At 42.3% G+C, this 57,671-nt stretch carries 61 protein-coding genes, 3 pseudogenes and 1 riboswitch (1 of these 65 running past the window's edge); of the genes and pseudogenes, 48 read left to right on the forward strand and 16 right to left on the reverse strand.

The features are described 5' to 3' along the window. Positions 1-139 precede the first annotated feature (139 nt). The 3 genes from E4U82_RS04715 to E4U82_RS04725 all read left to right on the forward strand — a co-directional run bounded on the left by E4U82_RS04715 (position 140) and on the right by E4U82_RS04725 (position 3,280). Positions 140-1,153: a ThiF family adenylyltransferase gene (locus E4U82_RS04715; RefSeq protein WP_135108923.1), complete on the forward strand. Its 1,014-nt coding sequence runs from the start codon at positions 140-142 to the stop codon at positions 1,151-1,153. 65 nt (positions 1,154-1,218) lie between these two features. Further along, entirely contained in the window at positions 1,219-1,410 is a 192-nt protein-coding gene (locus E4U82_RS04720) for a hypothetical protein (protein ID WP_135108924.1), read from the forward strand. A gap of 310 nt (positions 1,411-1,720) precedes the next feature. Continuing rightward, positions 1,721-3,280, forward strand: coding sequence for a rhomboid family intramembrane serine protease (locus tag E4U82_RS04725; protein WP_135108925.1), 1,560 nt, complete (start codon positions 1,721-1,723; stop codon positions 3,278-3,280). Positions 3,281-3,343: 63 nt separating this feature from the next. Here E4U82_RS04725 and E4U82_RS04730 read toward each other — a convergent pair whose 3' ends face one another. After that, positions 3,344-4,204 carry a hypothetical protein gene (locus tag E4U82_RS04730; RefSeq protein WP_135108926.1) on the reverse strand — a complete coding sequence of 287 codons (861 nt, stop codon included), beginning with the start codon at positions 4,202-4,204 and terminating at the stop codon, positions 3,344-3,346. Positions 4,205-4,360: 156 nt separating this feature from the next. Here E4U82_RS04730 and E4U82_RS04735 point away from each other — a divergent pair, with 156 nt between their 5' ends. The 4 genes from E4U82_RS04735 (at position 4,361) to E4U82_RS04750 (ending at position 9,204) form a co-directional block, all read left to right on the forward strand. Beyond that, positions 4,361-5,818, forward strand: a complete 1,458-nt coding sequence (locus E4U82_RS04735; protein WP_135108927.1) for a spore germination protein — start codon at positions 4,361-4,363, stop codon at positions 5,816-5,818. A 91-nt stretch (positions 5,819-5,909) separates the two neighbouring features. After that, positions 5,910-6,122 (forward strand): YqgQ family protein, encoded by a 213-nt coding sequence (locus tag E4U82_RS04740; protein ID WP_135108928.1) that lies wholly within the window; start codon positions 5,910-5,912, stop codon positions 6,120-6,122. Continuing rightward, on the forward strand, positions 6,122-7,093 hold the full coding sequence (locus tag E4U82_RS04745) for an ROK family glucokinase (protein WP_135108929.1): 972 nt from the start codon (positions 6,122-6,124) through the stop codon (positions 7,091-7,093). Before E4U82_RS04740 ends, E4U82_RS04745 begins: the two co-directional genes overlap by 1 nt. 155 nt (positions 7,094-7,248) lie before the next feature. Continuing rightward, a complete protein-coding gene (locus E4U82_RS04750; protein WP_135108930.1) occupies positions 7,249-9,204 on the forward strand; it encodes an LTA synthase family protein in 1,956 nt (651 codons plus the stop codon). Positions 9,205-9,307: 103 nt separating this feature from the next. Here the strand turns inward: E4U82_RS04750 and E4U82_RS04755 are convergent, their stop codons facing one another. Beyond that, a complete protein-coding gene (locus E4U82_RS04755) occupies positions 9,308-9,475 on the reverse strand; it encodes a DUF2759 family protein (RefSeq protein WP_135108931.1) in 168 nt (55 codons plus the stop codon). Between the two features lie 151 nt (positions 9,476-9,626). On the opposite strand from E4U82_RS04755, the gene E4U82_RS04760 reads away from it, so the two are divergent. After that, the gene (locus E4U82_RS04760) at positions 9,627-10,250 is read left to right on the forward strand and encodes an MBL fold metallo-hydrolase (RefSeq protein WP_135108932.1); all 624 of its coding nucleotides are present in this window, start codon (positions 9,627-9,629) and stop codon (positions 10,248-10,250) included. 287 nt (positions 10,251-10,537) lie between these two features. Here the strand turns inward: E4U82_RS04760 and E4U82_RS04765 are convergent, their stop codons facing one another. From E4U82_RS04765 to comGA, 8 genes are all read right to left on the reverse strand, one after another. Beyond that, complete coding sequence (locus E4U82_RS04765) at positions 10,538-10,780, reverse strand: DUF2626 domain-containing protein (RefSeq protein ID WP_135108933.1); 243 nt, start codon at positions 10,778-10,780, stop codon at positions 10,538-10,540. Between the two features lie 241 nt (positions 10,781-11,021). After that, on the reverse strand, positions 11,022-11,393 hold the full coding sequence (gene comGG, locus E4U82_RS04770) for a competence type IV pilus minor pilin ComGG (RefSeq protein ID WP_167751330.1): 372 nt from the start codon (positions 11,391-11,393) through the stop codon (positions 11,022-11,024). After that, positions 11,365-11,808: a ComGF family competence protein gene (locus tag E4U82_RS04775; RefSeq protein WP_167751331.1), complete on the reverse strand. Its 444-nt coding sequence runs from the start codon at positions 11,806-11,808 to the stop codon at positions 11,365-11,367. Before E4U82_RS04775 ends, comGG begins: the two co-directional genes overlap by 29 nt. Next, positions 11,762-12,103: a type II secretion system protein gene (locus E4U82_RS04780; protein WP_167751332.1), complete on the reverse strand. Its 342-nt coding sequence runs from the start codon at positions 12,101-12,103 to the stop codon at positions 11,762-11,764. The genes E4U82_RS04775 and E4U82_RS04780 overlap by 47 nt, the downstream gene beginning before the upstream one ends. Continuing rightward, positions 12,090-12,515, reverse strand: a complete 426-nt coding sequence (comGD, locus tag E4U82_RS04785) for a competence type IV pilus minor pilin ComGD (RefSeq protein WP_135108937.1) — start codon at positions 12,513-12,515, stop codon at positions 12,090-12,092. The genes E4U82_RS04780 and comGD overlap by 14 nt, the downstream gene beginning before the upstream one ends. Then, positions 12,512-12,814 (reverse strand): competence type IV pilus major pilin ComGC, encoded by a 303-nt coding sequence (comGC, locus tag E4U82_RS04790; protein ID WP_135108938.1) that lies wholly within the window; start codon positions 12,812-12,814, stop codon positions 12,512-12,514. The genes comGD and comGC overlap by 4 nt, the downstream gene beginning before the upstream one ends. A 16-nt stretch (positions 12,815-12,830) precedes the next feature. Continuing rightward, positions 12,831-13,886 carry a competence type IV pilus assembly protein ComGB gene (comGB, locus tag E4U82_RS04795; RefSeq protein ID WP_135108939.1) on the reverse strand — a complete coding sequence of 352 codons (1,056 nt, stop codon included), beginning with the start codon at positions 13,884-13,886 and terminating at the stop codon, positions 12,831-12,833. After that, positions 13,843-14,859 (reverse strand): competence type IV pilus ATPase ComGA, encoded by a 1,017-nt coding sequence (gene comGA / locus E4U82_RS04800; RefSeq protein WP_135108940.1) that lies wholly within the window; start codon positions 14,857-14,859, stop codon positions 13,843-13,845. The genes comGB and comGA overlap by 44 nt, the downstream gene beginning before the upstream one ends. A gap of 103 nt (positions 14,860-14,962) precedes the next feature. Between comGA and E4U82_RS04805 the strand changes: the two genes are divergently transcribed. Then, the gene (locus tag E4U82_RS04805; protein ID WP_135108941.1) at positions 14,963-15,454 is read left to right on the forward strand and encodes a shikimate kinase; all 492 of its coding nucleotides are present in this window, start codon (positions 14,963-14,965) and stop codon (positions 15,452-15,454) included. A 65-nt stretch (positions 15,455-15,519) separates the two neighbouring features. Continuing rightward, positions 15,520-15,699 carry a YqzE family protein gene (locus E4U82_RS04810; protein ID WP_135108942.1) on the forward strand — a complete coding sequence of 60 codons (180 nt, stop codon included), beginning with the start codon at positions 15,520-15,522 and terminating at the stop codon, positions 15,697-15,699. Positions 15,700-15,726: 27 nt separating this feature from the next. On the opposite strand, the gene E4U82_RS04815 is transcribed toward E4U82_RS04810, so the two are convergent. Together E4U82_RS04815 and E4U82_RS04820 are read right to left on the reverse strand one after the other, a co-directional pair. After that, on the reverse strand, positions 15,727-16,506 hold the full coding sequence (locus E4U82_RS04815; RefSeq protein ID WP_135108943.1) for a YqhG family protein: 780 nt from the start codon (positions 16,504-16,506) through the stop codon (positions 15,727-15,729). Further along, positions 16,496-18,154: a DEAD/DEAH box helicase gene (locus E4U82_RS04820; protein WP_135108944.1), complete on the reverse strand. Its 1,659-nt coding sequence runs from the start codon at positions 18,152-18,154 to the stop codon at positions 16,496-16,498. Before E4U82_RS04820 ends, E4U82_RS04815 begins: the two co-directional genes overlap by 11 nt. 133 nt (positions 18,155-18,287) lie before the next feature. Next, positions 18,288-18,384: riboswitch (glycine riboswitch) on the forward strand. A gap of 638 nt (positions 18,385-19,022) precedes the next feature. Here E4U82_RS04820 and gcvT point away from each other — a divergent pair. Genes gcvT through gcvPB form a run of 3 tightly spaced genes read left to right on the forward strand, consistent with a single transcriptional unit; the run spans position 19,023 to position 22,943 of the window. Beyond that, complete coding sequence (gene gcvT / locus E4U82_RS04830) at positions 19,023-20,129, forward strand: glycine cleavage system aminomethyltransferase GcvT (protein ID WP_135108945.1); 1,107 nt, start codon at positions 19,023-19,025, stop codon at positions 20,127-20,129. A gap of 14 nt (positions 20,130-20,143) precedes the next feature. Further along, positions 20,144-21,493 carry an aminomethyl-transferring glycine dehydrogenase subunit GcvPA gene (gene gcvPA / locus E4U82_RS04835; RefSeq protein ID WP_135108946.1) on the forward strand — a complete coding sequence of 450 codons (1,350 nt, stop codon included), beginning with the start codon at positions 20,144-20,146 and terminating at the stop codon, positions 21,491-21,493. Further along, a complete protein-coding gene (gene gcvPB, locus E4U82_RS04840; RefSeq protein WP_135108947.1) occupies positions 21,486-22,943 on the forward strand; it encodes an aminomethyl-transferring glycine dehydrogenase subunit GcvPB in 1,458 nt (485 codons plus the stop codon). Before gcvPA ends, gcvPB begins: the two co-directional genes overlap by 8 nt. A gap of 124 nt (positions 22,944-23,067) precedes the next feature. On the opposite strand, the gene E4U82_RS04845 is transcribed toward gcvPB, so the two are convergent. After that, on the reverse strand, positions 23,068-23,439 hold the full coding sequence (locus E4U82_RS04845; protein ID WP_135109129.1) for a rhodanese-like domain-containing protein: 372 nt from the start codon (positions 23,437-23,439) through the stop codon (positions 23,068-23,070). Positions 23,440-23,826: 387 nt separating this feature from the next. Here E4U82_RS04845 and E4U82_RS04850 point away from each other — a divergent pair. The 6 genes and pseudogenes from E4U82_RS04850 to E4U82_RS04875 all read left to right on the forward strand — a co-directional run. Then, a pseudogene (locus E4U82_RS04850) lies at positions 23,827-25,266 on the forward strand (vitamin B12-dependent ribonucleotide reductase); the annotation flags it as partial. A 257-nt stretch (positions 25,267-25,523) separates the two neighbouring features. After that, positions 25,524-26,039, forward strand: a pseudogene (locus E4U82_RS04855) (hypothetical protein); the annotation flags it as partial. Between the two features lie 204 nt (positions 26,040-26,243). Beyond that, a complete protein-coding gene (locus E4U82_RS20620) occupies positions 26,244-26,468 on the forward strand; it encodes an HNH endonuclease (protein ID WP_135108949.1) in 225 nt (74 codons plus the stop codon). 84 nt (positions 26,469-26,552) lie between these two features. After that, positions 26,553-27,155 (forward strand): annotated as a pseudogene (locus tag E4U82_RS04865) (hypothetical protein); the annotation flags it as partial. Between the two features lie 144 nt (positions 27,156-27,299). Continuing rightward, positions 27,300-27,719, forward strand: coding sequence for a transcriptional regulator MntR (gene mntR / locus E4U82_RS04870; protein ID WP_135108950.1), 420 nt, complete (start codon positions 27,300-27,302; stop codon positions 27,717-27,719). A 157-nt stretch (positions 27,720-27,876) separates the two neighbouring features. Continuing rightward, positions 27,877-28,767, forward strand: a complete 891-nt coding sequence (locus tag E4U82_RS04875; protein WP_135108951.1) for a patatin-like phospholipase family protein — start codon at positions 27,877-27,879, stop codon at positions 28,765-28,767. Between the two features lie 13 nt (positions 28,768-28,780). Here the strand turns inward: E4U82_RS04875 and E4U82_RS04880 are convergent, their stop codons facing one another. Beyond that, positions 28,781-29,155 (reverse strand): SA1362 family protein, encoded by a 375-nt coding sequence (locus tag E4U82_RS04880; protein ID WP_135108952.1) that lies wholly within the window; start codon positions 29,153-29,155, stop codon positions 28,781-28,783. 257 nt (positions 29,156-29,412) lie between these two features. On the opposite strand from E4U82_RS04880, the gene E4U82_RS04885 reads away from it, so the two are divergent. The 26 genes from E4U82_RS04885 (at position 29,413) to spo0A (ending at position 51,103) form a co-directional block, all read left to right on the forward strand. Continuing rightward, complete coding sequence (locus E4U82_RS04885; protein ID WP_135108953.1) at positions 29,413-29,928, forward strand: YqhR family membrane protein; 516 nt, start codon at positions 29,413-29,415, stop codon at positions 29,926-29,928. A gap of 176 nt (positions 29,929-30,104) precedes the next feature. Then, positions 30,105-30,539, forward strand: coding sequence for a type II 3-dehydroquinate dehydratase (aroQ, locus tag E4U82_RS04890; protein ID WP_135108954.1), 435 nt, complete (start codon positions 30,105-30,107; stop codon positions 30,537-30,539). A gap of 15 nt (positions 30,540-30,554) precedes the next feature. Beyond that, positions 30,555-31,616, forward strand: a complete 1,062-nt coding sequence (locus tag E4U82_RS04895) for a M24 family metallopeptidase (RefSeq protein WP_135108955.1) — start codon at positions 30,555-30,557, stop codon at positions 31,614-31,616. Positions 31,617-31,633: 17 nt separating this feature from the next. Further along, complete coding sequence (gene efp / locus E4U82_RS04900; RefSeq protein WP_135108956.1) at positions 31,634-32,194, forward strand: elongation factor P; 561 nt, start codon at positions 31,634-31,636, stop codon at positions 32,192-32,194. Between the two features lie 362 nt (positions 32,195-32,556). Beyond that, positions 32,557-33,534 carry a stage III sporulation protein AA gene (gene spoIIIAA / locus E4U82_RS04905; RefSeq protein WP_135108957.1) on the forward strand — a complete coding sequence of 326 codons (978 nt, stop codon included), beginning with the start codon at positions 32,557-32,559 and terminating at the stop codon, positions 33,532-33,534. After that, complete coding sequence (gene spoIIIAB / locus E4U82_RS04910) at positions 33,479-33,991, forward strand: stage III sporulation protein SpoIIIAB (protein ID WP_135108958.1); 513 nt, start codon at positions 33,479-33,481, stop codon at positions 33,989-33,991. Before spoIIIAA ends, spoIIIAB begins: the two co-directional genes overlap by 56 nt. A gap of 106 nt (positions 33,992-34,097) precedes the next feature. Continuing rightward, positions 34,098-34,304: a stage III sporulation protein AC gene (gene spoIIIAC / locus E4U82_RS04915; protein WP_135108959.1), complete on the forward strand. Its 207-nt coding sequence runs from the start codon at positions 34,098-34,100 to the stop codon at positions 34,302-34,304. Between the two features lie 6 nt (positions 34,305-34,310). Further along, positions 34,311-34,703, forward strand: coding sequence for a stage III sporulation protein AD (gene spoIIIAD, locus E4U82_RS04920; protein WP_135108960.1), 393 nt, complete (start codon positions 34,311-34,313; stop codon positions 34,701-34,703). Between the two features lie 20 nt (positions 34,704-34,723). Then, a complete protein-coding gene (spoIIIAE, locus tag E4U82_RS04925) occupies positions 34,724-35,917 on the forward strand; it encodes a stage III sporulation protein AE (protein WP_135108961.1) in 1,194 nt (397 codons plus the stop codon). A 10-nt stretch (positions 35,918-35,927) separates the two neighbouring features. Continuing rightward, complete coding sequence (spoIIIAF, locus tag E4U82_RS04930) at positions 35,928-36,560, forward strand: stage III sporulation protein AF (protein ID WP_135108962.1); 633 nt, start codon at positions 35,928-35,930, stop codon at positions 36,558-36,560. Next, positions 36,557-37,192 carry a stage III sporulation protein AG gene (gene spoIIIAG, locus E4U82_RS04935; protein ID WP_135108963.1) on the forward strand — a complete coding sequence of 212 codons (636 nt, stop codon included), beginning with the start codon at positions 36,557-36,559 and terminating at the stop codon, positions 37,190-37,192. The genes spoIIIAF and spoIIIAG overlap by 4 nt, the downstream gene beginning before the upstream one ends. 12 nt (positions 37,193-37,204) lie before the next feature. Continuing rightward, positions 37,205-37,780, forward strand: coding sequence for a SpoIIIAH-like family protein (locus tag E4U82_RS04940; RefSeq protein WP_135108964.1), 576 nt, complete (start codon positions 37,205-37,207; stop codon positions 37,778-37,780). 231 nt (positions 37,781-38,011) lie between these two features. Beyond that, on the forward strand, positions 38,012-38,515 hold the full coding sequence (gene accB / locus E4U82_RS04945; RefSeq protein WP_135108965.1) for an acetyl-CoA carboxylase biotin carboxyl carrier protein: 504 nt from the start codon (positions 38,012-38,014) through the stop codon (positions 38,513-38,515). 15 nt (positions 38,516-38,530) lie between these two features. Further along, positions 38,531-39,895: an acetyl-CoA carboxylase biotin carboxylase subunit gene (gene accC / locus E4U82_RS04950; RefSeq protein WP_135108966.1), complete on the forward strand. Its 1,365-nt coding sequence runs from the start codon at positions 38,531-38,533 to the stop codon at positions 39,893-39,895. Further along, on the forward strand, positions 39,892-40,278 hold the full coding sequence (locus E4U82_RS04955; RefSeq protein ID WP_135108967.1) for an Asp23/Gls24 family envelope stress response protein: 387 nt from the start codon (positions 39,892-39,894) through the stop codon (positions 40,276-40,278). Before accC ends, E4U82_RS04955 begins: the two co-directional genes overlap by 4 nt. A 120-nt stretch (positions 40,279-40,398) precedes the next feature. Beyond that, entirely contained in the window at positions 40,399-40,779 is a 381-nt protein-coding gene (gene nusB / locus E4U82_RS04960) for a transcription antitermination factor NusB (RefSeq protein ID WP_135109130.1), read from the forward strand. A 50-nt stretch (positions 40,780-40,829) separates the two neighbouring features. Continuing rightward, complete coding sequence (folD, locus tag E4U82_RS04965; RefSeq protein ID WP_135108968.1) at positions 40,830-41,690, forward strand: bifunctional methylenetetrahydrofolate dehydrogenase/methenyltetrahydrofolate cyclohydrolase FolD; 861 nt, start codon at positions 40,830-40,832, stop codon at positions 41,688-41,690. Continuing rightward, positions 41,680-43,038 (forward strand): exodeoxyribonuclease VII large subunit, encoded by a 1,359-nt coding sequence (gene xseA / locus E4U82_RS04970; protein ID WP_135108969.1) that lies wholly within the window; start codon positions 41,680-41,682, stop codon positions 43,036-43,038. The genes folD and xseA overlap by 11 nt, the downstream gene beginning before the upstream one ends. Further along, positions 43,022-43,255, forward strand: a complete 234-nt coding sequence (locus tag E4U82_RS04975) for an exodeoxyribonuclease VII small subunit (protein ID WP_135108970.1) — start codon at positions 43,022-43,024, stop codon at positions 43,253-43,255. The genes xseA and E4U82_RS04975 overlap by 17 nt, the downstream gene beginning before the upstream one ends. Then, complete coding sequence (locus E4U82_RS04980) at positions 43,252-44,142, forward strand: polyprenyl synthetase family protein (protein ID WP_135108971.1); 891 nt, start codon at positions 43,252-43,254, stop codon at positions 44,140-44,142. The genes E4U82_RS04975 and E4U82_RS04980 overlap by 4 nt, the downstream gene beginning before the upstream one ends. Positions 44,143-44,824: 682 nt before the next feature. Then, the gene (locus tag E4U82_RS04985) at positions 44,825-45,418 is read left to right on the forward strand and encodes a hypothetical protein (RefSeq protein WP_135108972.1); all 594 of its coding nucleotides are present in this window, start codon (positions 44,825-44,827) and stop codon (positions 45,416-45,418) included. Between the two features lie 25 nt (positions 45,419-45,443). Further along, entirely contained in the window at positions 45,444-46,256 is an 813-nt protein-coding gene (locus tag E4U82_RS04990) for a TlyA family RNA methyltransferase (protein WP_135108973.1), read from the forward strand. A 17-nt stretch (positions 46,257-46,273) separates the two neighbouring features. Then, the gene (gene ahrC, locus E4U82_RS04995) at positions 46,274-46,723 is read left to right on the forward strand and encodes a transcriptional regulator AhrC/ArgR (protein WP_135108974.1); all 450 of its coding nucleotides are present in this window, start codon (positions 46,274-46,276) and stop codon (positions 46,721-46,723) included. A gap of 13 nt (positions 46,724-46,736) precedes the next feature. Continuing rightward, the gene (recN, locus tag E4U82_RS05000) at positions 46,737-48,446 is read left to right on the forward strand and encodes a DNA repair protein RecN (RefSeq protein ID WP_135108975.1); all 1,710 of its coding nucleotides are present in this window, start codon (positions 46,737-46,739) and stop codon (positions 48,444-48,446) included. Positions 48,447-48,612: 166 nt separating this feature from the next. Next, a complete protein-coding gene (spoIVB, locus tag E4U82_RS05005; protein WP_245183524.1) occupies positions 48,613-49,902 on the forward strand; it encodes a SpoIVB peptidase in 1,290 nt (429 codons plus the stop codon). Positions 49,903-50,320: 418 nt separating this feature from the next. Further along, positions 50,321-51,103, forward strand: a complete 783-nt coding sequence (gene spo0A, locus E4U82_RS05010) for a sporulation transcription factor Spo0A (RefSeq protein ID WP_135108977.1) — start codon at positions 50,321-50,323, stop codon at positions 51,101-51,103. Between the two features lie 224 nt (positions 51,104-51,327). Here the strand turns inward: spo0A and E4U82_RS05015 are convergent, their stop codons facing one another. Both E4U82_RS05015 and E4U82_RS05020 read right to left on the reverse strand, forming a co-directional pair. Continuing rightward, on the reverse strand, positions 51,328-52,674 hold the full coding sequence (locus E4U82_RS05015; protein ID WP_135108978.1) for an aspartate kinase: 1,347 nt from the start codon (positions 52,672-52,674) through the stop codon (positions 51,328-51,330). 41 nt (positions 52,675-52,715) lie between these two features. Then, entirely contained in the window at positions 52,716-52,940 is a 225-nt protein-coding gene (locus E4U82_RS05020) for a DUF2627 domain-containing protein (protein WP_135108979.1), read from the reverse strand. Between the two features lie 260 nt (positions 52,941-53,200). Here E4U82_RS05020 and E4U82_RS05025 point away from each other — a divergent pair, with 260 nt between their 5' ends. The 3 genes from E4U82_RS05025 to lpdA all read left to right on the forward strand — a co-directional run. Then, positions 53,201-55,273 (forward strand): sigma 54-interacting transcriptional regulator, encoded by a 2,073-nt coding sequence (locus E4U82_RS05025; protein ID WP_135108980.1) that lies wholly within the window; start codon positions 53,201-53,203, stop codon positions 55,271-55,273. A gap of 130 nt (positions 55,274-55,403) precedes the next feature. Next, positions 55,404-56,498, forward strand: coding sequence for a Leu/Phe/Val dehydrogenase (locus E4U82_RS05030; RefSeq protein ID WP_135108981.1), 1,095 nt, complete (start codon positions 55,404-55,406; stop codon positions 56,496-56,498). 79 nt (positions 56,499-56,577) lie between these two features. Next, a protein-coding gene (lpdA, locus tag E4U82_RS05035; RefSeq protein WP_135108982.1) for a dihydrolipoyl dehydrogenase crosses the window boundary here: on the forward strand, positions 56,578-57,671 show its 5' portion. The gene runs 328 nt beyond the window's last position; 1,094 of the gene's 1,422 nt are visible here — the first part of the coding sequence; the start codon lies at positions 56,578-56,580; the stop codon falls past the right edge of the window.

Here is a 57,671-nt window from a genome sequence, read left to right on the forward strand (position 1 = left end):
CAAGCCATATTTTCAATTATTTACCATCTCCCTATGCCCTGTTATGACAGGGATACAGTACATTCTCAGTCCGCTCAAGCTTTGAGAAAACTGGAAATTTATACTGTAATTCGTAAACTTATGCTAGGAGGAGTTTAGAATGGATTTAGCACGTTATTCAAGACAGATGTTATTTGAACCGATTAAGGAAGATGGGCAGCGACACCTCTCAGACAGTACCGCACTCGTGGTTGGTGCAGGTGCACTAGGGACGGTCATCTCCAACCAGCTGGTTCGAGCGGGAATTGGTAAACTTAGAATGATTGACCGCGACTATGTGGAGATGAGCAATCTGCAGCGACAAATGCTGTTTGATGAAGAGGATGTCCAACATGTATTGCCAAAAGCCGTTGCAGCCAAAAATAAATTGGAAAAGATGAACAGTCAGGTGACCATAGAACCGATTGTTGGGAACGCTTCAGTTGAATCGATAGATGACCTTATAAAAGATGCACATGTTGTTCTTGATGGCACTGATAATTTTTCAACACGTTATCTATTAAATGATGCCTGTTTTAAGTATCAGATCCCGTTTTCTTATGGTGGTGTTGTTAGTTCACGCGGAATGACTGCGTTTTTTATGCCGGGAAAAACGCCTTGTCTAAGATGTATCACAAAAGAGGGCGGGGGAAACGCTCAGACGTGCGATACAGTCGGCGTTATTTCGCCTGCAGTTGATATGGTTGCTTCTTTTCAAGTAACGGAAACATTAAAATATTTGACCGGGAATGAGCGATCATTGCGGAACACCCTTAAGACCTTTGATGTTTGGCACAACCATCACTATGATATGAAACTGGCCACCGCTTCCCCGGACTGTCCGGTGTGCCGTCATCATGAATTTCCTGCATTGCAACAAACAGCTCAAAGTGAGGAAACTGTATTATGCGGGCGGGATACTGTTCAGATTCACCGCAAGCCTGGTATAAATCTGGACCAATGGGAACATACATTACGAAAGGTTGCCAATGTCAAGCGTACGCCTTTTTTATTAAAAGCAACGTTGCAAGAGGGGATTCACTTTGTCATGTTCACGGATGGGCGTGTGCTCGTCCAGGGAACAGAAGACCCTGTTCAGGCGCGTACCTTGTATGATCGATATATTGGTTCCTGATGCATAATCTCTTGTGTTTGGCAGATAACTATGAATACCACAATATGAGAAAAGGGTGTCAGGTAATGAGAGTTTTTACAGTACTTACTGTCATCATAACCATCATGGCCGTGATTTTTAGGTGGCGGTACCGAATCATGAATACACTATTAGCCATCAGTTTCTTGCGACGCGCGGCAGTTGTGATTTCAATGAATATGCCGGTTATCCGTGAGAAAATCATGCCGGCTTTATTTCAGCGGCGGCCAACTGAATAACACCTTTCTGGAAGCTGTTAAAAGAGCAGCTTCTTTTTATTGTCTAGGAAATTATAGTTTGGAGGCGCTGTGGATAACTGGCAGCCTTGTCAGTCACGTCCAGCTCCAGCGCCCAGCGACTAGCAAACTTCACACTCCTCCACTACGATAAGTCAACATCGCCTCACCCAGGCTCACCGTGTTTCCTTTATCTCATTGCGGAGTGCTCCAGTTTGTAAGTCGCTGAACGGGCGCTTCCGCTTTTGTTCTTGATCAAGAAATATGATTTAAACGATAAATTTTGGTATCATGGCTTCAAGGGGGAAACTGAATGTACCTGGACGAAAGCTATATGATGTATAAATTGGCCAATCATTTGACTGTTATGGATGGCTTTGAACTCATACATATGAACGAGAACGAGGAAATATGGCTGGAAAAACGTGAAGGCAAAACATCACATGTTATCCGTTTGTTCCATGCTGGTTTTGATTGGAAAAATCATTTAAAGAAGGACATCGCACGGGTATTTCAGAAGTCAAAGGCCATAAAACGGTATTTACAGGGAAAGCATATCGAAATACATAATGTCTATATTGCTGAGCATGCGCCAGTTGATGACTGGGAAATTCTGAAAAAACCGATGCAGCTAAACGAAAAAAATCCAATCAAAATGAACGTGTATTATTTATCAGAAAACGAAAAAGAGGAAGAGTTGGCGCGATTGCAAGAGGCTGTCGGGAGTACGTTTCAGCGGCCGGAAACACAGCTCCCCGAAGCCGATCAAGAAGCAGACGTGAATAACTTCCGAAAAAAATTAGCCGGACAGATTAAACAGAAGGAAAAGGAAACGAAGGATATTTTCGCATATGGTAAACCTTTTCTGACCTATATTTTGCTGGCCGTCAATGTCTTAATTTATTTGCTGCTGGAACTAAACGGAAACAGCACCTCAACAGAAACATTGATCAAATTTGGAGCCAAATACAATCCGGCCATTATTGAAAATGGGGAATGGTGGCGGGTTGTGACCTCGATGTTTTTACACATCGGGTTATTGCACCTGTTCATGAATATGCTGGCGGTTTATTATCTGGGGACGATAGTGGAACGAATCTATGGTTCGCTCAGGTTTCTGCTGATTTATTTTCTGGCAGGAATCGGGGGTGGACTGGCAAGTTTTGCCTTTACGACCAGCGTATCAGCAGGCGCTTCCGGGGCACTGTTCGGTTTATTTGGCGCCCTGTTGTTTTTCGGATGCATCCATAAGCGTATCTTTTTTCAGACGATGGGCATGAACCTGTTGATTATTATCGGAATCAATATTGTATTTGGACTCAGTGTTCCACAAGTGGATAATGGTGCACATATGGGCGGTTTAGTTGCGGGATTTATTGCATCAGCCGTTTTGTACTTGCCGAAGAAAAAGAATGGAATCATTCAATTATCGGCTTTCGTTTTATATTTGCTGATAACCTTCGGGCTGGTCATCTATGGCGTGGATTATAACAGGAACAGCCCAGCTTATCAGTTAATGAAGGCAGAGCAGTTAATCGCAGAAAAGCAATATGAAGACGTAGTGGATACTGCAACAAAGGGACTGAGTTCGACACAAATAGAAGATGAACTGGAAAGCCATTTATTGTTTCAGCGATCATATGCCTATATCCAAATGAATCGCATTGATCAGGCGATAACAGATCTGCAGAAATCAGTCAAATTGAATGATGCGTTCGCGGAAGCACATTATAATCTGGCTATTTTATACGGCAATAATAGTGCAGAAGAAGATAAGGCACTGGAACACATTAAAAGAGCATATGATCTCGATCCAGAAAATGAGGATATTGCGACATTATATGAGCAGCTGATCAGAAGCCAAGGTAAGTGAATGCAAAATAATTGCAACCCCCGTTTTGTTTATGACGGACAAGACAGGGGGGGTATGGAATAGTCAGAAATGATCAGGATATTGCTGTATGAGTCTTTCCTTTTGACCATTCCATTCAAACAAAACCAGTAAATGGTCATTTTGTTTATCGAATAGTAGTAACGGTATATAACTTTTTACGGTATTGTTTGCATTCTTTACATTTAAGACATAGTTTTTATAAATACCTTCCCACAATTGTCCCATGATCTGATTTGTCTGTGCCTGTGTCAAAGATGGTAGAGGTTTGGTGTTAAATTTGTACAGGTCTGTTAGTGGTACGGTATGGTAAGCTTCTTGATCAATGTTAAAGTGTGTCATCAGCTGTTTCCATTTGTAAAGCAGCTGCTGTTGTGTTGTATGATCCAAAAGGTGGGACCATTCATGCTCGTAATCTGTTTCAGGTGTTCTGAAGGATTCAAGGTCTGTACTGGGTGAATCAATGACATATAATTGGTCATAAGTCATATCATGAATACTTTTGATTTCATCGTCAGGATAATGAACTTCGCCATGGTGAAAGGAGATTGACTGAAAATAATTGCTGTCTTCTCCATTAAACGTTTCCTTTAGTTGAATGGCGTCTGTGTTTTCCTTCCATTTACTCTGTACTCCGAGCAGTTGGCCGTTATTGAATAATATGGAAGCATCCTGGCGCAAGTATAATTCACGGTCACTTACAGACTTGCTTGACCAAATCATTTCATAAGAATCCCGCGTTTTTTCCGAGACCATTTCGAGCATGGTGCTTGTCTCAGCGAATCCGGTTTGCTCATCTTCTGGAAAATAAGTAATCGCCGGTGCAGAATCCATCTGCCACAGAACTATCAACAGGGTTGTACAGATTAATGGAATGGTAAGCAAAAATATTAATTGTTTCTTCATCCTGACCATCCTTTAGAGCGTTCGTCAATTCGTGATTTTAAAAACATCCTTTTCACAAAATGTATGAAACGGTACATTCCTTTATGTCTATTTGTGCATAGCTGTGGTTATTTCACACAGACTATGATTAAACATATAACCATAAAAGGTGAGCATATGGAAAAAGAAAAACAACCCTTATTTTCCGCCTATTCGAAAAATGTGTCGTATATAAAGGATCGGCTGGCTGTGGATAAAAGTTTTGATGTCATCCATCTTGATTTGAAATATGCCGGCCGGAATATGGCCATGTTTATGATTGATGGTTTTGCCAAAGATGAAATCATGCACTATATTATGAAACTGCTGGCAAAGCTTGAACCGGGACAACTTGAGCCGGACCCACTGGAAAAGCTGTTTAAAACATATATTCCATATATCGAGATCGATCATGTGAAGGATTTAAATAAAGCATCAGACCTTGTACTTGGTGGACCGGCTGCGCTGGTTGTTGAGGGTATTGATGAAGTGATCATGATTGATGCACGGACATACCCGGTAAGATCTCCTGACGAACCGGATCTTGAGCGGGTTTCCCGAGGTTCCAGGGACGGATTTGTTGAAACGATTGTGTTTAATACAGCTCTCATTAGAAGGAGAGTGCGTGATCGTTCACTAAGAATGGAGTATATGCAGATAGGCAGACGTTCCATGACTGATATCACGGTTTGTTATTTGGAAGATATAGCAGACAGCAACCGCGTCGAGGATACCAAAGCTGTATTGGACAAGATTGATACGGATGGTTTAGCGATGGCGGAAAAAACAATCGAAGAATATATCAGCGGCAGACATTGGAATCCTTATCCGACTGTCCGCTATACAGAGAGACCGGATACGGCTGCCGCTCATTTGTTTGAGGGTCACGTGCTCATTCTTATCGATGGTTCACCAAGTGTGATGATAACCCCGGCAACGATTTGGCATCACCTGCAACATGCAGAGGAGTACCGGCAGAAACCACTTGTCGGTGCGTATTTACGCTTTGTACGTTATTTAGCAGTATTTGCATCAATTTTTGTATTACCGCTGTATTTTCTGCTGGCTACGAACCCAGATCTTCTGCCGGCAAACCTATCGTTTATCGGTTTGAGCGAAGAAGGAACTGTTCCGCTATTTTTGCAATTTCTGTTGGCTGAATTGGGAATTGATGTACTCAGGCTAGCTGCCGTTCATATCCCGTCCGCCTTGGCTACAGCTCTCGGCCTGGTCGCGGCCATATTGATTGGTCAGGTCGCAGTGGAAGTTGGGTTATTTTCGTATGAAGTTGTTCTTTACATTTCGATTGCTGCTATCGGAACTTATGCCACACCAAGTTATGAACTGAGCCTGGCAAACCGGCTTGTCAGGATATTCCTGCTTATCGTGACCGGTATGTTTGGCGCAATCGGCTATGTAGCTGGTATTACGCTCTGGCTGCTTTATTTAACACGGATGTCGTCTTTCCGGGTCGCCTACTTTTGGCCATTCATGCCATTTTCTTATAGAGCGTTCAGGGCCGTATTTGTCCGGTCGCCGATTCCATTGAAAAACCGCAGACCTGTATTTTTGAATCCAAAAGATCCGGACCGCTGAACGAGGCGTCTGGATCTTATTTGTAGATGAACCGGGGGTTTCTTATTCACTATCGTAGCCCGTTTTGGTATAATAAGGTCTGGTGATTCAAATGAAAACGGTATATGATGTACAGCAAATGTTGAAACGTTTCGGAACAATCATATATGTGGGTAACCGAATAGCAGATCTTGAACTGATGGAAGCTGAGGTAAAAGAATTATACCAGTTTCAGTGCATCGGCGTAGATGATTACAGGGAGGCATTGCTGATACTCAGAGGGGAAGCAGCCCGTCTGCGTGATGAAAAAGGAGCGGATTCCTGATGGAGAAGTCAATTATTGGGGTGGACGTTGGCGGTACAACGATTAAAATTGGCATAATCGATAATAGTGGAAATATACTGGATAAATGGGAAATAACCACTGACCGTGCCAATTCGGGGGCATTGATTGTTTCGGATATTTGGAAATCGATAAGTCAAAAACTGGACCAGCATAACATGACAAAAGAAACAGTTGAAGGGATTGGCATCGGTGCGCCTGGCTTTATTGACAGTGCTTCAGGCTATGTGTTTGAGGCTGTTAATATTGGCTGGAAAGACATGTCATTATCCGATGACCTCCAGGCTATTTCAGAGCTGCCGGTATTTGTGGCGAATGATGCCAATGCCGCGGTGTTAGGTGAAAACTGGAAAGGTGCCGGCGGAAATGTCAAAAACCTTGTTGCTCTAACGCTTGGTACAGGTGTTGGCGGTGGCATCATTGCAAATGGTAATATCCTGAACGGAGAAAACGGCATGGCTGGTGAAATAGGCCATACTACAGTTGATCCCGGTGGGGTTTTGTGTAACTGCGGACGAAAAGGATGCCTTGAAACCATCGCATCAGCAACCGGCATGACACGCCAGGCTATGGCGAAGATGGAACACCATCCGGAAAGCTTGCTTGCATCAAGATATCAGGCATCAGGAAGTATAACGGCGAAGGATATTTTTGAGCTGGCACATGAGGGAGATGTGTCGTGCAAGGAAATCATTGCATATACTGCTGATGTTCTCGGTTTAGCAATAGCCAATGCCGCAACCATTATTAATCCTTCTAAAGTTCTGATTGGCGGCGGGGTATCGAGAGCCGGCGAACAATTTATTCAACTTATTGAAGCGGCATTCCACCGATACGCGCTATTCAGAGTCAGTGACATTTGTGAAGTAAAAGCGGCTCAATTAGGAAATGATGCCGGTATCATAGGCGCGGCATTTCTTGTCAGACAAAAACTGAAGAATTTGACATTCTAGGCTTTACTTTTCCAACATATTCTATTAAAATAACTATTCATTAAGTTGTGTAAATTCTATGAAACTTTTTATAGATTAAAAACGTCATATACGAGTACAGATGTTTTTAAAATATATAAGTTTGTTATGAACACCCGAACCGGGAGGAAAGAATGATGGACTTTAAACGGTTTAAAATGCCGCTATATATTGTGGCAGCATTATTATTCGGTATTAAAACCTATATCATGTATCGTTTTATGTTTAGCCTGGAATTGGAAAACAGGATGCAGGAGTTTATCTTGTTCATCAATCCCTTTATAACGGCGTTTTTGATTTTTGCTATAAGTGTTTGGTTTAAAAAGCAATCACGGCAAATGAAGTTTTTACGTTATAGTGCGTTGGTCGGAAGCCTGATTTTATATTTAAATTTGGTTTTCTATCGATCGTTCGATGACTTCATTACGGCGCCACAGCTATTTCAAGCAAGCAATATGGGCGATTTGGGGGCGAGTATCCTGACGCTTACTGAAGTGCATGATGTGTTGCTTTTCCTGGATGCTGCGGTTATCTGGTATTTGAGCAGAAAGAAAACGGATATTATGTCGGTCAGCTACCAAAAGAGCGGGAAAGTTTTCGCACTGGCTATGTCATTTTTGTTGCTTGCGGGTAACTTTTTTCTAGCCGAAATGGAACGTCCCCAATTGTTCACCCGCGCATTTGATCGGGAATATCTTGTCAAAAACATTGGATTATTCAATTACCATGTGTATGATATGGCCGTTCATTCCAAGGTAAAAACACAGCGCGTATTTGCTGATGGCAACGAGCTGCCGGAAATAAGAGAATATGTTGACGAAGAAGTCCAACGAGATGCCAAACCCCCGTTATACGGTATTGCCGAGGATAAAAATGTTATCTTCATTTCATTGGAATCCCTCCAAAGTTTTGTGATTAACAATGAGGTGAATGGTGAGGAGATTACACCATTTTTGAACAGTCTAACCAATGATGAAAGTACGTATTACTTCGAAAACTTTTATCATCAGACAGAGCAAGGGAAAACATCGGATTCTGAATTTCTGGTTGAAAACTCACTCTACCCATTATCCAGGGGAGCCGTGTTCTTTACACACGGCCAAAACGAGTATCATGGGTTGTCAGAGATTTTAGGGGAAGCGGGCTATTTTTCATCTGTCTTTCACGCCAACAACAAAAGTTTTTGGAATCGTGACCAAATGTACGGCAGTTTGGGTGTTGACCAATTTTATGGAGAAGAAGCCTATGAAGTGAATGTGGACAATTCAGTTGGCTGGGGACTGAAGGACAAACCTTACTTTGAGCAATCGATTAAGTACCTGCAGTCAATGGAAGAGCCGTATTATTCGAAGTTCATTACCCTGACGAACCATTTTCCGTTTGGACTGAGTGAAGAGGACAGTTCAATCGACAAGTATGACTCAAATTCGAGTACACTGAATAATTTTTTCCCTACTGTACGTTACATGGATGAAGCAGTGGAGCAATTCTTTGATCAGCTGAAAGCATCCGGCCTGTACGAGGATTCCGTAATTGTGCTGATGGGTGACCATTACGGCATCAGTGAAAATCACAATAAAGCCATGAGTCAGTATTTGGATAAAGATGAAATCACACCATATGATCATGTGCAATTACAACGGGTGCCCATGTTTGTTCACATTCCAGGGCATGAGGATGGTGAAGTCATTTCAAAAGTAACCGGGCAAATTGATGTGAAACCGACATTATTGAATTTGCTTGGTGTCCCGGCTGAAAATGATATCTTTTTCGGCAATGATATGTTCGCACAAGACCGTAAAGGTTATATTGCTTTAAGAAATGGGGACTTTGTCAGTGATGACTATATCTCGACCAGTAGTATTTGCTATAATCGGGAAACTGGTGAACCCGTCGAATCGGAAGTGGATTCGGAAGAAAGGACGGCAGAAAATACTGCTGCATCTGCTGCAAACCAGAACAACAATCCATGTGAACCCATACAGCAAAAAGTGGAACAAGAACTCGAGTTGTCCGATACCATTATCTATGGTGACTTGTTCCGGTTTGCAGATTTTCCCGGCACGAGTGCCCCGGCAGAAGATAATGAATAACGCACAAATAAAAAGCTGACCAGACAAGAGGTCCGGTCAGCTTTTTAGTGTGCTTTTAAAACGGTGATTTTCTATTGCTTACACGATTTAACGTTGGGAAATGTTACATATTACCTATTTCCGTAACAAATGTGGCAATCGAAAAGAATCCGAAGACCAACACAGCTACTGCTGAAAAACCCAGTGCAAACAAATTTTTAATTTTAAGTTGACGAATGACAGATACAATCGCCAATAAAGTAACTAGCAAAAAGATAAGTGCCAGAACCATTTGTAACACATCCTCCTTATCATTAAAGCATGGAAACTTATCTGTATTATTATGTAATAACTGTTTTCTATACTCATTTTATAGTATAAAATGAGTTTTGTCGAGGTATAACCACTTGAATCAATAACAATTTATGAATGGAGGAGACTATATGAAGATAAAGGGTATACCAGCAGGTCCGCTGGGAACGAATTGTTATATCGTACATAACCATGTGGATGCCTTGGTGATTGATCCGGGCGGAGACTCTGAAGAAATAATGAATTATTTAGCGAAAGAAAACGTAATTCCAAGTGCCCTATTGTTAACACATGCGCATTTTGATCATATTGGCGGTGTCGATGCACTAAGATCGTATTATGATCGGAGTGTCTATCTGCATGAAAATGAGGCATCCTGGCTGGAGAATCCAACATACAACGGTTCATCTCTATTTCCAGTGAGCCCCATTATTGTCAAACCTGCAGACTATTCACTGCACCAGGGAAACATGCAAATCAACACCATACGATTTGAAGTCATTCATACGCCGGGGCATTCACCGGGAAGTGTCACTTTTGTGTTTCATGACCAAGAATTTGTTGTCAGTGGAGATGTTTTATTTAATCAGGGTATTGGAAGGACTGATTTGCCAGGTGGCGATATGAATGAGCTGGAGCGGAGTATACGTGATTCGCTGTACCAGCTGCCGGATTCGTATATTGTTTATCCCGGCCATGGCCCTGCCACCACAATTGGAGATGAAAAACAGCGCAATCCTTTCTTCCCTGTTTAAAATTGTAGTTTTCACAAGTTGCAGATCATGATAAAGAGCTTACTCCAGAATGCTGCTTTTGTATAGGAAGACCGGAGCAACAATATCAAATAAAATGCCAGCCATTCAACATGGCTGACATTTAGGGGGGATGTGCTCTGCTCTTTTGTTGGTTAGGGATAAAAGTTAAGCTACTACTATAAGTATAAATGGCATGTTCGAACATGTCAACCGTCAAAACGAAAAACATAAAAAAACCCTGCATTCTTTTATGTAAGCAGGGTTTTTTTCAAGCTAAATGGTTGTGATTAATGCCCGAATCCCGGTATTAATATAAATTCTGAATACCAGGTAAATCCGACCATAAATATAGTACAATAAGCTCCGAATAAATACATATACATACGTTCTGATAATTTCAGATAGCTTACTGCCAGGAAAAATGCCGTTTGAACAAGAAACAATAATGCAACGTTGTTCATATCTCCTACATAAAACATGACGGTAAATATACCTGTCCAAAAGGCAAGGACCCGAAACATTCGATCCATATTTTCCCCTCCTTTAAGTAACCTTGACAATATCATTATAAACGACCTGATGCATAATGTAAATAAATCATGCGGCACAATTGAAAGTTTTGCCTTGTTCGTGCAATTCTTACGGCTGTTGCACATGTTTACTGATGCATCCACCGAAATTATCTCACAGCCGTTTGTCATGCTGTGAAATGGTTGAAGTGAGGGTGTAGTTGAAATCAGTCAACTATAGGATGACACGGACTGCCCATTTTTATTCAGGATGAGTTTTCATTCGATTGATGAAAGTATGAGTTGCACCATTATCCGTCCGAATGCTGAAATATAAATGATACATCTCTTCGTTGAGTTGCGTATACTGAACGACGACATCGCCATATGGAAAAGTGTAGGTCAATTCGTCCGTTTCAGAACGGTTAGCAACATCTTCCTTAAATTGTGCCCGGGCCATTTGTAATAGAGTTCCGATTTTCAATTGTTCTGCCTGATTTTGCGTAATGTGGGTTTCGTCTTGATAAAGATTAACATTTGCGGTTATGATCATGAACGCTAACGCAATGAAAAACAGAACATAGGGAAGTACGAATCCTTTCTGGTCAGTTGTAAAACACAATGTTTTTTTCAAATTGATCACCATTTATCGTTGTAATAGACACGCGTAAACCATAAGATGAGGAGCTGAACTGAACATCCTCCACATCCCGTAAGTATACTTCAAACCCCTCACCATCAAATTGTCTTATAATCAGGTTTTTATATTGCTCAAATGAAATGCGGGATTCGTCTGGCTGCAGGAGTGTTATTTTAGATGATGCAACATTTACTTCGGAAGCCTGAATGACTTCATCACGCAAAAAAAAGTAAAACTGCTGCACCGCCAACTGATCATAGTTGGACGAGAAATCAACCGTTCTAATAAGATAAGCCGTAAACGGAATGGTCAAAAATATAATGCTGACGGCCAAAAAAACTGAAATAAATGTCAGCCCTTTTTCATTTTTCCGGATACCCGTATAAACAGAATTGATTTGCTCTATCATTGACATTTTCCCAGGAGACACATCCTTTCAGTAAATTGTTTTCAGCAGTGAATCGGAATTCCGCTTCATCTCCATCTACTGTTTTTTGCAGACGTTGGGGAAGAGGTCTCTTATTCTCCCGCAAAAAAGGCTGCAATTCATTGTGCAATTCATTGGCCATCTCCCGCTTTTGCTGCAGGTTCTCCCGTTCGTTCAGCAAAAGGCTCGTGAGCGGGACCAGAGTTGAGATTACCATCATGAGAACGCTGGCTGCCACAAGGGCTTCAATCATTGTGAATCCTTTACTGTTCTTCAATGTAGCACCGTCCTTTTCCGAGAGGACAAACAAGATTATACTGCCTGGTAGGTGTTTTAATGGCCATTGTACCCGGTTTCCGAATTGTTCCATTTTTATTGAATGAAATGTTGGGTAAAGTGCGGGTTTCAATTTCCCACCCTTCAGGCACTTTTCGTTCAAGGATGTTTTTGCCACTTTTTTTGATCGTGTATTGTTTATTGCCGGTAAATGCCAGACGATAACGGGATCTGGAATTATAGGACAGGCTTTGCATATACAACTGATCCATTTCCAACGTTTCCAAAAAATTTTCCTCCGTCTTCTTATCAAGCACCGACAATTGAATCGGTGCACTGATAAGTATTAAGACAGACACAAGACCCAGAACAAAAAGGACCTCTATAAGGGTGAAGCCGTTTTGCTGTGTCATTCGCCCTTCGAAACTGATTGATCGTCAATGATTAGGGGTGAATCGTCCGGACACGTTGTTTGATCTTCAGTTATATAACCTTCACTCTCTAATTCATCCAGGCTTGGATACTCCTTTTTAGCAATATAATAGGCATCCGCCTGGGCCTGCACCATACTTACTAAAGCCTCACATCCTTTGTCGTTGACCTCCTCACTTTTGCTGCTGAGGTTGGGAATGATTAATAGGATCAACACGGAAATAATCATTAGGACAATCAGCATTTCGATTAACGTGAAACCTCGCTGGTTCTTGAACATCGTTTGCATCTCCTCTTCAAATAGTTTCGATTAACTGGAACATCGGCCACATTAAGGCCACGTAGATAAAAATAATCAGAGCCGCCAATACTGAAAAGAAAACCGGCTGGATATAGTGGATCGCTTTCATAATTTTTCGGTGTATTTCCTCGGTTTGAATTTCCGCGTAAATGGATAAGTCTTTTTCCAACGCTTCTGTGTCAGCGTTTTTTTGGAAAATATGGGAGATTTGCTGATCCATTAGCGGCAGGGTGGCCAGTAAATGTGTGACATAAATGCCTTTGGATAATTCAGCAGTCAGCAATGAAGCGTAGTAGGCAAGAATCGGCTGCTTCTTCTGGTTGGACATATTCATCAATATTTCCTTGATGGACAATCCAGTTGTCAGCAGTGAACTAAGATGTGCGGCAAACAAGAATGAGGTTTCCATCTTCTTATACTTCCGGTAAACAGGCAACATGCTGTAAAACCTGATCCGTTTGTCGATGCTTAATTTCTTTTCATTCAATCGCCAGATCAGAAATCCGATACCAAAAATAAGACCCAGGATCATGATGAATTGGACGGCGAAATCAATCAATCCCATTGTTAGCATAACGGTTGAAGCTGTTTCCGCACTATTTTGAAACAGGTCGATAAACGAGGGGAGAATCGACTGTTTGACAAAATATAAAAGAACTGCGAATACAACGAGCAGTATGGCTGGATATCGTACAGTTTCCTGGAATTTTTTCGTGTAAAGTAAACGTTGCTCGAACATCGTAATGCATTTCTCAACACTCGATTGGAGGTCGCCATTGTTGCGCACAAAATACAAATAGGCTGTAACGGTTTGATTGAAACGAATATGTTCCAATGCCTCATCAAAATGACGCCCAGATTTCAGGGAACTCTTGACAGACGATGCCATTGGTTTTAATTGACTGTCCCATTGGATGATATCAAGCGCTTCAATAATGGGATAACCATTGTTCAGTAAACGGGAGAGACGCCGCAGGAAACGTAATTGGAGCTCTTTTTTAGGGGCACTAGTGACCGGCCTCCAAAATCGTTTCTTCTCCGATAAATCCATACGCATAAGCCTTCTTTCGTAAATGATGAAATGAGTGAAATGGTTCCGCAGATGATATATCCCCTCCATTGATCGTATTTTCAAGCAGATTGCCATCGAGCAGTTCCATGATGGCGGCACGTCTTCTCACATGCTGATTGATTTCAACCGGGACTAATTGCAGGGCTGCAACCGCTATTAATGATTGCTTCAGATCCGCTTCCTTTATGCCCATTTCGAGTAAGCGATGAACCGTACCGGCAGCGTTTTTGGCATGTAATGTACTTAATACCAGGTGGCCGGTCAATGAGGCATCAAATGCAAATTGTGCCGTAAACCGGTCCCTGATCTCTCCAATCATAATGATATCCGGGTCATGCCGGAGAGCCGCTTTAAGTCCGGCTTGGTACGTAACGCCCGCTTTTTCATTTACTTGTACTTGCAGGATATCGTTCATTTCCTTTTCAATCGGATCTTCTAATGTGATCGTCTGATAGGATTTTTCTGACAGAATGGTTTGCAGCAATGCATACATAGTCGTTGTTTTCCCGCTGCCGGTTGGACCGGTCAGCAGAATGATGCCACTGCGGCTGGTAATCCATTTTTTTAGTTTTTTTAATTGATTGGGAAAAAGGAAAAGCTGATCAAGGGTAAGATTACTTTCCTGCGGGAGAATGCGGATCGCCAGGCTTTCTTCATGGTTAACCGGTAGTGTGGATAAACGTAATGCATAACGGTAGTTGAGTTGTTCATGGATAATGGTACCATTTTGCGGTTTACGGACTTCCCCTATATCCATTCCTGATGTAAACTTGTAATATGTTAACAAGAGCTGGTATTGGTTGGCTGGAATTGTCTTGTGAAGGATTCTTTTTCCAAATACACGGAAGTAAATGTTGATCTGATCGGAGAAAGGGTAGAAATGAATATCCGAAGCATTTGCGTTAACAGCAGATTGCAACAGTCTCTCTGAGAGTCTGGAAGCTGTGTCCAATCATTTGTCACCTCCTTTATTAGACTGTATTCGACACGATTCATGAAACTCCTTCTTTTTTTTAGAAATTATTTTTTAAATTTTTTAAGGTGGGTTGTAAGACATGCGAACACTTTACTTAATCGGATTCATGGGAAGCGGAAAAAGCACGGTAGGGAAGCTGCTGCATGAAGTATTAGGAATAACACATCTGGATACGGATCAAATGGTCGTTGAAAAATATGGTGAAATCGCGACGATCTTTCAGCAGGAAGGTGAAAAACAATTTCGTGCTTACGAGACCGGGATGATGAAACAGACACCGGATGAGAATACGGTTGTTTCGACCGGTGGTGGGGTTGTGGAAAAACAGGAAAATCGTGTGTTTATGAAACAGCATGGATTCATCGTTCATTTGGATTCGTCATATGAGACTATTGCGGACCGGTTGGGAAGCGACCCGGAAAGACCATTGTGGCGTAAAAACGATTCGGACAAACAGCAGTTGTACCAGCGCCGGAAAAAATTGTACTCGGAATTAGCTGACCTTAAGGTTGTGACAGATCATAAATCCCCACAAAGCGTTGTTGAGGAAATACTTGGGCATTTGTACTGATTGTGTATCATTTTTAATAAAGCCGGAAATACTATAAAAACAATCTAAATAGAAAGGTGTTGCTTATGCCTTTTAATGATTATGTAAAGTATTTGACCCAGCAGATAACGGCGTATATGGATACACCCGCTAAGGAAAAAAAAGATCAGAAGGCCAAAGATAAAGAGAAACCGCCCGTTTATTCAAACAGGTGGCTTGGCATTTTGCCTTTCGCTTTTAAAGTGGCCAAAAAGAAAACCAACTGACAGGCTCACAAAATACGGAGCCTGTTTTTATTTGGCTTCATCTTTTAAATAAAAAATACCACCATTGATGACCTTAAATGTAATATACGGCGAATAGCGCTTTTTAATTTCGTCAATTTCTTTTTTCATGTCTTGTTCTGCTGTTTCCCCTTTATAAAAATGACGGAGCAGATTGATTTCTTCTTCCATTGTTTGCCGTGATGCTTCCGCCCACTCATGATTCTGGTCCAGAACATAGTTTTCAAGCACCTTTTCAATTCGTTTAAATCCGCTGTGTAGTTTGATCATTGGAGAAATGGTATAACAATAGTCGGGAATCGTGTTTTTTATTGTTTTATGCTGGAGTTCATCCATCATTTCCAGTTTCATGATGCCATTCACAAGGTGAAGTCCAATCGAAATCATTTCATCCATTTTTTGTTTTCCCTGATAGCTGATTTTGATATTTGTGACAAGCCATGGGAATAAAGCTGTTTTGTGATCTGTATCGACATGTTCAAAGAGTTTCGTATACTTTTCATTTGTATGCAGGTGGCTGATGATCTGATGTACACGCGGACTTCCATAATGAATCCATTCGTGCTTTCCGTCCCGTTTTTCCGGGTCCGTAATCAATGTCAGCTGCTTAGGGTCGCCGGGGTGGCCCATTTTTTTGATATAATGCCAGTAAAAGGGCCTGTTCATTAATGCCCGGTCCATTTCTTCTGTCAGCTGGACGGTGAGCACGCCATTTGTGTCATGTAGTAATTCACAATGATGGGCTGAGAAGTAAGACTCTAAAAAGGCGTGTAAATGGTTAATTGCCATATTGCTGTTCCTCCTGTTGGGTTTCTTCATGTGTCAGCTGGATAACTGAGGACAGGTTATCCAATTTTATTTTGGCTTCACCAGTTGAAGCTGATTCCGAAAAGATTGTCTGGATTTCGGATTCAATATCGTTTATATTCAGCTCGGCAAGAATACTGTCCAAATGGCCAATAACTTGTTCGAACAAATTGATTTTCTCATACAAAAGGGTCATGATATGCTCTTCTACCGTACCGCGGATAGCAACGTTGTATATATGGACATCATTTGCTTGACCATACCTGTGAATTCTGCCGATACGCTGCTCAAGCCGCATCGGGTTCCAAGGGAGATCGTAATTAATTAAATGATTGCAAAACTGTAGGTTAATGCCTTCCCCGCCGGCTTCAGTTGCAATCAGAACCTGAGCATGGTGCTCAAATAGCTGTTTCATCCAATCTTTTTTTCCTTTTTTAAACCCACCTCGATACGGAACTGAGGTAATCCCGTTTTCCTTCAGATACCATTGAAGGTATACTTGTGTTGCCCGATACTCGGTAAATACTATGACTTTTTCCCCACCTGCCTGGTTAATCAAATCGACAACCTTGGCAGCTTTGGTATGCTGGGGAAGTTCTTCGATTGCCTCTGTTATTGGTTTAATTATCTTTTCCCTTGGCTCGTCCGTTATCATTTTTTGCAGTGACAAGTAGCATGCTTCACGGGAGGAGCAAAGTTCTCTAAGCAATGTGATTTTTGAAAAAGCAGGGAAGACGTCAACAGCATTTTCCAGTTGGGAATAAACCGCTCTTTCTTCCTCGGCAAAGTCAATCCAGATGGTCTCAATGTTCCGCTTAATGGCATCAAATTTTGCGTTTTGGCGTGTATTGCGGATCATCACTTTTTGGATCAATTGTTTTAAATAACCATCTTGTTTCAGTTTTTTACGATCCTTGCCGTATTGTTCCAGAAAGCTGTCATAGTCGCCTAAATGCCCGGGTTTCAGTATGGAAACAAGGTTAAATATTTCCACCAGCCGATTTTGAACAGGGGTGGCTGTCAGCAGCAGACAATACGTTTTCTTCAGAGACTTCACGAAGTTAAAATTTTTCGTTTTGTGATTTTTTAATTTATGCGCCTCATCCACCAGCAGAAAATCATAATCCTGTTCGAGAATCTGTTCACGGTGTGGTGAACGTTTTGCGGTATCCATTGAGGTGATAATCACATCATATTGGTCCCATGGATAGCTTTTCCGGAATGTCACTGCTGGGATATAAAATTTTTCATTCAGCTCCTGTGCCCATTGATTGACCAAAGAAGCCGGGACAATAATCAGTGCTTTTTTAACCAGGCCTCTGAGCATGTATTCTTTTAATATCAGACCAGCCTCAATTGTTTTACCAAGACCTACTTCATCGGCTAAAATCGCTCGGCCGTTCATATCCTCAACGACTTGTCTGGCGCATGATAACTGATGGTCCAGAAAATCCATCTGCGGTAAATAATCCAGCGCTTTTAATCCGTTAAAAGAAGGGGCCATCGTTGTCAGTGCCGCCTGGTAATTCATCATGAAAAGATCCCATGAAGAAAAGGGACCCTCTGTATTTAAACGTTCTTCAAATCCGTTGATAAACATGGAATCCTGTTGTATATCGATTTGGTTCATCGTTAACTCCTTTTTCACAAAGTTATGATTTTCCCTACTTTTAGTATGGTTCATGTGGTATAATGCGAGTAACATAGATCGTGTTTTCTGGGTCCTACATAGTATAACCAAAAAATTCAATATCATGATGCGAATGATTACAAGGGGAGAGTTTACTGTTCAGCAGCACAGTAACGCCGAAGGAGCAAGCATTCCGTGAATCTCTCAGGCAAACAGACTCTTGTAGGACGCAGCTCTGGAGAGTGTTTACCATGGTAAACCACCCACGAAGCAAGCACTTTTGATGAATGGAGGCCTTTACAAAAGTGTGCAACTTTCTGGTTGAAGGACAGAGATTTCCCTGACGGCAGGGAAGTCTCTTTTTGTGTGCACCTGCAGAGGTATGAGGCAACAAATATTGGCTGTTTTCTGAGGTTGTTGTTCATAACATAAAATCCATAAACTGCGACTTAAATCAAAACGACGGAGTTTTACTGCCGCTGCGCAAATGCCCTTCGCTTTCCGCGGGCGGCTGGTGAGCCTCCTCGCGCTGACGCGCTGCGGGGTCTCACCTATGCCTGTTTTCCCGCTGGAGTCTCCGGGTATTTCCTCCGCTGGGTGATGTGTCTTTTTAAAGCAAACAAGCGCTATCCACTATGTAGCTGGTTGATTGGAGCGAAGGGAAGCCGACTCCTGCGGGAAAAGCAACAGCTGAAGACCCCGCAGGAAGTGGTTTTCTTCCGGGGAGGCTGAAGCGTTGCCCGCGGAAAGCGGCTTCCCGTAGCGGAAATCAACAAACACCAACGTCGCAGTTTATCTCAACAGTGAAGATAAAAACAACAATAATCATGAAAGAAGCCAAAATATTAAAACAGAAGGAGCTGATGAAATGAGTGACTTAAAGCGGACACCTTTATTTCCTGAATATGAAAAATCAGGAGGCAGGACAATTGACTTTGGCGGATGGGATCTGCCTGTTCAATTCAGCGGCATTAAGCATGAACATGAAACAACCAGGACGAAAGCGGGCTTATTTGACGTTTCCCATATGGGAGAAATCATGGTCCAAGGGCCGGCGAGCGAGAAGTTTTTACAGCAGATGGTCACAAATGACGTTTCCAAATTAACGCCCAATCGTGCCCAATATACGTTTATGTGTTATGAAGACGGTGGTACGGTTGATGATTTTATCGTCTACATGCTTGAGCAGGACAAGTATTTGCTTGTGGTTAACGCGGCAAACACCGAGAAAGACTTTGCATGGCTGACAGAGCATAAAAGTGGCGATGTTTCCATCGAAAATGTGACCCCGAATTATGTTCAACTGGCACTGCAGGGGCCGAAAGCGGAATCCATTTTACAGCGGTTGACGGAAACGGATTTGAACCAAATTAAATTTTTCCGGTTTGAAAACCCTGTGTATTTTTCATCGATTGAGGCTGGGGGGATTGTATCCCGAACAGGATATACGGGTGAAGATGGCTTTGAGATATACATTGAAGCAGCTGAGGGCAGAAAACTTTGGCGGCTTCTCTTGGAAACGGGTGAAACGGACGGACTGGAACCAATCGGCCTCGGGGCAAGGGATACGTTAAGATTTGAAGCCAACTTGCCTTTATATGGTCAGGAACTTTCCAAAACGATTTCCCCGGTTGAAGCGGGCATGAAATTTGCGGTTAAGATCAATAAAGCAGAAAATTTTATCGGTAAAGATGCCTTGAAACAACAAATTGAGAATGGCCCATCACGAAAGCTTGTTGGAATCGAAATGATTGATAAAGGGATCCCGCGTACAGATTATCAGGTTTTTGCCGGTGATGAAAAAGCAGGTTTTATCACAACCGGCACTCAATCACCAACATTACAAAAGAATATTGGACTCGCACTTGTAAATAGTGAATTTGCATTAGAAGGAACCGAATTGTACGTACAAGTCCGCAATCGAAAACTAAAGGCGACCGTTGTCAAAACGCCATTTTATAAACGTGAACAATAAGGGGGAAGGTTTATATGGAATTCCGTTATTTGCCAATGACCGAATCGGATAAAGCGGAGATGTTGACGACCATTGGTGTTGAATCGACCGATGCGCTATTTGCGGATATCCCGGAAGACGTCAAGTTTAAGGGCCAATTAAACCTGAAAAAGCCGGCTAACGAGTCAACACTGATGAAAGAATTGACAAGCATGGCAGGAAAAAATGCCAATTTAAAAGAATACAGTTCATTTCTTGGTGCAGGGGTTTATGATCACTATATTCCCTCCGTGGTCCATCATGTTATCTCTCGCTCAGAATTTTACACGGCGTACACACCGTATCAGCCGGAAATTTCTCAAGGGGAATTACAGGCGATATTCGAATTCCAGACGATGATTTGTGAACTGACCGGAATGGAAGTGGCCAATTCCTCGATGTATGACGGGGGCACAGCACTCGCTGAGGGTGTAACATTAAGCGCCGGGCAGACGAAGCGGAACAAAATTATCGTCTCCAAAACCGTTCATCCGGAAACAAGGGCCGTGGTCCAAACGTACGCAAAGGCGCAAAACCTTGAAATCGTTGAAATCGAACCTGAGAATGGGGTAACCAATCTGGAACAACTGGAAAAAGAAGTGGATGAAACTACAGCAAGTGTTGTCGTTCAGTACCCCAACTTTTTCGGCCAGGTTGAACCATTGGATAAAGTGAACGCGATTATCCGGCAGCAGAAAAAGACGATGTTTATTGTTTCCAGCAACCCGCTGGCATTAGGCTATTTAACGCCACCAGGTGATTTTGGCGCCGATATTGTCGTTGGTGATACACAAGTATTTGGCATTCCAGCTCAATTCGGCGGGCCGCATTGCGGTTATTTTGCCACGACAGACAAGTTAAAACGCAAAGTTCCTGGTCGCTTGGTCGGCCAAACAACAGATGAGGATGGCGAACGCGGATTTGTGCTGACACTGCAGGCAAGAGAGCAGCATATCAGACGTGACAAAGCAACATCCAACATCTGTTCTAATCAGGCATTGAACGCGCTGGCCAGCTCAGTTGCCATGAGCTCAATTGGAAAATACGGTTTACGCAAAATGGCCGTATTGAATATGCAAAAAGCACGTTATGCCAAACAACAACTAGCGGCAGCCGGCATGCCAGCTGTTTTTTCGGGTCCATTTTTCAATGAACTGGTGATACAACTGCCGGGAGATGTTGCCGATATTAATGACAGACTTGTGAAGAGCGGCATTATCGGCGGATATGACCTTGGGTTCACGTATCCGGAATGGAAGGGCCATATGCTTGTGGCTGTCACGGAAAACCGTTCAAAAGAAGAGATTGATACGTTTGTCAAAGAATTGGGGGATATCCATGGCTAATCAGGATTTTTCGTTAATTTTCGAACGCGGCAAAAAGGGTAGAACCAGTTACAGTCTGCCGGAAATGGATGTTCCGGAAATGGATCTTGACAATGAATTTGAGAATTGTTATGTCCGTTCTGATGCACCTGACTTGCCTGAAGTCAGTGAACTGGATATCATGCGGCACTACACGGGACTGTCAAGAAGAAACTACGGCGTCGATTCCGGCTTTTACCCGCTCGGTTCTTGTACCATGAAATATAACCCGAAAATCAATGAAGATGTTGCAAGTCTTGATGGATTCAGCCATATCCATCCACATCAGGACCCGAAAACGGTGCAGGGTGCGATGGAAATGATGTATGATCTGCAAGCATCACTGTCCGAATTGACCGGTATGCATGATTTTTCCCTGCAATCGGCTGCAGGCGCACAAGGGGAATGGAGCGGCTTGATGATGATCCGGGCATTCCATGAGGCCAATGGGGATGATAACCGGACAAAAGTGATCGTACCCGACTCGGCACATGGCACCAATCCGGCTTCGGTAACAGTTGCGGGATTCGAACCGGTCACCGTTCAAACTAACGAAAATGGATTGGTTGATCTCGAAGATCTAAAACGAGTGGTTGATGAGGAAACAGCCGCCATGATGCTTACTAATCCCAACACGTTGGGTCTCTTTGAAACCGACATTATGGAGATGGCAGAGATTGTTCATGGTGCAGGCGGGAAGCTTTACTATGATGGAGCCAACCTGAACGCAATCATGGGCTATGCCCGTCCCGGGGATATGGGGTTTGACGTTGTGCATTTGAATTTACACAAAACATTTACAGGGCCGCACGGCGGCGGAGGACCGGGGTCAGGACCGGTTGGCGTAACGGAAGAGTTCGTTTCTTATCTGCCAAAACCGGTGCTGACTAAAAAGGATGACCAATTTGTATTTGATTATGACCGTCCGGCGTCCATCGGCCGGATAAAGCCATACTACGGAAACTTCGGCATTTATTTGCGGGCTTACACGTATATCCGGACAATGGGTGCTGAGGGGCTTAAAAAGGTGAGCGAATATGCGGTACTGAATGCTAATTATCTGATGCGCAGGCTGGAAAAAGAATACGTGTTGCCATATCAGCAGCATTGCAAGCATGAATTTGTTTTATCCGGCAAAAAGCAAAAGCAGCTTGGCGTGCGCACGCTGGATATTGCTAAGCGTTTGTTGGACTACGGCTATCATCCGCCGACCATCTACTTCCCATTGAATGTGGAAGAAGCTATGATGACCGAACCGACCGAAACCGAGTCAAAAGAAACGTTGGATGGTTTCATTGATGCCATGCTGCACATTTCCGAAGAAGCCAAAAATGAGCCGGAAACGGTTCAGGAAGCACCGCATCAGACGGTTGTCAAACGGATGGATGAAACAACGGCTGCACGGAAACCGATATTGCGTTATCAAAAATAAAATGGACGGGGAAAGACTCCCTGTCCATTTTATTTATCACTTATCACGTATGTAAGGATAAGCGTGGGACCCCGATGTTAAAGAGCCCCACTATTGAAGTATCACCTTATTAAAATAAGCAACGTTACTTTACTTTTACTTTCCCAGTCCATTTTTTAAAGCCGCCCTTGAGCTGGCTGATGTCTTCATAGCCTTTTTTATGGAGCAATTGTGCAGCTCGTCCTGATCTTGAGCCGCCTTGACAGTACAAATAAACTGGCTTATCTTTCCTCAACTCCACCAGCCGCTGTTTCATTTGAGTCAGTGGAATATTCCGTGCACCAAGGATATGGCCTTTATCAAATTCATTTGGTTCCCGCACATCAATCAATTGTGCTTTTCGGTAACCCTCTCGGAACTGGTCTTCTGTTAATGTCTTCAAAAAGTTTTTTTGTCTGAAGTACCGGAACATACCGAATGCTAAAAGAGCTACAACAATTATGATTAAAATTTCCATTATGAATCCCCCGTCAATCGAATTCTTTCCACCCTCTATTATATGGCGGATGTTAATTTTTTTCAAAGTATTTTTCTCCTCGGAGACAATGATATTGTATTGCCCGACTTTTTAGGGGGGTGCTGGTTTACCGGGATCTGTCGTATTTTTGTCGAATGCTAAAAACAAAATTTAAAAAGGTTAAAAACGTTATATTTTTAGTAGTTAACTTGAATTTGCTTAATCATTCTTGATATATTAATGCTTTACTGTAGTTGACAAATGACAATTCCCTCATTTTTCCCTCCATATATTGTATTGTTTTAGAATTTATACACCATATATTGTTTTAATGGTTCAAAATGTGGTATGTTAATAATAGCAGATAAGTTAAGGGAGGGAATCAATATGTCGACTGCTGTTGTAAATCAGCATGGTATTGATGTAGGAGCGTTGAATGAAGATATAAAACTGTTCGAGCCGGTACACCCGATTACAGACGACATGAAATTGACACACAAAGGTGTATCACGTCTGGTTATGCTTGACAGGTATGCATTTAAAGATACCACAAAAACGACGTTAAAAGCAGGGGATTTTGTTGTATTAACTGTAAAGGCCGATCCCAAGTTTCCTGCACGAGGACTTGGATTTGTCACGTCTGTTGATTGGAATCACATGGAGGCAATGGTTCAAGTCGATTCTGAATTTGTCTCTGTCCTGGATGATGAAGAGGAAGCTTCTACGGGTATCGTCAGAAGGGCACTGAGCGTAATTGACAAACCATTGGAGGTTTATTATGAACAGATTGCCAAACGAAATGCGACGGGGCTCGCAGGTGTAGAGACAACTAAAGCACAGCAGGACGAGTGGTGTGAAAAATTCAATGAAGAACTGAGCAGCATGAACTTTATTCCTGCAGGCCGTGTCCTTTACGGGGCAGGGGCAAATACAGATGTAACTTATTTCAACTGTTATGTCATGCCCTATATTAAAGATTCCCGTGAAGGCATTTCAGATCACCGCAAACAGGTGATGGAAATTATGTCACGCGGAGGCGGTGTCGGAACAAACGGTTCGACACTCAGACCGCGAAACACATTGGCAAGAGGTGTGAACGGCAAATCATCCGGATCTGTCTCATGGCTGGATGATATCGCCAAATTGACACACCTTGTAGAACAGGGCGGTTCAAGACGTGGTGCTCAAATGATCATGTTAGTCGATTCGCACCCTGACATTATTGAATTTATCATTTCAAAAATGCAGAATCCGAGAATTTTAAGGTATTTGATTGAAAACACAGAAGATGAACAGATTAAAACATTGGCACAGGAAAAACTGAAATTCACCCCTTTGACTGAAACCGAATCAGACCTTTATCAGGGCATCATCAATTACCGAACAATGCCGGGACAAGGTGGTTTCACACAGGCAGCATTTCGTGAAGCAGAACAAAAACTGGTCACTGGGGGCTCATACGATGTCCATAATCCGGAGTTTTTGACCGGTGCCAATATCTCAGTCTGTATCACAAAAGACTTCATGGAAGCTGTGGAAAATGATGATGTTTATGAACTGCGCTTTCCTGATGTGGAGAATTATACCGAAGAAGAAATGAAAGCCTACAATGAACAGTGGCATGAAGTCGGTGATGTCCGCAAATGGGAAGAAATGGGCTACGGTGTCCGGGTCTATCGTAGAATTAAGGCAAAGGAATTATGGAACCTGATTAACATTTGCGCGACATATTCGGCCGAGCCGGGAATTTTCTTTATTGATAATGCCAACGAAATGACAAACGCCCAGGCCTATGGTGATCAGGTCGTTGCAACGAATCCGTGTGGTAAAGTGGCATAGTTTGCCTCACGTAAAAAATCGGATGAATTGCTGGGAAGCTAAGGATTTTTTATCTAAGCCGATCAGCAGCCAAGCTAGCCAGGGATGGTTAGAAGGTTCAGAGACTAGTCATACACCACTGGAACAGTGATGAAATGGCCACGAGCGTCCGATATTCCGATCTGATAATCGGAGTAAAGATATAGTCCGACACTCCATTGAAAAGTGGAGAAGTCCAGGATAAAGAACCTGGAATAGAACAGATGGAACAACCGCTCGCACCTTACTCTGTTTGTAACCTTGCCGCTGTCAATTTGGCAGAAATGGCTGACAAGCAGGCGAAAAAGGTCGATTTTGAGAAACTCAAACAGACGGTTCAAACAGGAGTCCGCATGCAGGACAATGTGATTGATGCAACACCATACTTCCTGGAAGAAAATAAAAAACAGGCGCTCGGTGAACGCCGTGTTGGTCTTGGTGTGATGGGACTGCATGATTTACTGATCTATTGCGAGACCAAATATGGATCAACTGAAGGCAACGAAATGGTGAAAGATATTTTCGAAACCATCGCAACGACGGCTTATCGTGAATCGGTAGAACTCGCCAAACAGAAAGGCAGCTTTCCGTTTCTTGTCGGACAAACCGATGAGGAAACGAAAGAATTGCGGGAAGCGTTTGTTCACACCGGTTATATGAAAAAAATGCCGGAAGATATTAAAAAAGATATCTTAGAATACGGTATTCGTAACTCACATCTATTAACTGTTGCGCCAACGGGTAAAGTCATTGCCCCCTATATCTGTAAAGATGTAGCGTAAACTTGGCTATATGCGGGAAACTCTCAGTATCCTTTCATACTCGCGTCTTGCCGGCGCATTTTGTCCGAGTAAAAACTGAAAGGTGGAGACAATCCGCAGGGAAGTCGTGGCTGACCCCTCAACGACTCTACGCCAAGCAACCATGTTTAAACACCTTGGATTTATATGAGAAATATAAAAGAGGTGGAACGAAGAAAAGCTGAACTAAGGGATGAATTTACTTGTCAAGATTGTGGTTTGACTGAGAAGAAATATGGTAAAGAACTACCAATTCACCATATAATTCCATTTAGAGAATTTAACGGAGATTGGGAGCGTGCAAATGCGCTTTCACATTTAATCAGGTTATGTGAATATCCGTGTCACCGCAATAGGCACAAACGTGGTTGATGATATAGTCTGATCCGCATGGCGACATGTGGAGTGGGTACTAATATTCCCACCCTCTATAATAAATAGAGAGTAACAAAAATGAGTACTGGCACAATGGCCGGCGTCAGCACCGGATTGGAACCCTATTTTTCCTTCTCCTATTTCCGAAGCGGCCGGTTAGGGAAATTCATAGAAGTCAATGCAGATATCGTTCAGGAATATCTTGATAAACATCCTGAGCAAGACCCGGAAAATCTTCCTGAATGGTTCGTATCAGCTATGGACCTGGCACCGGAAGAACACGCAGACACGCAATGTGTGATTCAGCGCTGGGTGGACAGTTCCATCTCCAAAACCGTCAACGCACCTAAAGGCTATACGGTTGATCAGGTGGAAAGTGTGTACCGTAGATTATATAATGGCGGTGCAAAAGGCGGTACTGTTTATGTTGACGGAAGCCGTGACACACAGGTATTAACACTAAAAGCGGAAAAAAACGCCTTTGGTGAACAGACAGAGCTTTTTGAGGACGAAAAGCCGAAAGTGGTTCTAATGGATACCATTCAGGAATTGGACAAGACGAATGTTACGATTGGATCCGAAGTTGGGGACACCTGCCCGGTCTGTCGAGAAGGAAGTATCGAGGATATCGGCGGCTGCAACACATGTACAAGCTGCGGCGCCCAGCTCAAATGTGGTCTATAGGCAAATTTAAATGAGGGACTGGTATGTGGCCAGTTCCTCATTTAAATGCCACGGAACTTGTCTCAGCAGTGGAAATCCTGTATCCTTTATAGAGAAACACTTTTGCATTGACTAAAAAATTATTCCGATGAAATGAGTGATTCGATGCCAACGCCAAGTATGGAGGATTATATTGAACAAATTCATAACCTAATGGAATCAAAGGGATACGCGCGTGTATCTGATATCGCTGAAGCTTTGCTGGTACACCCATCGTCTGTCACAAAAATGGTCCAAAAACTGGACAAGGATGGCTATCTTAACTACGAGAAGTACCGGGGATTTATTTTGACGCCAAAAGGCGAGAAACTAGGTGAACGGCTTGTCTACCGGCATGAATTGCTGGAAGAATTTCTCGAAGTTATTGGTGTTGACAGAGACAAGATATATGAAGATGTGGAAGGAATCGAGCATCATCTTAGTTGGAATTCCATTGACCGGATTGGTGATCTTTTGCAGTATTTCAAAGCTGACAATGAACGTATTCATGATTTACAAAGCATCATCCAGACAAGTGAAGCGTGAGTTGATAAATTGTGAGTTCTATTTTCCCCAATGTGTTCTTACATATATATAGAGTGGCTCTATATCCGTGGTCTGCGAAGGGATCTTTCGACACGGATTCAGAGTAATCATACACGAACCGTCAGTTAGAATGCGGTGCACAGCGGGGAGAGGACAGATGAAAATTGATGGGGTATTTTCGGGCGGCGGTGTAAAGGCATATGCATTTGTTGGCGCGTTACAGCAAATTTCCGAACACAATCTTACGTTTGAGAGAGTGGCGGGGTCGTCTGCCGGTGCTATGATAGCGGCCTTCCTTGCAGCTGGATATCGGTTTGACGAAATAGATGAAATCGTACAGGATCTGGACACTCGGAAACTGTTGGACCCACCTAAGTGGACAACGATCATCCCTTTTTCCAAATGGATAAACCTTTATTTCCAGCTTGGCTTGTACAAGGGAAATAAACTTGAAAAATGGATTGCTCAACATTTGGAAAGAAAAAAAGTCCACACCTTTTACGATCTGAAACCAGGCTATTTAAAAGTGGTTGTGAGTGATATCTCGCTCGGTAAACTTGTTGTTATTCCAGATGATTTGAACAGAATTTATGGGTTGAACCCGAATTATTTTCCGGTTGCAAAAGCAGTACGGATGAGTGCGGGTTTTCCATATTTGTTTATGCCCAAAAAAATACCAGGAAAATTGAACAGGAAAAGCCTGATTGTTGATGGGGGCTTATTAAGCAACTTTCCATTATGGGTTTTTAGAGACAAGGGGCACCGGAGCAAACGCCCGGTCATCGGATTAAAATTAAGCAACTGGCCAGAACAGAAACAACCGCGCGATATTCATCATGCACTTGATATGTTTCATGCGCTGTTTTCCACGATGTTAAATGCTCATGATGCCCGTTATGTTTCCAAATCGGATCAGGATAATATTATTTTCATCCCAGTGGACCATGTGGAACCAACAGACTTCGCACTGACGCCGGCCGCGAAGGAATACTTGATTGAAACAGGAAAGAAAAGAGCAGATTCATTTCTTAAATACTGGCCGAACTAAAAACCGGGCACGTCTAAAAACTGGCCCGGTTTTTTCTTTTTGATTTATTGCCATCAATAACCCGCAGATGGGATGGGCGTTTATGCGATTTCTTTTTCAATGAAAACGACTGCGGACGTTTAGAAGGAGTGGTTGGTTTATTTTGTTGCCGGCTGTATTTGGCTTTGGATTGTTTAACCGCTTTTTTATACTTTTTGGAATCGTTTCCTGGTGTTCGTTTTCTGAAAAAGAGAAAATAGATTAACGCAAAAACAGCAATCCCGAATCCAACCATCGTAAATATACTGGTGAGAAAGGAAGCTGTATTGGTAAACAACTGTGCGACAACACCAATAATGGCCAGGCCAATAACCGCATAAACCAGCAAAGCACCTTTATTTTGACTCAACTGAATATCCTCCTTTCACGCTTATAGGACTGCCTGCTATACCTATACCACGTTTATCGCAATTTTATCATCTTCTTAAAACATTTTTTGTGCTATTTATAATTGTTACCGTTCCTGTATAAAATATGCACGATTTACCAGAGTATTTTATATGTCTTATTTTACTAGAAATTTGGCTTGAAAACCAGTTAATTGACCGCCCAATCACAGGATTGGTTTTGCGGTATTCGGTAACAATATAAATGGAGGTGTTTTTAATGGAAAATCAAGATAAACTGGAGCAGGATAAACAGGAAGAACCGGTCAGTTTATTGTCCAGATCGTTGGTGACAGGGTTTGTCGGCGGATTACTAGGGGGTTTTTTTGGGATCGTCCTGTTCTATTTTAATTTTTCAGAAGTATCCCCGAAAAGCTATCTGCTCCGTTCATGGCTTACGGCGAGCTGGATCGACAGTTGGCTTGGGACCGTTTTGTCGATTTTGATGATCGGGGTCATTTCATTGCTGACAGCGTTTATTTACTATGTACTCTTTAAAAAAATCAACTCACTCATGATGGGCATCGCTTATGGGATTGTTATGTGGTTTATTGTTTTTTATATCATTCAGCCAATTTTTCCGAACATCCCCCCATTGATGGAATTGAGTGCCAATACTATTGTTTCGACAGTCTGTTTATATATATTATACGGTACGTTTATCGGATACTCTATATCGTATGATTATAACGATACCATGTATAAATTAAGAGCTGATAAGGAACGAAAAAGCTAAATGATGATCCTGCTGTTACGCAATTGTTTTAGTTTATGGTACACTGGAACAGTCCATAACGATTAAAGTTGTTCAAGAAGCCTGGTAAAAATGACACATCGAATTTTTGGGTCTGTTTTTATCCTATTCCTTTTTGAGCACGCATTATTCTGATTGTTAAAGGAATGAACAATAATATGAACCGTCTTTTACTGATGAATGGTCCGAATATTAATTTATTGGGCAAACGGGAAAAAGAAATCTATGGGGAATTCACATTACAGACGATCGAAGACAATTTGACCGAACTGGTTCAAGCTTACAGTGGGGAACTGGATTGTTTTCAGTCAAATCATGAAGGAGATCTGATCGATTATCTGCATCAGGCAAATGAATTGGCGTATGACGGGATTATTTTTAACCCTGCTGCATACACCCATACGAGTATTGCACTAAGAGATGCGATTGCTGCAATCAATGTGCCAGTTATCGAAGTGCATATTTCTAACGTGCACAACCGTGAGGCTTTTCGACACAAGTCGATGCTAGCAGCTGTTTGTTATGGACAGATTGTCGGCTTTGGCATGAATAGCTATCGGCTTGCGGCACTAGCTTTTCTGGAAAATAAATAGAAAGGGATGATCTTTTTGGGGAAATTGACCAAACTTCGAAAAAAATTACAGGATAACAACCTGGATGCTATTTTAATTACCAGTGCTATCAATCGAAGGTATATTACCGGTTTTACTGGAACGGCAGGCGTAGCCGTTATCAGTGAGAATGATGCGCGCTTCATTACAGACTTCCGCTACATAGAGCAGGCAAATAAACAGGCGACCGACTTTACCGTTGTCGAACATAAAGAATTCATTCATAAAGAAATGAATGAACAGTTAAAACAAATGAATGCAAAACGCGTCGGCTTTGAAAAAGACCATGTGACGTTTTCCACCTATGAACGCTATGAAGAAACGTTTGACGCCGAGCTCGTTCCGGTCAGTGGGCTGGTTGAGGAGTTGCGTTTAGTCAAATCAGACGATGAACTGGCTATTTTAAAACAGGCAGCCAAAATAGCTGATGATGCATTTCGGCATATCCAGGGCTATATTAAACCGGGTGTCAAGGAAATAGATATCTCTAATGAACTTGAATTTTTCATGCGCAGACAGGGCGCAACGTCATCCAGCTTTGACACGATTGTTGCATCAGGTTACCGGGCTGCTCTTCCACATGGTGTTGCTTCTGACAAAGAAATTCAATCCGGCGAACTGGTAACCATGGATTACGGCGCTCTGTTAAATGGCTACTGCTCTGATACGACCAGAACAGTTGCTGTAGGAGAGATTAATGATGAACTTAAGACGATCTATAACACGGTTCTTGAGGCACAGCTGCGTGGTGTTGACGGAATCAAACCGGGTATGACCGGTAAAGAAGCTGATGCCGTGACAAGAGACTATATAAAAGAAAAAGGGTTTGGTGACTATTTTGGTCATTCAACAGGGCACGGGCTCGGTATGGAAGTGCATGAGGGTCCGGCATTGTCTTTTCGATCTGACAAAAAGCTGGAGCCCGGCATGGTCGTGACGGTTGAGCCCGGAATTTATATTCCTAACGTTGGCGGCTGCCGAATTGAAGATGATCTCGTCATAACAGAATCAGGCAATGAACGATTGACAAATGCAGAAAAAGAACTAATCCAACTCTAGTTAAGGAGGATTTTGATATGATTTCGGTAAATGATTTTAAGACTGGCCTGACCATCGAAGTCGATAATGATATCTGGCAAGTAATGGATTTTCAGCACGTTAAACCAGGAAAAGGTGCTGCTTTTGTCCGGTCGAAATTACGGAATCTGCGGAATGGCAATATTCAGGAAAAAACCTTCCGTGGCGGTGAAAAAGTGAACAAAGCACATATTGAAAACAGGAAGATGCAATATTTATATGCCTCCGGTGACAGTCATGCGTTTATGGATACAAACACTTACGAACAGCTGGAACTGCAGACAAGTCAGATTGAAGACAAGTTAAATTTCTTGCGCGAAAATATGGAAGTGTCTATCATAACCTACGAAGGTGAAATAATCGGTGTCGAACTTCCTAAAAATGTTGAACTGACCGTAACCGAAACAGAACCGGGTTTAAAAGGTGACACAGCAAGCGGTGGATCGAAACCGGCGACACTGGAAACCGGTTATGTTGTCCAAGTTCCCCTCTTTATTAACCAGGGAGATGTATTGTTGATTAGCACGTCGGAAGGTAAGTATGTATCAAGAGCTCATTAATCATGAATGTTAAAGCGATCCTGCAAAACAGGGTCGTTTTTTTAATGTCCAGGAAATCATATTTTCAAAAACGCTGTAGATAACTGGTAACCTGGTCAGTCATGTCCAGCTTCGACGTACAGGACGTACTAGTGCCGGCGTTGGCACAGGACGTGCCGAACTTAGCCGGCCAGCGCCTACTCCCTCGAGGTCTTAAGCAATTCGTGGCAAAACCGCCATTACAAATTCTTGCTTAAGCTTTTCGGGGATGAACAAGGCGCCCCGCGCTTTTCTTAGGGGCTTTTTTACTGTATGCCGAGTCATAATTCGCGTTTTTCAACATACATTTACTAACAAGCTATTGTAAAGGTGAGGGCATTTGAATGGACGAGATATTGCGCTTATTTCCAGAAAACTTTAGACAAGCCTTAAACAAAAAAATCAGCGGCCGCTGGTCTAAGATACAGGAAATCCGCTTCCGGCTTCAACAACCGCTTGAATTAGTCTTTGACGGCCATACAGAATGGCTGGATCGCCTCAAACCTGACAAGAATGACGGCATGTTTTTGCTGAATCAGCTGAGTGAATTTTCCCTCTACCGGATGGAAGATGAATTAAGGGAAGGGTACGTCACCATCGAGGGCGGACACCGTGTCGGATTATCCGGTAAAGTGAATACACTAAATGGTCAGGTGAAAGCAATCCAGAATATTACGTATTTCAATATTCGCATTGCCAAACAAACAATCGGAGCGGCACGTCCACTTATACCATATTTATATGATCATCAGTATCTTAATACACTCCTGATTGGTCCGCCGCAAACAGGAAAAACAACGCTGGTCCGTGATCTGACCCGTCTGATCGGGACAGGCTGGGATAAAGCAGGCGCGCATAAAGTTGGGGTCGTGGACGAGCGTTCGGAAATTGGCGGTTCAAAAAAAGGAGTCCCCCAGCATGATTTAGGCCTGAGGACCGATGTGATGGACGCCTGTCCAAAAGATGAGGGGATGATGATGATGATCAGGTCGATGTCACCTGAAGTACTGGTCGTTGATGAAATCGGCAGTGAATCTGATGTAGCGGCATTAATGGAAGCCATTAATGCCGGTGTGGCTGTCATCTGTACCATCCACAGTAATTCACTGGAGGCGTTGAAGAAACGTCCGTCTTTAAAGCCGCTGTTTACACAACACGTTTTCCAGCGGTTTGTCCTATTAAACAGGCGGGAGGGCCCAGGGGCTATTTACCGGATTTATAATGAACATGAAGAGAATCTTTTGCAGAAATCGAGGTGCGTAACAAATGCAGTGGATTGGCGCGCTTCTTTTCATAGGCACCACAACACTGATCGGGTTTGATATTAGCAGGAAATTAAACGAACGGCCAAAACAGATCAGGCATATGAAAAATGCCTTGCAGATTTTGGAAGCAGAAATATTGTACAGTCAATTACCTTTACAGGATGTATTTGCGACGATCGCGATGCAGATTCCGGAGCCGATCAGCTCATTTTTTAATCAGTTGGATATTTCACTAAGTCAAAATAATCGTGATTTGTACCACGTATGGACAACGCATTTAGACGAATTAATGGCTTCCTCAGCGTTTGATGCAAATGAAGGGGAAATTCTTAAACAGTTTGGTAGAACGCTTGGTCAGCACGATTTTGATCAGCAGCAGAAGCATATTCATCTGACCATTAAACATTTGGATCGTGAACTCGATGACGCACGGGATAACCAATATAAATACAGTAAAATGGCGAAAAGTTTAGGACTTTTATGCGGTCTGTTTATTGTATTGCTGCTCATATAAGGTTGTACAAAAGGTCCGGTAAAAATGACACATCGACTTCTTGGTTCTTGGTTCTTTTTATCTTCCTTTTTGAACACGCTCATTTAGAGAGGGAAGGGGTACGTCTATGGGTATTGATGCTTCCATGTTATTTCAAATCGCGGGAATTGGAATTATTGTTGCACTGATTCATACCATTCTGAAGCAAATGGGAAAAGAAGATATGGCCCATTTTGCAACCATTATCGGGTTTGTCATCGTCATGGTAATGGTTGTTAATCAACTTTCAGATCTTTTTCAACAGATTAAATCAGTATTCCTTTTTCAGGGGTAGTCATAGATGGAAATCATTCAAATCGTCATGATTGGAATCATTGCTAGTATTCTTTATATGGTGTTAAAAGAAATCAATGCTTCCTTTGCGTTTTTTTTAGTTCTTGTAACAGCTATCCTGATTTTTTTAGCGGTCATCCAACAAATCGGTATTATTTTCAGAATGATTGAGTCATTGGGAAATAAAGCAAATGTTGACGGCATGTATATGCAAACGATTTTAAAAATCATCGGGATCGCTTATATTACGGAACTTGGAGCAAACCTCACAAAGGATGCCGGGCTCGGCTCAGTGGCAGCCAAGATCGAACTGGCCGGAAAGATATTCATCCTCCTGCTGGCTGTTCCGATTATTACTGCTGTTATCGAGGCGATATTAAGCTTCGTATCTGCGGTTTAGGAAAGGGGTAATGGGCTCGCATGATACAAACTAAGCGGATAATTGCCGGCGTCTTGTTAATTCTATTGTTGCTTTTTGTAGGACAGGCAGCCGTGTCTGCAGCGGAAAATCAGGAGGAACTCAGGCCAGAGGATATAGAAAACCAGCTGCTGAATGATATCTCACTTGATGGTATTCAATCCTATTGGAAAACCCTAACAGATGATTATGGAGGGTATGTGCCGGAACTGGAAAAAACAAGTATTTATGAATTTGTTAAAGATGATGGTTCATTTTCGATTAAAAGTACATTATGGGGTCTTGTTGAGTATTTACTTCATGAGCTGATTCTGAATGGAAAATTATTAGGCACCCTGTTGATGCTCACACTATTTTCAACGATTTTACAGACGATGCATACAGCTTTTGAAAGGGGTGCTGTCAGTAAAATTGCTTACTATGTGGTTTATATTGTCTTAATATACCTGGTTTTAAACAGCTTTTATCTGGCGGTGTCCTATGCCAATGATGCGATTGACATGATGAGCAGTTTCATGATTGCGTTATTGCCGTTGATGTTAGGAATCATGGCTACACTCGGGAATGTTATAACGGTTTCTTTTTTTCACCCGATTATCATATTTCTGATTAACGTGAGCGGCGTGCTCGTATCCAGATTTATTTTACCCTTATTATTTCTGGCGGCTCTTTTATTAATTGTGAGCGATTTGAATGAAAACTATAAAGTAACAAACTTGGCCAATTTGTTTAAGCAAGTCGGGATGGGAACGTTAGGTGTATTTTTAACCATCTTTTTAGGTGTTATGTCAGTACAGGGAGCAACAAGTGCTGTGCAGGATGGCGTGGCGATGAAAACCACCAAATTCATTACCGGTAATTTTATCCCGGTAGTCGGGAGGACATTTACAGATGCAACCGACACGATTTTAAGTGCTTCCCTGTTATTGAAAAATGCTGTCGGGATTGTCGGGGTCGTAATGATTGTATTGATTGCCATATTTCCGGCTATTAAGATATTTGCCATCGCCCTGGTTTACAAGCTGTCAGCAGCCATTTTACAACCAATTGGAGCGGGGCCTGTCATATCAGCACTCGAGACCATCAGTAAATATATTGTATTCATTCTTGCTTGTCTATTAGCCGTCACCTTAATGTTTTTTTTAGCAATTGTTATCTTAGTAGCTGCCAGTAATATTACAATTCTCCTGCGTTAGGGGTGGGACCATGGATATGCTGATTAATTGGGTGACCCAAATCATTATATTTTTGCTGCTGGCATCTGTGGTGGACTTGCTCATTCCGGCAAATTCAATGAAAAAATATGTCAAGTTGGCAATGGGTCTGATCCTGATCCTCATTTTTTTAAAACCGGTCTTTTATTTGTTTGAGTTCGATGTGAGACAGGCGCTGGAAGAGTCTTTCACAGAGGTGAATCACATGCAGAATGAAAATAATCAAGCAGAAAATTTAATGAAAAAGCAAAAAAATGAAATACAAGCCTCCCAACATGCATATATTTTAGAACAAATGGCTGTCCAATTAAAAGATTTAGCAAACGACCCCTTGCAAGCGAAATATCAACAAGAAATCGCGCATATCGATTTTCAATTTTCTGCAGAGACTGAACTTAATTACGACAATTTGAATGAACATTTGGATGAAGTCGAGGTAACATTGAAAGAATCCGAATCCAGGGAGGGGGGAGTGGACGCTGTTGAGGATGTGGTCATTAACACGGATAAGCCGTTGAACAACGAAACGGAAATTGATGCGGATGGGGTTAAACAGCTATTACACAATGAATGGGATGTAGACAAAGAGAAGATCACCATTTTAGGGGAGGGAGGGTCATTTTGAAAAATCTTTTAAAAAAAATATTACCGCATTCGAGTTCATCGGAGAAGGTGTCCAAAAAAGCCGGATACATTATCGTGATAGGGTTAATAGGACTATTGCTGCTCATTATAGGCAACGTATTCTCATCCAGTGATGAAGATGACGATCCATCCATGAATTATGATCCTTCAGAGAATGCAACAGAACAGAAGACAGATGAAACATTTTCGGATAAATCATCCAAAACGTCGGATGTAGATGAAATAGAAACAAGTTATGAAGACGACCTCAGGGGTTTGCTGAACAAAATAGAAGGCGTTTCGGAAGCAGAGGTGATGGTCAATCTTGATTCAACGAAAGTAAAGGTATACGAAAAAAACCTGATAACCAGTCAGCAGGTAACCGAAGAGTCGGATACAAATGGGGGTACGAGAGATGTTGAAGACAGCCAAAAGGAAACACAGGTTGTACTGGTGAACCAGGGGGACAAAGAAGTCCCATTGCTGATCAGGACGAAGAAACCGGGTGTCAGAGGCGTCTTTGTTGTTGCGAAAGGAGTGGATCATGCAACAGTTGAACAGTGGGTAGTAGAGGCGGTTTCACGCGTGCTTGATGTTCCAACACATAGAGTTTCAGTAATGCCAAAAAATTAGGAGGCTGTAAATATGTTAAAAAAACAAACTGTCTGGCTTTTGACGATGCTAAGTTTAATGATTGTGCTGAGTGTTTATTACATGACTTCACCCGGAAATAGTGGTGACCTTGCGTACGTCGATCAAGAAGAAAATAATTCAGAGGAAGCAGCATCTTCTGATACATCGGATGGCAAAACAACTGAAGGGGACACGGATGCAGACGTGAATGACATATCCGAATTGGGTGATGATCAGCTGTTTGCATCAATTCGAATGGAAATTCAGGACGATCGCAGTGAAACCAAAGACCGGTTGGATGATGTTGTTGCATCAAGTACAGCAAGTGTCGAAGAAAAAAGCGATGCCAGAGACGAGATGAATCAACTTGATGAGAGGTCGAGGAAGGAATCTATTCTGGAAGACTCCATTATTGCAGCAGCAGACTATAGCGATGTCCTTGTCCGGCATGAGGACGATAAGGTGATTGTACATGTTCAGGAATCTGAACCGTTGAGCAACTCTGAAGCTGCCAATATCATGCAAATGGTCAATGATGAGTTTGGGGAGATCCCGGTTACGATTGATTATCAGACAGTTGAAAGCTAGATACGGGATAAAACCGGGTGGAGCGACACCCGGTTTTTAAATGGTACCCGTGAGTATGATTCGCATAAACAGCTGAACATTGATATAATGACTGTACTGATAAGGTTTATGTTTTACATAGGAGGAATGCTTTTCAAGAGTCCGAGTTGAAGTTTTGACTCTATTTATCGTAAGATGTTAAGAGGCATTGTTAGGATCTGTTATTAATTTGGAAATGAAAGGGTGCGAGATATGTTAAAAGCACAAGAAATACGCGAACTGATTCAATTAATTGACCAGTCAGAAATCGGTGAATTTACTTATGAAACAGACGGTGTGACGGTTTCGATGAAAAAATCCAATAACCATTCGGCTGTCACTGCAAACACAAAAACGGAAACAGTTCCTGATCAGCCATCTGAGCCGGTTAAAACTGCCGGGACCGAAATCCGGACTGAACCCAAAGAAGCCAATGCACCGAAAGAAGAACCTGCTGCAGAAAAGACAGCCGAGGCAGACAAGGAAATTGTTTCACCGATGGTTGGGACATTTTATACAAAACCAACGCCTGAGAGCGATATATATGTGCAAAAAGGGTCAAAAGTTGAAGCGGATACGGTTGTTTGTATTGTAGAAGCTATGAAACTGTTTAATGAAATTGAAGCAGAAACAACCGGAGAAATTACAGACATATTGGTTGAAGATGGTGAATTGGTGGAATACGGCCAGCCATTATTCAGAGTAAAGACAAAATAAGGGGATGTCGTACACGTGATTAAAAAACTGCTAATTGCGAACAGAGGGGAAATAGCGGTTCGCATCATACGAGCATGTAAAGAAATGAATATTGCGACTGTTGCTGTATACTCTGAAGCAGACAGAGATGCATTACATGTGCAGCTGGCTGATGAAGCCTATTGTATTGGGCCTGCACTTAGTAAAGAAAGTTACTTGAACTTTACCAATATCATGAGTGTTGCGACACTTACAGACGTTGATGCTATCCACCCCGGCTATGGATTTCTTGCTGAAAATGCTGATTTTTCAGAGATCTGCAAAGCTTGTAACATCACGTTTGTCGGCCCTTCCGCCGAAGCCATTCAAAAGATGGGTGTGAAGGACGTTGCCAGGGAAACAATGAAAGCAGCTGATGTGCCAATCGTACCAGGATCTGAAGGAATCATTGAAAATGAAGAAGAGGCGATCAGAATTGCAGAGGAAATAGGCTATCCACTCATCATTAAAGCAACTGCTGGTGGCGGTGGTAAAGGGATACGTGTTGCCAAAACAGAAGAAGATCTGATCAAAGGCATACGTGTGACACAGGAAGAAGCTGAAAAGTCGTTTGGTAATCCTGGTGTTTACCTGGAAAAGTTTATTGAGGATTTTCGTCATGTGGAAATTCAGGTGTTGGCTGATCAGCATGGTAATGTTATACATCTTGGTGAAAGGGATTGTACGATCCAGCGAAGACTCCAAAAGTTAATTGAAGAATCGCCATCACCTGCTTTAACACCTGACATACGCGCGAAGATGGGGGAAGCAGCTGTCAAGGCTGCTAAGGCTGTTGATTATGTTGGAGCTGGAACCATCGAGTTTATCTTTGACCGTTCAAGCCAATCATTTTATTTTATGGAAATGAATACACGTATTCAGGTAGAACACCCCGTCACCGAAATGGTAACCGGAGTTGACTTAATTAAAGAGCAGATCAACGTCGCCAACAATGAAAAGCTGGCCCTTCATCAGGATGACATCAAATTTGAGGGGTGGGCAATGGAATGCCGTATAAACGCTGAAAGTCCATTTAAGAACTTTATGCCGTCCCCCGGGAAAATTGATTTGTATCTCCCACCAGGCGGTTTAGGCGTACGGATCGAATCAGGAGCGTATCCCGGCTATCGTATCCCGCCATTCTATGACTCAATGGTTGCTAAATTAATCACGTACGGAAAAACAAGAAAAGATGCCATTGATAGAATGAAACGTGCACTGGATGAATTTGTTGTTGAAGGTGTTGACACAACGATTCCGTTTCACCGGCAAATAATGGATCATGCTGTTTTTGTGAATGGCGATTTTAATACAAAATTCCTTGAGGAAAATCCGATTATAGAAAAGGATGATGAACGATGAGCGAACAGCCTTTACTGAATGTAAGTGATGGTTCAAGTTTAGGAAGAGTCGAGATTGCTCCGGAAGTCATTGAAGTCATAACAGGCATTGCAGCATCTGAGGTAGATGGTGTGTCATCAATGCGCGGGAATTTTGCAACAGGGGTTGTTGAGCGATTCGGCAAAAAATCGCACGGTAAAGGAGTTAAAGTTGATCTGACTGAAAACGGCATTCTCATTGATCTGTTTGTTGTATTGAATTTTGGCGTTTCCATACCTAAAGTAGCTCAGCAGCTGCAGGAAAATATTCGTCAGACGTTAAAAAATATGACTGCCCTGGACATTGATGAGATTAATGTACATGTTGTCGGTGTCCAGATGGAAGGTACAGAAGAAAGTGAATAGAAGTGAAAGGTCAAAAGATTGATTTCTTTTGGCCTTCTTTCGTTAAATGTTGTTCTGGCTTTTGGGTTTTCAAACGTGTTATGATTTGAATTAGGACACCAATCAAAGGAGTTATGCATGATGAACCGGCACGCAGCAAGAGAAAAAGCATTGCAAATATTATTTCAACTTGATATGAACGATATCCCACCCGAACAGGCTATGGAAGAACATCCCGAATCACTTGAGGCCGATGACTACCTGAAAGGTCTTGTCAAAGGAGTTGCGGGCCATAAAGATGCTATCGATCAAACAATCGTGGAGCATTTAGAGAAATGGTCCATTGATCGCATTGCCTCTGTGGAAAAAACAATCTTGCGTATCGCCATTTACGAAATGAGCTACCGAGACGATATCCCGGAAAATGTGGCCATTAATGAAGCAGTGGAACTTGCTCATTCGTTCGGGGATGCGAAATCCGGCAGGTTTGTTAATGGGGTGTTATCAAACATCATGACATAAACAAAGCATTACTTCTATTATCAGTTTGAAAAAGAGAGGGGAATGAAACGATGCCGGCAAAAATAATTGACGGAAAAGAACTTGCTCATAAACTCAGGGATGACATGGCAGGGGAAGTAACAAAGTTAAAGGAACAAGGGATCATCCCCCATTTAACAGTCATTATTGTTGGGGAAGACCCGGCATCTAAATCGTATGTAAACGGAAAAAAGAAGGCATCCAGTCAAACTGGTATTTCCTCCGATGTGATTGAGTTGCCATCATCTGTTTCCGAGCAGGAACTTCTTGAAAAAATTAACACGCTTAATAACGATGACCATGTTCATGGCATACTCGTCCAGTTACCACTTCCAGCCCATATAAATGAACAGCACGTTATTGAAACCATCAGTCCTGACAAGGATGTTGACGGGTTTCATCCAATCAGCATCGGAAACATGATGAGGGGCAATGACGCGTTTTTGCCATGTACGCCACATGGCATTATTACCATGCTGCATTCCTATGATATTCAAATAGAGGGCAAACATGCCGTTGTCATCGGACGAAGCAACATTGTCGGAAAGCCGGTGGGGCAACTGCTTTTAAACGAACATGCAACCGTTACATATTGTCACTCGAGAACACGCCAAATGGAAGATTTTATCAAACATGCTGACATTCTTGTCGTAGCCATCGGGAAGCCGAACACCATTCGCGCTGAGAACATTAAAGAAGGCGCCGTCATTATCGATGTTGGCATCAATCGTATGGATGATGGGAAGCTGACCGGTGATGTGGATTTCGCATCAGCAGCTGAAAAAGCTTCATACATAACCCCAGTCCCAAAAGGGGTAGGGCCGATGACAATTACGATGCTGCTGCAAAATACGATCAAAGCTGCCAAAGGATTGTCAGACGTTGGAAAATAAATATTTGACCGTAACAGCGCTGACGAAATATATAAAACGTAAACTTTCGGCAGATCCACATTTAAAAAACATTTGGCTAAAAGGTGAGATATCGAACTTTAAACACCATAGCCGCGGTCATATGTACTTAACCATCAAGGATGATCAGGCCCGCATTCAGGCAGTTATGTTTGCCGGCAATAACCGCAGACTGAAATTCAAACCGGAAAATGGCATGAACGTACTAATACGCGGAGAAATTGGTGTGTTTGAACAATTTGGTCAATACCAATTATATATCCAGCAAATGGAACCGGATGGGCTTGGTTCGCTCTATTTAGCTTTTGAACAGTTAAAAGAAAAATTACATAAACAGGGTTATTTTAACAAAAAGCACAAAAGGATTCTGCCAAAGTTCCCTGAACATATCGGTGTCATCACATCACCAACAGGAGCTGCTGTTCGCGATATCATTACAACCATCAAGCGCAGATATCCAATCGTTCAAACGACGATTATCCCTGTTCTTGTACAAGGTGTGAATGCTCCCGGCTCAATTGCTGATGCCATTAACAGAGCAAATAAACAGATGAATTTTGATGTTTTAATCATTGGCAGGGGAGGCGGGTCGATAGAGGAACTGTGGGGTTTTAATGAGGAGATCGTGGCGAATGCGATTTTTCATTCGAATATCCCTGTTATTTCTGCAGTTGGTCATGAAACAGATATAACCATTAGCGATTACGTGGCTGATGTCAGAGCGCCGACGCCAACTGGTGCAGCTGAAATCACCGTACCATCACAGCTGGAACTTTTCGATAAAATCAACACTATCCAACGCTCACTGACAAGAATACTCACAGAGCAAATAACAGCTTCGGAAAAAAACGTAAAACGAATGACACAGTCCTATGCGTTTCGCTACCCTGAACAATTAATCGTCCAAAAAGAACAGGAATTGGATAAACATGTGGAACGGCTTGGAAAATCATATCACCGTGAATGGAAGCGGAAATATGAATCCTTGGCACATTTGAATTCAAGGCTGTTGGCATTGCACCCCAGACAGCAAATTGACCGTACAGGCAAGGAATTAAAACAATTGAAAAAACAAATGCATTATTTGATGACCAACCATGTTGAACAACATTCAGACAGATTGCAAATGGCGCTTGAAAAACTGTCACTGCTAAATCCGCTGGAAACGATGAAACGCGGGTATGCCATCACATATTCCTCATCTGGCGATATGATTAAATCAGTTGAACATGTAACTGAAACAGATAACATTACGGTTAAGCTGGCAGATGGCACGTTGGATTGTCATGTGTTGGACATAAAGGAGGAGAACAATGGAAGAGGAGAATAACCAGTCATTTGAAGAGGCCATGCTTGAGCTGGAAAAAATCGTGGAAAAGCTGGAAAAAGGTGATGTCCCCTTAGAAAAGGCTATTTCATACTACCAGGATGGGATGAAGCTGTCCAAAATCTGCAGTGACAAATTAACGAATGTGCAGGAACAAATGACAAAAATTATGAATGAGCAGGGTCAGCTTGAAACCTTTGAAGTACGGGAGGAAGAATGATCGTGCAAGAGAAACTTAATCACTTTATCAATACCAACAGGGAACTGATCGGGCAGGAGTTACAGTATCACTTGAAGCAGCTGGATATCCCCGAGCAACTGAAGGCTTCCATGATCTATTCGACTGAAGCCGGGGGAAAAAGGCTGCGCCCAATCCTTTTAATGGCAAGTTTTGACGCCTATAATCATGATAACAATAAAGTGCTTTCTTCGGCTGTTGCGCTGGAGATGATTCATACGTACTCCCTGATTCACGACGATTTGCCGGCAATGGATGATGATGACCTCAGGCGCGGACAGCCGACAAACCATATTAAGTTTGATGAAGCAACGGCTATTTTGGCCGGTGATGGACTGCTGACCTTAAGTTTCGAACTGATTTCAAATGATCTCCATTTAACAGATGGCGAGAAAGTGCAAATCATTCAGCTGCTTTCAACAGCAAGCGGTCCCAAGGGGATGGTAGCCGGCCAGATACGTGATATGGAAGCGGAGAGAAAAGCTGTGACACTGGAGGAATTGGAAACAATTCATACACTTAAAACAGGTGAGTTATTCCGCTTTGCTATTCGTTCAGGGGCATATTTAGGGGGAGCAACGAACGAACAAATTAAACACCTGGATCAATTTGCTCACTATCTTGGACTCATTTTTCAGGTTCAGGATGACATATTGGATGTAACCGGGGATGCGGCGAAAATCGGGAAACCTGTTGGAAGTGATGAAGCAAATGACAAGAATACGTATGTCAAGTTATTAGGGATTGAAGGAGCAGTCGAAAAGAAGGAGAACTATGTAACCAAAGCGAAAAAGGAACTGTCCGACGCTGATGCAGATACATCTCATTTGATGTCATTAGTGGATTATTTCAGTAAACGGGATCATTAATAATTATTCATGGTTTATTTTTAAATCCTATGTTATAATGAAAACACATGAGGAATGGTGCAGTATTCTAGTCAGCCCTCCGTTCCTGAAGGCGGGCCTAAAAATCCGCTAAAGGGCATATCGATGAAGTTCCTTGTGCCGGCTTGAGGCGCCCAGCCTTGGGTCGGTGCTGGGAGTTAAGGTTTTCGGGCGATCCGCAAAGGCATGTGGGCGTTGACCCGATTACCGTGGAGGCCCATATCTGTCGTGTGACCTAAGCCTAGGTGATATGATGGAATGGGGTATGAACCTGTGTAATAGGGTGAGGGTGACCTTATGTACAGCGTAGCCTGCCTTGAGTGGTGATGAGGGAATTAGAGTTTAGATTGACAGTCCAAAAGGCCATTGGATTGCCTGTGTGTCTCTATGAAATCATCCCTGCAAAAGAGGATAGGGGACGGTTAAAGGCTGCCGAGGAAAACTCCTAGACTGTTCTTTGACGTTTAAAAGGCATTATAGTGCGGACTAAGTGGCAATCCAGTCCGGCATTCGGAAACGATGTCGAGGTGGATTTAAAGGGGAACCGCTCTTATGGCAACATAGAGTATCCGCCTGGGAAAACCTACTGGACCTAAGCCGCAGTTTTTACCTTTTGAATGACCATTCCTTCTTATACATATTTTTATGAATAATAGGGGTTAAAATGAATCCACAAGTCAAAAAGTCTTTAAAATTCAGTATTACGATTGCCGTTATCACGTTTGTGCTAGCGGCTATTTTTTCAGTCGTTTCAGAGTCAGTTCTCAGTAATGTTATCTGGTTGATTGGACTGCTAATCGTAATCATTATCGTGTTTATAGGTGTCATGTTTGATATGATGGGGATAGCAGCAACTGCAGCTGTTGAAAAACCGTTTCACGCGATGGCAGCAGAGAAGGTCACCGGTGCAAAAGAGGCCGTCAACATTATCCGTAATGCTGATAAATTTGCCAGCTTTTGCAATGATGTTATTGGTGACATATCCGGTGTCGTCAGTGGTACAGCATCAGCAACAGTCGTATTGCAGATTGCCATTATTTATGGTGAGGGTGACGGATCAGCGCTTCAAATTATTTTGTCAGTGATATTGACAAGCTTTGTTGCTGCACTGACTGTCGGTGGTAAGGCCCTAGGAAAATATGCAGCCATTAATGCCTCGACGAAACTCATATTTTTTGCCGGAAAAGTGGTCGCCTTTATTGAGAAAAACTTTAAAATACGATTGATTCCCAATGAAACGAAAGAAGCAAAAAAATAAACTGAACCATAAAAGGGTCTGAATAATGTCAAAAAAACGTTTAGATGTTCTACTGGTAGAACGCCAATTGGCTGATACCAGAGAAAAAGCAAAACGAATGGTCATGGCTGGACTCGTTTTCAGCGAACAACAGCGCATGGACAAGCCCGGTGTGAAAGTCGATGAGGCAACTCCATTAAATGTCAAAGGAAAATTACTTCCATATGTCGGCAGGGGCGGTTTAAAACTTGAAAAAGCACTGGACACGTTTTCCATCGGCCTTAAAGACAGGATTATGATGGATGTCGGTTCCTCGACCGGGGGATTTACTGATTGTGCACTGCAGCATGGTGCACGGCTTTGCTATGCCATTGATGTCGGTTATAATCAGCTGGACTGGAAACTGAGAAATGACGACCGGGTGGTGGTGATGGAGCGTACGAATTTCCGTTATGTGACACCTGATATGATCAAGCATGGATGGCCCGAGTTTGCGACCATTGATGTATCATTTATTTCCCTTAAATTAATCTTACCTGTGTTGAACCAGCTGCTAAAGAATGACAGTGATGTGATCGCTTTAATCAAGCCGCAATTTGAAGCCGGTCGTGATCAGGTTGGCCATAAAGGGATCGTCCGTGGCCAAACAGCCCATTTTAACGTACTGAAGAAGATGACGGATTTCGCCCGGGAACAAGGCTATCAACTGCTTAACTTGACCTATTCACCGATAACAGGCGGTGATGGCAATATCGAGTTTTTGGCGCATTTGGGCTGGAAACAAGATAAAGCGGAAACCACGATTGGCGATAGCGAATTGAAGGCATTAGTGGAACAAGCCCACCATACATTTCAGTGAGATTCCGGAGGCTTCGTATGAGTAAAATTCAGCGTCATATCAAAATACGCGAACTAATAACCGAAAACGAAATCGATACCCAGGATGAGCTTGTTGATGAGCTGAAATCACTTGGCTATAATGTCACACAGGCGACAGTTTCCCGTGATATCAAAGAGCTTCATCTTGTCAAGGTTCCATCATCCAGTGGTCATTACAAATACAGTTTACCCGCGGATCAGCGGTTTAATCCGTTAGAGAAATTAAAGCGCTTAGTCAGAGACGCTTTTGTGAAGATTGAGCATACCAGCCATTTCATTGTTTTAAAGACACTTCCGGGCAACGCACACGCTATTGGTGCACTGATTGATAATCTTGAATGGGACGAGATCATGGGTACGATTTGCGGTGATGACACATGTCTAATTATTTGCAGGACAGAAGAGGGCTCGGCGGTTATTCAGCAACGTTTCCTGAGTATGCTTTGATGGGGTGACAGATGTGCTGACAGAATTATCGATCCAGGATTTCGCTATAATTGATAAAATAACCATTACGTTTAATGAAGGTCTGACGGTTTTGACGGGTGAAACAGGCGCGGGGAAATCCATTATTATAGATGCTGTTCAATTATTGGCCGGCGGACGCGGATCCGTCGAATATGTACGGCACGGCGCAAAAAAAGCTGAAATGGAAGGCCTGTTCACATTAGAAGCGGACAATCGGCAAATTTATGAAACGGCCGATCAATATGGGATCGACCTGCAGGATGAAATGGTGGTTCTTCATCGTACGATTACATCGGGTGGAAAAAGTATTTGCAGGGTTAATGGCAAATTGGTTACACTGGCCATTCTTAAAGAATTCGGGAAGCATTTAATTGATGTCCACAGCCAGCATGAAACCCAGTCGTTATTGAATCCGGACAATCATATTCAGTTATTGGACTTATATGATGAGAAGCAAATAACAGAAGCAAAGAAAGCATACACACGTTTATATGAAGAACTGACAGCGTTACGAAAGCGATACAGCGAATTAAGTGAAAATGAGCAAGAGATCTCACACCGTCTTGACCTATTAAATTTCCAGCAGCATGAAATTGAACAGGCCAACCTGCTTCCAAACGAGGATGACCAGCTGGAAGAAGAACGCAGTCAATTGGCAAATTTTGAACACATTTATAACGGTCTGCAGGATGCCTATAGTGCGATTTACGGTGAACAGAGAGGATTAGAATGGCTAAACATAGCCAATCAGGCACTTCAGAACAGCAAAGAATATGATACGTTCATCAGTAAAAAGGCTGAGGAGATGTCCAATCATTATTTTTTAATTGAGGAACTGATGTATGAGTTGCGCAACTATGCAGATACTTTGGAATATGATCCGGGGCGTCTGAACGACATCGAATCGAGATTGAATGAAATCAGCCGATTAAAGAAAAAATATGGACCGACAGTAAATGATATTTTGGAATATCTGGGAAAAATTGAGGAAGAGATTGAACAGATTACTGATAAAGATTCGCATTTGTCCAATTTGGAAACACAAATTGACGATACGTACCAGGATGCTTATTTAGAAGCGAAACAGTTGCATGATTTGCGCGAAAAAGCTGCTCAAGCTTTAACACAGAATATTCATCAAGAATTAAAAGACCTTTACCTGGAGAAAACGTCTTTTTCAGTTTTGTTTAATACCAAGGAAAAACAGGGAGAACGTACAAAACTGCATCACAATGGTTTTGATGATGTCCAGTTTCAGATCGCAACGAACCCTGGTGAGCCGCTGAAACCATTACATAAAGTTGCCTCAGGTGGTGAACTTTCACGGATTATGCTTGCATTAAAAGAAATATTCGCTAGACATCAAGGGATAACAAGTGTCATATTTGATGAGGTGGATACCGGGGTCAGCGGCAGGGTCGCTCAAGCGATCGCTGAAAAAATCCAGCAAATTTCCAGTCAGTCACAAGTTTTATGTATCACCCATCTGCCGCAAGTGGCTGCCATGGCTGACACGCATAAACGGATTCAAAAATACGCGGAAAATCATCGGAGTTCAACGATCGTTGCGGAATTGTCCAAAGATGAGAAAATCAATGAATTGGGTCGTATGATTACCGGTACCAAATTGACGGATACTGCCAAAAGTCATGCAACAGAACTGCTTGAATTAGCCTGCAATTATAAAAAAAACAGTGGATAAAGTCATGGAAAAGCCAGAAGCTATATTATCTGGCTTTTTTAAGCAGGAAATGTTACACATCTTTTCTTGAATTTCACCAGTTTAAAACAGGTTTCGTTCGGTCAAATTAGAAGTACAGAGAGAAAAAATTAAATGGTGTGGGGTTAGGATGAGGAGAGTGAATCGGGTGAAAGATCATCGGAAAATGAGGCTATTAACAGGGATACTGCTCTTGATAACCGTTCTGGCAGTACCTTTTATTGCACCAGTTAACCATTACCTTTCCATTCCTAATCAGGTTGTGGCTTTTGATAATGCATCAGAACCAATCGATATACCTGCACTTGGCAATAATGTGTCGGTTGCTTCTTCCGACAAAAGTTTGCAGGCAATTGATTCAACAGAGTTTTATGCAAAAGAAACCGGAAATAGTGAACTGATTTATCAGGCTGCCGGTCTCCCGATCAAGAAAGTGGATGTATCAGTACTGGAAGATATTAGAGTCGTACCAGGGGGACAATCCATTGGAGTGCAGCTTCATACACTCGGAGTACTTGTTGTCGGTCATCATCAAATTGAGGGAGAAGATGGCATGATATCACCTGGTGAGGATGCAAATATTCAAGTGGGTGATGTCATTTTAGAAATAAACGGGGAGAAAGTTAAAGAAATGAAAGATGTGAAGCCATTTGTAGAAGAGGCCGGAAAAGAAAATAAACCATTGGATATAACGCTGAAACGCGATAATGAAACCATTGAAACGACATTGGATCCGATTAAAGATAATAATGAGGAGGAATATCGGATTGGATTATATATCCGTGATTCAGCAGCAGGGATTGGAACCATGACGTTTTACGACCCGGAAACCAAAAATTATGGAGCGCTTGGTCACGTCATTTCCGATATGGATACACAAAAACCGATTGAAATCCATAACGGCTCAATTGTACGTTCAAATGTAACATCGATTGAAAAAGGCAATCATGGAACGCCAGGTGAGAAGCAGGCAAAATTTTCCGTTAATGATAAAAAGATCGGGACCATAAGTAAAAATAGTCCCTTTGGTGTTTTCGGGCAATTAAACAAAAAAATATCGAATGGCAAATATGATGAACCAATGCCGATCGCATTGTCACATGAGGTCAAAGAAGGACCAGCAAAAATTTTAACCGTTCTTGACGGAGAAGAAGTTGAAGAATTTGATGTCAAAGTCGTAAGCAGTGTACCACAAAAGGTTCCGGCCAAAAAAGGAATGGTCATCCAAGTTACAGATGACGAACTTTTGAATAAAACCGGTGGGATCGTCCAGGGAATGAGTGGCAGCCCGATTATCCAGGATGGGAAAGTTATTGGGGCCGTAACACATGTTTTTGTTAATGATCCGACAAGCGGTTATGGTGTTCATATTGAATGGATGCTCCAGGAAACAGGTATCGAAATAAAAGACAGCGCGGATCAAAAAGAGGCCAGCTAGGAACTCAAAATGACTTGTTGTAGAAAAGTTCTACAGCAAGTCATTTTTTGACAGAGCCATGTCCAGCTCCAGCGCCTACCCCCTCGAGGTCTTAAGCAATAATTTTACGTGGTAAAATCCGCCACTACAAATTCTTGCTTAAGCTTTTCGGGGGTGAACAAGGCGCCCCGCGCTTTTTTTATTTGTTAAACGCCAAACTGTAAGATCACTATGCTATAATGAATTTTGATAAAGATTTTTCGACAATCGGTGAAAAATCCTGTCATATTTTATCAAAATATATCGATATTTAAAGTAAATAAGCGCAAAATTAAGCATGTATAAAAAAATATAAAGTTTTTCAATTAAAAAAAGGATATTTGGAACTTGTGTCGAATACATTACGTGGAGAAAGCTCGAATTAAAGGAGGAACTTGACGTGGAAAAAATTTCAGTTTGCTTAGTGGATGATAATAGGGAACTCGTTCAATTAATGGAGGAGTACTTTGAGGGACAGGAGGATATTGAAGTAATCGGGATAGCCTATAATGGACGGGAATGTCTGGATATGCTCGATGAATTGGAGCCGGACGTACTTGTATTGGACATTATTATGCCACATATTGATGGATTAGGCGTTTTAAATACGATACGCGAAGAAGGAAGAAGCCATGATCCAAACGTGATTATGCTGACCGCTTTCGGACAGGAAGAAGTCATGAAAAAAGCGGTTGATTTAGGGGCATCTTACTTTATTTTGAAACCATTTGAACTGGATAATTTAGCGGAGCAGGTCCGCCAGGTGCAAGGTACAAACACGGTGAAACGGGCAGCACCGAAAAAATCCGGCAGCAAAGAACGCAGGAAAAAGGATTTGGAAGCAAGCATTACCAATATTATTCATGAAATCGGCGTGCCAGCACATATAAAGGGTTACATGTACTTAAGAGAGGCCATTACAATGGTTTATAATGATATTGAACTGTTAGGATCGATTACCAAGGTATTATATCCTGATATTGCTAAAAAGTTTAATACAACGGCTTCCCGTGTGGAGCGGGCGATACGACATGCGATTGAAGTTGCCTGGAGCCGTGGGAATGTTGAATCCATTTCAGCGTTGTTTGGCTATACTGTCAATATTTCCAAAGCAAAACCGACCAATTCCGAATTCATCGCCATGGTCGCCGATCGGCTGCGGCTGGAACATAAGGCGAGTTAATTTCAAATGAAAGATACGTGACACTTGAGCGGCTGTTTGATGCCGACAAAAGTACAGCATCAAAATAAAAATCCGAACCATGATTTAAAATTCCTTAGAGAAATTTAGAATCTGTTCGGATTTTTATTTTATAGGGATATGTTAGCGAAGTACTTTTCAGGAGCGATGGTTAACACATGCTAAACTTTTTAATTCATTAGTTGAGTTTTGTCCCAGCTGGTTCTTTACTCAAAAAATTTATGATACAGCGATTTGACAGCCAAATCCAGTTTATCTTTCCGGATACCGAACATGACGGATACTTCAGACGATCCCTGATTGATCATTTCGATGCTAATATTGGCTTCGGCAAAGGCAGCCGTTGACTTTTCGGCAATTCCAACTGCATTCATCATGCCTTCTCCGACCACCATGACCATTGCAAAACCATAATCGATGGATATGGTTTCAGGATTTAATTCCTGTTTAATACGATTGATGACGTTTATTTCTTTCTCGGCAGTCAGCTGATTGTCACGGATGATAACAGACATATTATCAATTCCTGACGGCGCATGTTCAAATGAAATGCCTTCTTCTTCTAGAATTTGCAGTAGTCTGCGTCCAAACCCTAATTCCCGGTTCATCAGATATTTACTGACGTATAAATTTGAAAATCCTGTATCAGAAGCAATACCGACGACACATCGGGATTGCTGGTCTTTTTCCGAAACAATCATGGTGCCGGGGCTTTGAGGGTTATTCGTGTTTTTGATGCAAACAGGTATTTCTCTCTGAAAAGCGGGCATAAGGGCTTCATCATGAAATACGCCAAAACCGGAATAGGATAGTTCACGCATTTCCTTATATGTCAGCTCCGTAACCTTTTCCGGGTTTTCGACCATTCGTGGATCGACCACATAAACTGAATCGACATCTGTGAAATTCTCATATAAATCCGCTTGAACACCTGCGGCAACGATTGATCCGGTAATATCTGATCCACCTCTAGGAAACGTCATTAACTGTCCCTCTTGTGTAAAACCAAAAAATCCGGGTATGACAATTATGCCATCCCTCTGCCGCATGTTGTATAATTTTGCAAAACTTTCCGGCAGTACTTGTGCATTACCTGGTTCATTGCTAACGATGATGCCCGCTTCTTTGGGATTGACGTACTGGGCGTTCAGTCCAATCGTTTTTAAATGTGCACTCACAATTTTAGCGCTACTATCCTCACCAATTGATTTCAGCTCATCTGCTTTTGCTCGATCAGACATTTCGCTGCTTAATGTACTTTGTATGGATTGTTTAATGTCAGTGAGAATCACCTGTGAAAGATTGAGCTCACTCGTTATTTCTGAAAAACGCTCCATAATTTCTGTTAATTTTTTATCAAACGATTTGTTTCTAAGAGCAAGATCGCTCAGCTCGATTAAAAGGTCGGTTATCTTCACATCATCTTTAAACCGTTTTCCAGGAGCTGATACGACTACAAATTTACGGTCGCTATCATCCGCAACGATGGAACCGACTTTTTTAATTTGTTCGTCATTTGCTACAGAACTTCCCCCGAATTTTACTACTTTCATGTGACACCTCTCCGTTGGTTAAATTGTTAAGGATCATGTGATCATTTGCGCTTGTTCTTATGTTTTTTTCTGTCACGGTATACAATAAAACCGCCAATAAATGCAATCCCGCCCAGAAACAACAAAAAACCTGCAATAAATTGGACGCTTATATGAAAAAAAATAGCGTAAAAATCATTAAACAATGCATCACGCATCAATTTAATGCCAAAAGCGGATATAAATCCCGGTATAAGCAACATTAGCACTGCAATCATACGCATCAATTGTGGTTTTCCCCTTTTTGAATATCCTCTTTAAAAAAACCTGCATTCACTCGTTCTTTAGTGAATGAGTAGTTTTTTCTTATAAGGTTACCCATAGCTTATACGTTCTATCGTTATAAGTAAAACAGGCTCATCCAAGTATAGCAAAGTTAAAGGAAAATATGAACTAGTAACTGGATATTTGTATGACAGCATATTTGCTTAAATGTGCACAATAGCGTATCCTTGAATCATGCAAATTATTGCAAGGATGGGATGACATGAAACGTGTGCTGATTGTGGGGGCGGGAAAAGGCGGAAGTGCACTGCTGGAGATTTTACATAATACGGAAAAAATGAATGTTGTGGGGATCGTGGATGTTAACCCTCGTGCCAGGGGATTACAAGCTGCCGAACACTATGGGATCCCCACCGGTACCAATTATGACAATTGGGTGAATGGCAGAATTGATATTATTATTGAAGCGACCGGCAACGATCATGTACTGGCACAATTGCTTGAAATGTGCAGCAGGAAGACAGTCGTTATTCCAGGCAGTGTCGCCTGCATCATTTCGGAATTAATGGAAGAAAAAGAAGAATTGCTGGAGCGATTAAAGCTACAAACAAATAATCAGACGTTAATTCTTAATAATATTCATGACGGTATGATTGTTGTAAACGATCAGGAAGTAGTCCAGTTCATTAATAAAAGTGCCGAACGGATTGTCGGCATTACCAAAGAACAGTTCGTTGGACAAGATATCAGGCATGTCATTACGGACACAAGACTTCCCGACGTACTGCGGAGCCGGAGAAAAGAAGTCAATCAACGGCTCATTCTGGAAAATGACAAAAAAATTATAACGACCAGAATTCCCATCATCAATGCTGACGAAGAAGTACTTGGAGCTTTCGCCGTTTTTAAAGATATTACGGAAGTCATGAATCTCGCCGAAGAAGTTACAGATCTGAAGGAAATTAAAACAATGCTTGAAGCGATTATCCAGTCGTCAGATGAAGCCATTTCTGTTGTTGATGAGAACGGAACTGGCATTATGATTAACCCAGCTTATACACGTATCACCGGTTTCAGGGAATCGGACATTATTGGCAAACCCGCCAGTGTGGACATTTCAGAAGGTGAAAGCATGCATATGAAAGTACTCGGGACGCGCCGTGCAGTACGCAGAGTTCATATGAAAGTAGGACCGGCTAAAAAGGATGTACTGGTTAATGTGGCACCTGTTATCGTCGACGGGAAGATAAAAGGGAGTGTAGGTGTTCTACATGATGTATCCGAAATTCAGTCGTTAACAAGCGAACTGAAACGCGCCCGCCAGATTATTCGTAACCTTGAAGCAAAATATACATTTGATGATATTATCGGCTCGTCAGAAGAAATGCAAATAGCCCTCGAACAGGCCAAAGTCGGTGCTAGGACGCCTGCAACGGTTCTTTTACGCGGTGACTCTGGTACAGGGAAAGAATTGTTTGCACATGCCATTCATAATGAAAGTGACCGTAAGCATAATAAATTTATCCGTGTCAATTGTGCAGCGATTGCCGAAAGTATTTTGGAAAGCGAGTTGTTCGGTTATGTGGAAGGTGCTTTCACAGGCGCAAAACAGGGTGGCAAAAAAGGGTTATTTGAAGAGGCAAACAGAGGGAGTATTTTTCTTGATGAGATTGGCGAACTTTCGCTTCATATGCAGGCAAAGTTGCTGCGTGTGCTGCAGGAGGGCGAAATAATCCGTGTTGGCGGAACCACGCCCATCGCGATTGATGCACGGGTGATTACAGCAACCAATATTAATCTTGAGAAAGCGATTATGAACAAAACGTTCCGGGAAGATTTGTACTATCGTTTGAACCGGCTGCCGATTTATATTCCATCGCTTAAAGAACGGAAAGGGGATTTACCGGAACTGATTGATGATCTTATTCAAAAAATTAATCAGGATTATGGAAGAAACGTGAAATCCATTGACGATCGCGCCACCGCTTATTTAAAAGATTATGACTGGCCGGGGAATGTCCGAGAATTGGAAAATATCGTTGGACGGGCAATGATCTATATCGGTCTAAATGAGGAAGTGATCCAAAAGGAACATATTCCTGCATTGATGCCTTATAGAGAATCGCCTCAACGGCTGAGTAAAGACAGTGTCAAAAATCAAACATTGCAAACCGCTATGGAACAGTATGAAAAACAATATATTACGGATGTTTTGCATGCGTATCATTATAATAAAACGCATGTTGCCAAGCATCTTAATATTTCGATCCGCAGCCTTTATTATAAACTTGAAAAGTATCGTATTGAAAAAAACAGCACGCAAAAGTTTTCATAGTGCAAATTTATGCATCCCTTCAAAATGCGCGGATAAAGCGCTTACAAAATAAAAGGGTTGGCACGGTTTTTGCATATAGATGAATGAGTTCTAAATAACGTTGATTAGATTGATTAAGGGGGAAATAACAATGGAAATGTTTAGCTATATGGAAGAATATGATTATGAGCAGCTGGTGTTTTGCCAGGATAAAAACTCTGGATTAAAAGCGATTATTGCTATCCACGATACAACACTCGGACCAGCTCTTGGCGGAACTCGCATGTGGACATATGATTCCGAAGCAGATGCAATTGAGGATGCGCTGAGACTAGCCAAAGGCATGACCTATAAAAATGCCGCTGCGGGTTTGAACCTTGGAGGCGGTAAAACCGTCATTATTGGTGATCCGAAAAAGGATAAAAACCCGGAAATGTTCCGCGCTTTCGGAAGGTATATTCAAAGTTTGAACGGCCGATATATTACTGCAGAAGATGTCGGTACTGATGAACATGATATGGATTTGATTCATATGGAGACAGACTTTGTGACAGGCACCTCTAGTGAATCAGGCTCATCAGGTAACCCGTCACCGGTGACCGGCTATGGTATTTATAAAGGGATGAAAGCAGCAGCAATGGAAGCATTCGGCAGTGCGTCACTTGAAGGCAAAACGGTTGCAGTACAAGGTGCGGGCAACGTGGCTTACGCTTTGTGTGAACAATTGCATGCAGAAGGCGCCCGTATCATTGTCACAGACATCAACGAAGCTGCTGTCAAACGTGTGGTGGATGCATTCGATGCCGAGGCAGTCGGTCCAGATGAGATTTATAGTGTCAATTGTGATATCTATGCACCATGTGCGCTTGGTGCAACCATAAATGACGACACCATTCCGCAATTGAAAGCAAAAGTCATCGCCGGCTCAGCGAACAACCAGCTGAAAACGAATGAACACGGTGACCGGATCCACGAAATGGGGATTGTTTACGCACCGGATTATGTGATTAATTCAGGTGGCGTCATTAATGTTGCGGATGAATTAAATGGCTATCATCACCAAAGGGCGATGAAACAAGTGGAAACCATTTATGATAATTTAATGCAAGTGTTTGAAATCTCCAGACGTGATCATATACCGGCCTATATTGCCGCTGATCGCATGGCTGAGGAACGCATTCAATCTCTCAGTGCATCACGGAGCCAATTTTTAATGAATGGGCATCATTCATTAAGCAGGCGGTAAACGAAACGAGACGGGTAGTGAGGCAAGATAATCCGCAAAATATGTCCATGCAAACCAAATGGAGAGGAGAATGCAGTTAATGTCAAAAGAATATGATTTAGTGGTACTTGGAGGAGGGACAGGTGGCTATGTAGCGGCAATACGTGCATCACAATTGGGAATGCAAGTGGCTATTGTTGAAAAAGGCGAGCTTGGCGGAACCTGTTTGCATCGCGGCTGTATCCCGTCCAAATCGCTGCTCCGGAGTGCTGAAGTGTTTAAACAAACAAAGGAAGCAAACGAATTTGGAGTGGAGACTGATGGTGTCACGTTAAATTTTCCGAAAGTGCAGGAACGTAAAAACCGAATTATCACAACACTGCACCAAGGTGTACAAGGACTTATGAAAAAAGGTAAAATCGATGTGTACGAAGGGTTCGGTCGCATACTGGGTCCCAGTATTTTCTCGCCGATGCCAGGTACGATATCAATCGAATATGCAAATGGTGATGAAAATACCATGCTGGTACCCAAAAACGTGCTGATTGCTACGGGTTCTAAACCAAAGTCACTCCCAGGCCTTGAAATGGATGGGGAGATCATCATGAGTTCTGATGAAGCACTGCAAATGGAAACATTACCATCTTCCATCATGATTGTTGGCGGCGGAGTGATTGGTGTCGAATGGGCGTCAATGCTTTCCGATTTCGGTGTTGATGTAACGGTAATTGAATACCTGGATCATATTTTGCCGACAGAGGATGAAGCTGTTGCAAAAGAAATTGAAAAGCAGCTGAAGAAGAAAGGCGTCCACTTTGTCAAGGGTGCTAAAGTCATGCCGGATACTCTGCAAAGAGATAGTGGTGTGCAAGTAGAAGCTGAAATCAATAACACAAACAAGACATTTTCAGCTGAAAGAATGCTTGTTTCCGTCGGCCGTGAAGCTTTCACATCCAATATCGGACTGCAAAATACAGATATCATCGTTGATAAAGGTGTAATTCAGACAAATGAATTTTACCAAACCAAAGAATCCCAAATCTATGCAATCGGGGATGTGATCGGTGGTATGCAGCTGGCACATGTTGCATCACACGAAGGTATTGTAGCAGTGGAACATATGGCAAATGAAAACCCACTTCCGTTGAATTATGACACGATTCCATCTTGTATTTATTCCAATCCTGAAGCTGC

Source organism: Lentibacillus salicampi, from assembly GCF_004565465.1.
GTDB classification, from domain to species: Bacteria; Bacillota; Bacilli; order Bacillales; family Amphibacillaceae; genus Lentibacillus; species Lentibacillus salicampi.

Coding starts and splice junctions, on each gene's coding strand:
- aroQ (WP_135108954.1), top strand. CDS start 30,105: ATGAACCGTCTTTTACTGATGAATGGTCCGAATATTAATTTATTGGGC.
- ahrC (WP_135108974.1), top strand. CDS start 46,274: ATGAGTAAAATTCAGCGTCATATCAAAATACGCGAACTAATAACCGAA.
- comGD (WP_135108937.1), bottom strand. CDS start 12,515: ATGACACAGCAAAACGGCTTCACCCTTATAGAGGTCCTTTTTGTTCTG.
- comGC (WP_135108938.1), bottom strand. CDS start 12,814: ATGTTCAAGAACCAGCGAGGTTTCACGTTAATCGAAATGCTGATTGTC.
- E4U82_RS04755 (WP_135108931.1), bottom strand. CDS start 9,475: ATGGTTCTGGCACTTATCTTTTTGCTAGTTACTTTATTGGCGATTGTA.
- E4U82_RS05015 (WP_135108978.1), bottom strand. CDS start 52,674: ATGAAAGTAGTAAAATTCGGGGGAAGTTCTGTAGCAAATGACGAACAA.
- gcvPA (WP_135108946.1), top strand. CDS start 20,144: ATGGAATTCCGTTATTTGCCAATGACCGAATCGGATAAAGCGGAGATG.
- spoIIIAE (WP_135108961.1), top strand. CDS start 34,724: ATGATACAAACTAAGCGGATAATTGCCGGCGTCTTGTTAATTCTATTG.
- accB (WP_135108965.1), top strand. CDS start 38,012: ATGTTAAAAGCACAAGAAATACGCGAACTGATTCAATTAATTGACCAG.
- mntR (WP_135108950.1), top strand. CDS start 27,300: ATGCCAACGCCAAGTATGGAGGATTATATTGAACAAATTCATAACCTA.
- nusB (WP_135109130.1), top strand. CDS start 40,399: ATGAACCGGCACGCAGCAAGAGAAAAAGCATTGCAAATATTATTTCAA.
- E4U82_RS04775 (WP_167751331.1), bottom strand. CDS start 11,808: ATGATAGAGCAAATCAATTCTGTTTATACGGGTATCCGGAAAAATGAA.
- E4U82_RS04740 (WP_135108928.1), top strand. CDS start 5,910: ATGAAAACGGTATATGATGTACAGCAAATGTTGAAACGTTTCGGAACA.
- E4U82_RS04760 (WP_135108932.1), top strand. CDS start 9,627: ATGAAGATAAAGGGTATACCAGCAGGTCCGCTGGGAACGAATTGTTAT.
- efp (WP_135108956.1), top strand. CDS start 31,634: ATGATTTCGGTAAATGATTTTAAGACTGGCCTGACCATCGAAGTCGAT.
- E4U82_RS04975 (WP_135108970.1), top strand. CDS start 43,022: ATGGAAGAGGAGAATAACCAGTCATTTGAAGAGGCCATGCTTGAGCTG.
- spoIIIAB (WP_135108958.1), top strand. CDS start 33,479: ATGCAGTGGATTGGCGCGCTTCTTTTCATAGGCACCACAACACTGATC.
- E4U82_RS05025 (WP_135108980.1), top strand. CDS start 53,201: ATGAAACGTGTGCTGATTGTGGGGGCGGGAAAAGGCGGAAGTGCACTG.
- E4U82_RS04990 (WP_135108973.1), top strand. CDS start 45,444: ATGTCAAAAAAACGTTTAGATGTTCTACTGGTAGAACGCCAATTGGCT.
- E4U82_RS20620 (WP_135108949.1), top strand. CDS start 26,244: ATGAGAAATATAAAAGAGGTGGAACGAAGAAAAGCTGAACTAAGGGAT.
- E4U82_RS04875 (WP_135108951.1), top strand. CDS start 27,877: ATGAAAATTGATGGGGTATTTTCGGGCGGCGGTGTAAAGGCATATGCA.
- gcvT (WP_135108945.1), top strand. CDS start 19,023: ATGAGTGACTTAAAGCGGACACCTTTATTTCCTGAATATGAAAAATCA.
- E4U82_RS05030 (WP_135108981.1), top strand. CDS start 55,404: ATGGAAATGTTTAGCTATATGGAAGAATATGATTATGAGCAGCTGGTG.
- E4U82_RS04805 (WP_135108941.1), top strand. CDS start 14,963: ATGCGAACACTTTACTTAATCGGATTCATGGGAAGCGGAAAAAGCACG.
- E4U82_RS04750 (WP_135108930.1), top strand. CDS start 7,249: ATGGACTTTAAACGGTTTAAAATGCCGCTATATATTGTGGCAGCATTA.
- E4U82_RS04725 (WP_135108925.1), top strand. CDS start 1,721: ATGTACCTGGACGAAAGCTATATGATGTATAAATTGGCCAATCATTTG.
- E4U82_RS04745 (WP_135108929.1), top strand. CDS start 6,122: ATGGAGAAGTCAATTATTGGGGTGGACGTTGGCGGTACAACGATTAAA.
- E4U82_RS04940 (WP_135108964.1), top strand. CDS start 37,205: ATGTTAAAAAAACAAACTGTCTGGCTTTTGACGATGCTAAGTTTAATG.
- E4U82_RS04815 (WP_135108943.1), bottom strand. CDS start 16,506: ATGGCAATTAACCATTTACACGCCTTTTTAGAGTCTTACTTCTCAGCC.
- E4U82_RS04715 (WP_135108923.1), top strand. CDS start 140: ATGGATTTAGCACGTTATTCAAGACAGATGTTATTTGAACCGATTAAG.
- E4U82_RS04735 (WP_135108927.1), top strand. CDS start 4,361: ATGGAAAAAGAAAAACAACCCTTATTTTCCGCCTATTCGAAAAATGTG.
- comGB (WP_135108939.1), bottom strand. CDS start 13,886: ATGGATTTATCGGAGAAGAAACGATTTTGGAGGCCGGTCACTAGTGCC.
- gcvPB (WP_135108947.1), top strand. CDS start 21,486: ATGGCTAATCAGGATTTTTCGTTAATTTTCGAACGCGGCAAAAAGGGT.
- E4U82_RS04955 (WP_135108967.1), top strand. CDS start 39,892: ATGAGCGAACAGCCTTTACTGAATGTAAGTGATGGTTCAAGTTTAGGA.
- E4U82_RS04730 (WP_135108926.1), bottom strand. CDS start 4,204: ATGAAGAAACAATTAATATTTTTGCTTACCATTCCATTAATCTGTACA.
- E4U82_RS04720 (WP_135108924.1), top strand. CDS start 1,219: ATGAGAGTTTTTACAGTACTTACTGTCATCATAACCATCATGGCCGTG.
- E4U82_RS04765 (WP_135108933.1), bottom strand. CDS start 10,780: ATGGATCGAATGTTTCGGGTCCTTGCCTTTTGGACAGGTATATTTACC.
- E4U82_RS04885 (WP_135108953.1), top strand. CDS start 29,413: ATGGAAAATCAAGATAAACTGGAGCAGGATAAACAGGAAGAACCGGTC.
- E4U82_RS04980 (WP_135108971.1), top strand. CDS start 43,252: ATGATCGTGCAAGAGAAACTTAATCACTTTATCAATACCAACAGGGAA.
- E4U82_RS04985 (WP_135108972.1), top strand. CDS start 44,825: ATGAATCCACAAGTCAAAAAGTCTTTAAAATTCAGTATTACGATTGCC.
- spoIIIAD (WP_135108960.1), top strand. CDS start 34,311: ATGGAAATCATTCAAATCGTCATGATTGGAATCATTGCTAGTATTCTT.
- E4U82_RS04810 (WP_135108942.1), top strand. CDS start 15,520: ATGCCTTTTAATGATTATGTAAAGTATTTGACCCAGCAGATAACGGCG.
- spoIIIAC (WP_135108959.1), top strand. CDS start 34,098: ATGGGTATTGATGCTTCCATGTTATTTCAAATCGCGGGAATTGGAATT.
- E4U82_RS04820 (WP_135108944.1), bottom strand. CDS start 18,154: ATGAACCAAATCGATATACAACAGGATTCCATGTTTATCAACGGATTT.
- E4U82_RS04845 (WP_135109129.1), bottom strand. CDS start 23,439: ATGGAAATTTTAATCATAATTGTTGTAGCTCTTTTAGCATTCGGTATG.
- spoIIIAA (WP_135108957.1), top strand. CDS start 32,557: ATGGACGAGATATTGCGCTTATTTCCAGAAAACTTTAGACAAGCCTTA.
- spoIIIAF (WP_135108962.1), top strand. CDS start 35,928: ATGGATATGCTGATTAATTGGGTGACCCAAATCATTATATTTTTGCTG.
- folD (WP_135108968.1), top strand. CDS start 40,830: ATGCCGGCAAAAATAATTGACGGAAAAGAACTTGCTCATAAACTCAGG.